This is a genomic window from Streptomyces sp. GD-15H, assembly GCF_045291515.1.
Classification (GTDB): domain Bacteria; phylum Actinomycetota; class Actinomycetes; order Streptomycetales; family Streptomycetaceae; genus Streptomyces.
Map to the genome: position 1 here is coordinate 6987693 of NZ_CP149447.1, position 57671 is coordinate 7045363.

47 protein-coding genes, 6 pseudogenes and 1 riboswitch (2 of these 54 cut by a window edge) are annotated in these 57671 nt (G+C 71.9%); of the genes and pseudogenes, 43 read left to right on the forward strand and 10 right to left on the reverse strand.

Annotated features, from left to right (window positions below; all coding sequences use genetic code 11):
- The 12 genes and pseudogenes from WJ438_RS33080 to WJ438_RS33135 all read left to right on the forward strand — a co-directional run.
- Window positions 1–909, forward strand: the 3' portion of a protein-coding gene (locus tag WJ438_RS33080) for a dihydroorotase (protein ID WP_406728464.1). The gene continues 378 nt to the left of window position 1, outside the view; only the last 909 of its 1287 coding nucleotides appear in the window; its start codon lies off the left edge, out of view; it ends in the stop codon at window positions 907–909.
- A complete protein-coding gene (locus tag WJ438_RS33085; protein ID WP_406728465.1) occupies window positions 906–1478 on the forward strand; it encodes a hypothetical protein in 573 nt (190 codons plus the stop codon). The genes WJ438_RS33080 and WJ438_RS33085 overlap by 4 nt, the downstream gene beginning before the upstream one ends.
- Window positions 1475–2656: a glutamine-hydrolyzing carbamoyl-phosphate synthase small subunit gene (gene carA, locus WJ438_RS33090; RefSeq protein WP_406728466.1), complete on the forward strand. Its 1182-nt coding sequence runs from the start codon at window positions 1475–1477 to the stop codon at window positions 2654–2656. The genes WJ438_RS33085 and carA overlap by 4 nt, the downstream gene beginning before the upstream one ends.
- Window positions 2649–5956: pseudogene (carB, locus tag WJ438_RS33095) on the forward strand (carbamoyl-phosphate synthase large subunit). Before carA ends, carB begins: the two are co-directional and overlap by 8 nt.
- 69 nt (window positions 5957–6025) lie before the next feature.
- Window positions 6026–7132 carry a quinone-dependent dihydroorotate dehydrogenase gene (locus WJ438_RS33100; protein WP_406728467.1) on the forward strand — a complete coding sequence of 369 codons (1107 nt, stop codon included), beginning with the start codon at window positions 6026–6028 and terminating at the stop codon, window positions 7130–7132.
- On the forward strand, window positions 7129–7974 hold the full coding sequence (pyrF, locus tag WJ438_RS33105) for an orotidine-5'-phosphate decarboxylase (protein ID WP_406728468.1): 846 nt from the start codon (window positions 7129–7131) through the stop codon (window positions 7972–7974). Before WJ438_RS33100 ends, pyrF begins: the two co-directional genes overlap by 4 nt.
- Window positions 7975–8261: 287 nt before the next feature.
- Entirely contained in the window at window positions 8262–8585 is a 324-nt protein-coding gene (locus WJ438_RS33110; RefSeq protein WP_003977346.1) for an integration host factor, read from the forward strand.
- A gap of 119 nt (window positions 8586–8704) precedes the next feature.
- Window positions 8705–9238 (forward strand): guanylate kinase, encoded by a 534-nt coding sequence (gene gmk, locus WJ438_RS33115; protein WP_406728469.1) that lies wholly within the window; start codon window positions 8705–8707, stop codon window positions 9236–9238.
- 83 nt (window positions 9239–9321) lie between these two features.
- Window positions 9322–9594, forward strand: a complete 273-nt coding sequence (rpoZ, locus tag WJ438_RS33120) for a DNA-directed RNA polymerase subunit omega (RefSeq protein ID WP_406728470.1) — start codon at window positions 9322–9324, stop codon at window positions 9592–9594.
- A 204-nt stretch (window positions 9595–9798) separates the two neighbouring features.
- On the forward strand, window positions 9799–11001 hold the full coding sequence (gene coaBC, locus WJ438_RS33125) for a bifunctional phosphopantothenoylcysteine decarboxylase/phosphopantothenate--cysteine ligase CoaBC (RefSeq protein WP_406728471.1): 1203 nt from the start codon (window positions 9799–9801) through the stop codon (window positions 10999–11001).
- Between the two features lie 236 nt (window positions 11002–11237).
- Window positions 11238–12461 (forward strand): methionine adenosyltransferase, encoded by a 1224-nt coding sequence (metK, locus tag WJ438_RS33130; protein WP_406728472.1) that lies wholly within the window; start codon window positions 11238–11240, stop codon window positions 12459–12461.
- A gap of 127 nt (window positions 12462–12588) precedes the next feature.
- Window positions 12589–14734 (forward strand): annotated as a pseudogene (locus tag WJ438_RS33135) (primosomal protein N').
- Between the two features lie 21 nt (window positions 14735–14755).
- On the opposite strand, the gene WJ438_RS33140 reads toward WJ438_RS33135, so the two are convergent.
- Window positions 14756–15325: a hypothetical protein gene (locus WJ438_RS33140; protein WP_406728473.1), complete on the reverse strand. Its 570-nt coding sequence runs from the start codon at window positions 15323–15325 to the stop codon at window positions 14756–14758.
- A 232-nt stretch (window positions 15326–15557) separates the two neighbouring features.
- Between WJ438_RS33140 and fmt the strand changes: the two genes are divergently transcribed.
- The 12 genes and pseudogenes from fmt (at window position 15558) to WJ438_RS33200 (ending at window position 30387) form a co-directional block, all read left to right on the forward strand.
- A complete protein-coding gene (gene fmt / locus WJ438_RS33145; protein ID WP_406728474.1) occupies window positions 15558–16490 on the forward strand; it encodes a methionyl-tRNA formyltransferase in 933 nt (310 codons plus the stop codon).
- Window positions 16491–16576: 86 nt separating this feature from the next.
- Window positions 16577–17995 carry an RsmB/NOP family class I SAM-dependent RNA methyltransferase gene (locus WJ438_RS33150; protein WP_406728475.1) on the forward strand — a complete coding sequence of 473 codons (1419 nt, stop codon included), beginning with the start codon at window positions 16577–16579 and terminating at the stop codon, window positions 17993–17995.
- Window positions 17996–18156: 161 nt separating this feature from the next.
- Window positions 18157–18843 (forward strand): ribulose-phosphate 3-epimerase, encoded by a 687-nt coding sequence (rpe, locus tag WJ438_RS33155; protein WP_406728476.1) that lies wholly within the window; start codon window positions 18157–18159, stop codon window positions 18841–18843.
- A 78-nt stretch (window positions 18844–18921) separates the two neighbouring features.
- Entirely contained in the window at window positions 18922–19968 is a 1047-nt protein-coding gene (locus tag WJ438_RS33160) for a sugar-binding transcriptional regulator (protein WP_406728477.1), read from the forward strand.
- 347 nt (window positions 19969–20315) lie between these two features.
- The gene (locus WJ438_RS33165) at window positions 20316–21758 is read left to right on the forward strand and encodes a GuaB1 family IMP dehydrogenase-related protein (protein WP_406728478.1); all 1443 of its coding nucleotides are present in this window, start codon (window positions 20316–20318) and stop codon (window positions 21756–21758) included.
- 91 nt (window positions 21759–21849) lie between these two features.
- Window positions 21850–22302 (forward strand): Lrp/AsnC family transcriptional regulator, encoded by a 453-nt coding sequence (locus tag WJ438_RS33170; RefSeq protein ID WP_406728479.1) that lies wholly within the window; start codon window positions 21850–21852, stop codon window positions 22300–22302.
- A gap of 813 nt (window positions 22303–23115) precedes the next feature.
- A pseudogene (locus WJ438_RS33175) lies at window positions 23116–25301 on the forward strand (bifunctional polysaccharide deacetylase/glycosyltransferase family 2 protein).
- Between the two features lie 167 nt (window positions 25302–25468).
- A complete protein-coding gene (locus tag WJ438_RS33180) occupies window positions 25469–26671 on the forward strand; it encodes an MFS transporter (RefSeq protein WP_406728480.1) in 1203 nt (400 codons plus the stop codon).
- A 187-nt stretch (window positions 26672–26858) separates the two neighbouring features.
- Entirely contained in the window at window positions 26859–27338 is a 480-nt protein-coding gene (locus WJ438_RS33185) for a nitrate- and nitrite sensing domain-containing protein (RefSeq protein WP_406728481.1), read from the forward strand.
- A gap of 63 nt (window positions 27339–27401) precedes the next feature.
- Window positions 27402–27539 carry a hypothetical protein gene (locus WJ438_RS33190; protein WP_406729882.1) on the forward strand — a complete coding sequence of 46 codons (138 nt, stop codon included), beginning with the start codon at window positions 27402–27404 and terminating at the stop codon, window positions 27537–27539.
- Window positions 27540–27831: 292 nt separating this feature from the next.
- Window positions 27832–28620 carry a carbon-nitrogen hydrolase family protein gene (locus tag WJ438_RS33195; RefSeq protein WP_406728482.1) on the forward strand — a complete coding sequence of 263 codons (789 nt, stop codon included), beginning with the start codon at window positions 27832–27834 and terminating at the stop codon, window positions 28618–28620.
- Window positions 28621–28674: 54 nt separating this feature from the next.
- Window positions 28675–30387, forward strand: a complete 1713-nt coding sequence (locus WJ438_RS33200; protein ID WP_406728483.1) for a flavin monoamine oxidase family protein — start codon at window positions 28675–28677, stop codon at window positions 30385–30387.
- Window positions 30388–30431: 44 nt separating this feature from the next.
- On the opposite strand, the gene WJ438_RS33205 is transcribed toward WJ438_RS33200, so the two are convergent.
- On the reverse strand, window positions 30432–31118 hold the full coding sequence (locus WJ438_RS33205) for a DUF5995 family protein (RefSeq protein WP_406728484.1): 687 nt from the start codon (window positions 31116–31118) through the stop codon (window positions 30432–30434).
- Between the two features lie 234 nt (window positions 31119–31352).
- On the opposite strand from WJ438_RS33205, the gene WJ438_RS33210 reads away from it, so the two are divergent.
- A complete protein-coding gene (locus tag WJ438_RS33210) occupies window positions 31353–32588 on the forward strand; it encodes a glycoside hydrolase family 6 protein (RefSeq protein ID WP_406728485.1) in 1236 nt (411 codons plus the stop codon).
- Here WJ438_RS33210 and WJ438_RS33215 read toward each other — a convergent pair.
- Window positions 32570–33988 carry a uracil-xanthine permease family protein gene (locus tag WJ438_RS33215; RefSeq protein WP_406729883.1) on the reverse strand — a complete coding sequence of 473 codons (1419 nt, stop codon included), beginning with the start codon at window positions 33986–33988 and terminating at the stop codon, window positions 32570–32572. The two genes, WJ438_RS33210 and WJ438_RS33215, sit on opposite strands and share 19 nt — an antisense overlap.
- Window positions 33989–34162: 174 nt before the next feature.
- Here WJ438_RS33215 and WJ438_RS33220 point away from each other — a divergent pair, with 174 nt between their 5' ends.
- Window positions 34163–34621, forward strand: a complete 459-nt coding sequence (locus WJ438_RS33220) for an acyl-CoA thioesterase (RefSeq protein WP_406728486.1) — start codon at window positions 34163–34165, stop codon at window positions 34619–34621.
- A gap of 66 nt (window positions 34622–34687) precedes the next feature.
- Window positions 34688–35113, forward strand: a pseudogene (locus WJ438_RS33225) (ROK family protein); the annotation flags it as partial.
- A gap of 101 nt (window positions 35114–35214) precedes the next feature.
- On the opposite strand, the gene WJ438_RS33230 reads toward WJ438_RS33225, so the two are convergent.
- The gene (locus WJ438_RS33230; protein ID WP_406728487.1) at window positions 35215–35973 is read right to left on the reverse strand and encodes an SDR family oxidoreductase; all 759 of its coding nucleotides are present in this window, start codon (window positions 35971–35973) and stop codon (window positions 35215–35217) included.
- Window positions 35974–36429: 456 nt separating this feature from the next.
- A riboswitch (FMN riboswitch) is annotated at window positions 36430–36560 on the forward strand.
- A gap of 143 nt (window positions 36561–36703) precedes the next feature.
- Between WJ438_RS33230 and WJ438_RS33235 the strand changes: the two genes are divergently transcribed.
- From WJ438_RS33235 to WJ438_RS33270, 8 genes and pseudogenes are all read left to right on the forward strand, one after another.
- On the forward strand, window positions 36704–37318 hold the full coding sequence (locus tag WJ438_RS33235; protein ID WP_406728488.1) for a riboflavin synthase: 615 nt from the start codon (window positions 36704–36706) through the stop codon (window positions 37316–37318).
- Window positions 37315–37959 carry a nicotinamide riboside transporter PnuC gene (locus WJ438_RS33240; protein ID WP_406728489.1) on the forward strand — a complete coding sequence of 215 codons (645 nt, stop codon included), beginning with the start codon at window positions 37315–37317 and terminating at the stop codon, window positions 37957–37959. Before WJ438_RS33235 ends, WJ438_RS33240 begins: the two co-directional genes overlap by 4 nt.
- On the forward strand, window positions 37956–39245 hold the full coding sequence (locus tag WJ438_RS33245; RefSeq protein WP_406728490.1) for a bifunctional 3,4-dihydroxy-2-butanone-4-phosphate synthase/GTP cyclohydrolase II: 1290 nt from the start codon (window positions 37956–37958) through the stop codon (window positions 39243–39245). Before WJ438_RS33240 ends, WJ438_RS33245 begins: the two co-directional genes overlap by 4 nt.
- Window positions 39246–39263: 18 nt before the next feature.
- The gene (gene ribH / locus WJ438_RS33250) at window positions 39264–39749 is read left to right on the forward strand and encodes a 6,7-dimethyl-8-ribityllumazine synthase (RefSeq protein WP_406728491.1); all 486 of its coding nucleotides are present in this window, start codon (window positions 39264–39266) and stop codon (window positions 39747–39749) included.
- Between the two features lie 34 nt (window positions 39750–39783).
- A complete protein-coding gene (locus WJ438_RS33255; protein ID WP_406728492.1) occupies window positions 39784–40056 on the forward strand; it encodes a phosphoribosyl-ATP diphosphatase in 273 nt (90 codons plus the stop codon).
- A gap of 46 nt (window positions 40057–40102) precedes the next feature.
- Window positions 40103–40966: an ATP phosphoribosyltransferase gene (gene hisG, locus WJ438_RS33260; RefSeq protein ID WP_406728493.1), complete on the forward strand. Its 864-nt coding sequence runs from the start codon at window positions 40103–40105 to the stop codon at window positions 40964–40966.
- 25 nt (window positions 40967–40991) lie between these two features.
- Complete coding sequence (locus WJ438_RS33265) at window positions 40992–41462, forward strand: PH domain-containing protein (RefSeq protein ID WP_406728494.1); 471 nt, start codon at window positions 40992–40994, stop codon at window positions 41460–41462.
- A gap of 323 nt (window positions 41463–41785) precedes the next feature.
- Window positions 41786–42026 (forward strand): annotated as a pseudogene (locus WJ438_RS33270) (hypothetical protein); the annotation flags it as partial.
- A 27-nt stretch (window positions 42027–42053) separates the two neighbouring features.
- On the opposite strand, the gene WJ438_RS33275 reads toward WJ438_RS33270, so the two are convergent.
- Window positions 42054–43925, reverse strand: a complete 1872-nt coding sequence (locus WJ438_RS33275; RefSeq protein ID WP_406729884.1) for an AAA family ATPase — start codon at window positions 43923–43925, stop codon at window positions 42054–42056.
- A gap of 431 nt (window positions 43926–44356) precedes the next feature.
- Complete coding sequence (locus tag WJ438_RS33280; RefSeq protein WP_406729885.1) at window positions 44357–44977, reverse strand: uridine kinase; 621 nt, start codon at window positions 44975–44977, stop codon at window positions 44357–44359.
- A 306-nt stretch (window positions 44978–45283) separates the two neighbouring features.
- On the opposite strand from WJ438_RS33280, the gene WJ438_RS33285 reads away from it, so the two are divergent.
- The 4 genes and pseudogenes from WJ438_RS33285 to WJ438_RS33300 all read left to right on the forward strand — a co-directional run bounded on the left by WJ438_RS33285 (window position 45284) and on the right by WJ438_RS33300 (window position 49522).
- Window positions 45284–46675 carry a peptidase C39 family protein gene (locus tag WJ438_RS33285; protein WP_406728495.1) on the forward strand — a complete coding sequence of 464 codons (1392 nt, stop codon included), beginning with the start codon at window positions 45284–45286 and terminating at the stop codon, window positions 46673–46675.
- 157 nt (window positions 46676–46832) lie between these two features.
- On the forward strand, window positions 46833–46991 hold the full coding sequence (locus tag WJ438_RS33290) for an SCO1431 family membrane protein (RefSeq protein WP_406728496.1): 159 nt from the start codon (window positions 46833–46835) through the stop codon (window positions 46989–46991).
- 47 nt (window positions 46992–47038) lie between these two features.
- On the forward strand, window positions 47039–47695 hold the full coding sequence (locus tag WJ438_RS33295; protein ID WP_406728497.1) for a TetR/AcrR family transcriptional regulator: 657 nt from the start codon (window positions 47039–47041) through the stop codon (window positions 47693–47695).
- Between the two features lie 652 nt (window positions 47696–48347).
- Window positions 48348–49522 (forward strand): annotated as a pseudogene (locus tag WJ438_RS33300) (acyl-CoA dehydrogenase family protein).
- A 501-nt stretch (window positions 49523–50023) separates the two neighbouring features.
- Here the strand turns inward: WJ438_RS33300 and WJ438_RS33305 are convergent.
- Window positions 50024–50458, reverse strand: coding sequence for a hypothetical protein (locus tag WJ438_RS33305; protein WP_406728498.1), 435 nt, complete (start codon window positions 50456–50458; stop codon window positions 50024–50026).
- Between the two features lie 265 nt (window positions 50459–50723).
- On the opposite strand from WJ438_RS33305, the gene WJ438_RS33310 reads away from it, so the two are divergent.
- The 4 genes from WJ438_RS33310 (at window position 50724) to fxsA (ending at window position 55092) form a co-directional block, all read left to right on the forward strand.
- Window positions 50724–51164 carry an Lrp/AsnC family transcriptional regulator gene (locus tag WJ438_RS33310; protein WP_109379411.1) on the forward strand — a complete coding sequence of 147 codons (441 nt, stop codon included), beginning with the start codon at window positions 50724–50726 and terminating at the stop codon, window positions 51162–51164.
- A gap of 140 nt (window positions 51165–51304) precedes the next feature.
- Window positions 51305–52921 (forward strand): amidohydrolase, encoded by a 1617-nt coding sequence (locus tag WJ438_RS33315; RefSeq protein WP_406728500.1) that lies wholly within the window; start codon window positions 51305–51307, stop codon window positions 52919–52921.
- Between the two features lie 638 nt (window positions 52922–53559).
- Entirely contained in the window at window positions 53560–54399 is an 840-nt protein-coding gene (locus WJ438_RS33320) for a polyprenol monophosphomannose synthase (RefSeq protein WP_406728501.1), read from the forward strand.
- Between the two features lie 111 nt (window positions 54400–54510).
- Window positions 54511–55092, forward strand: a complete 582-nt coding sequence (gene fxsA / locus WJ438_RS33325; protein ID WP_406728502.1) for an FxsA family membrane protein — start codon at window positions 54511–54513, stop codon at window positions 55090–55092.
- Between the two features lie 112 nt (window positions 55093–55204).
- Here fxsA and WJ438_RS33330 read toward each other — a convergent pair whose 3' ends face one another.
- From WJ438_RS33330 to WJ438_RS33340, 3 genes are all read right to left on the reverse strand, one after another.
- Window positions 55205–55579 carry an RNA polymerase-binding protein RbpA gene (locus WJ438_RS33330; RefSeq protein WP_003977404.1) on the reverse strand — a complete coding sequence of 125 codons (375 nt, stop codon included), beginning with the start codon at window positions 55577–55579 and terminating at the stop codon, window positions 55205–55207.
- Window positions 55580–55846: 267 nt separating this feature from the next.
- The gene (locus WJ438_RS33335; protein ID WP_406728503.1) at window positions 55847–57196 is read right to left on the reverse strand and encodes an MFS transporter; all 1350 of its coding nucleotides are present in this window, start codon (window positions 57194–57196) and stop codon (window positions 55847–55849) included.
- Between the two features lie 46 nt (window positions 57197–57242).
- Window positions 57243–57671, reverse strand: partial view of a glycerophosphodiester phosphodiesterase gene (locus WJ438_RS33340; protein WP_406728504.1) — the 3' portion only. It continues 339 nt past the right edge of the window; the window shows 429 of its 768 coding nt (coding positions 340–768); its start codon lies off the right edge, out of view; the stop codon is at window positions 57243–57245.

Genomic DNA, 57671 nt, shown 5'->3' on the forward strand with positions numbered 1-57671 from the left:
GAGGGCAGCACCCTCGCCGAACTGGGCGCCATGCACGAGTCCGCGGCCGGCGTCACCGTCTTCTCCGACGACGGCAAGTGCGTCCACGACGCCGTGATCATGCGGCGCGCCCTGGAGTACGTGAAGGCATTCGACGGCGTCGTCGCCCAGCACGCGCAGGAGCCCCGGCTGACCGAGGGCGCCCAGATGAACGAGGGCGTCGTCTCCGCCGAACTGGGCCTGGGCGGCTGGCCCGCCGTCGCCGAGGAGGCGATCATCGCCCGGGACGTCCTGCTCGCCGAGCACGTCGGCTCCCGCGTCCACATCTGCCACCTGTCGACGGCGGGCAGCGTCGAGATCGTGCGCTGGGCCAAGGCCCGCGGCATCCGCGTGACCGCCGAGGTCACCCCGCACCACCTGCTCCTCACCGACGAGCTGGTGCGCACCTACGACCCGGTCTACAAGGTCAATCCGCCGCTGCGGACCGAGCGGGACGTCCTGGCGCTGCGCGAGGCGCTCGCCGACGGCACGATCGACATCGTCGCCACCGACCACGCCCCGCACCCGCACGAGGACAAGGACTGCGAGTGGGCGGCCGCGGCCATGGGCATGGTCGGCCTGGAGACCGCGTTGTCGGTGGTTCAGGACACGATGGTCGACACCGGCCTGCTGGACTGGGCCCAAGTCGCCGACCGGATGTCCTTCACGCCCGCGCGCATCGGACGGGCCGAGGGCCACGGCCGCCCCGTCTCGGCTGGTGAGCCCGCCAACCTCACCCTCGTCGACACGGCATACCGTGGTTCCGTGGACCCCGCGGGCTTCGCCTCGCGCAGCCGCAACACCCCGTACGAGGGTCGCGAGCTGCCGGGCCGTGTCACGCACACCTGGCTCCGGGGCACGGCCACGCTCGTCGACGGGAAGCTCACGTGACACCTGTAATCCTGCTGGCCGCCGAGAAGCAATCGGCGGAAGTGACCGACTGGGCGGCCAGGATCGGCTGGGTCGTCGGACTCACTCTCTTCGTCGCGCTCGTCTACTGGCTGATGCGCGAGGGCTGGAAGTGGCGCGCCACCCTCCAGAGCGACCTCCCCGAGCTTCTCACGGCCCCGGACGACCCCGGCCCGGCGAAGCTGACCGCGAGCGGTCGCTACCACGGCTCCACCACCGCCGGTCAGTGGCTCGACCGCATCGTGGCGCACGGACTGGGTACCCGCAGCCGGGCGGAGCTCACCCTCACCGACGCGGGCCTGGACGCCGTACGCCCCGGAGTCGGCGACTTCTTCGTCCCGGTCGGCGCGCTGCGCGGAGCCCGGCTCGACAAGGGCATCGCCGGCAAAGTGCTCACCGAGGGCGGCCTGCTCGTCGTCACCTGGGCACACGGCGAGCGGCTGATCGACTCCGGCTTCCGCTTCGACCACGCGGCCGACCACAACGAGTGGGTCACGACCATCAACTCCATGAGCAAGACGAACGTCACGACGGAAGGCGCCGAACGATGACAACCTCCACCCGGGGAACCACCTCTCGCAAGAAGGTGCTTCCCGCCGTACTCGTCCTGGAGGACGGCCGGATCTTCCGCGGCCGTGCCTACGGGGCGGTGGGGGAGACCTTCGGCGAAGCGGTGTTCTCCACCGGGATGACCGGCTACCAGGAGACCCTCACCGACCCGTCCTACCACCGCCAGGTCGTCGTGATGACCGCGCCGCACGTCGGCAACACCGGCGTCAACGACGACGACCCCGAGTCCCAGCGGATCTGGGTCGCCGGCTACGTCGTGCGCGACCCCGCTCGCGTGCCGTCCAACTGGCGCTCCCGCCGCGCCCTGGACGAGGAGCTCGCCGCCCAGGGCGTCGTCGGCATCAGCGGCATCGACACCCGCGCCCTCACCCGGCACCTGCGTGAACGGGGCGCCATGCGCGTCGGCATCTTCAGCGGCGACGCCGTACGGGACGACGCCGCGCTACTGGCCGACGTGCGGGAAGCCCCCGAGATGAAGGGCGCCGACCTCGCCGCCGAGGTCGCCACCACCGAGGCGTACGTCGTCCCCGCGGTCGGCCCCGACGGCGCGGCCGTTCCCATCGGCACCGCGAAGTTCACCGTCGCCGCGATCGACCTCGGCATCAAGGGCATGACCGCCCAGCGCATGACACAGCGCGGCATCGAGGTGCACGTCCTGCCCGCGAACGCCACCCTCGACGACGTCTACGCCGTCAACCCCGACGGGGTGTTCTTCTCCAACGGCCCCGGCGACCCCGCCACCGCCGACCACCCCGTCTCCGTGATGAGGGGCGTCCTGGAGCGCGGCACCCCGCTCTTCGGGATCTGCTTCGGCAACCAGATCCTCGGCCGCGCCCTCGGCTTCGGCACCTACAAGCTGAAGTACGGCCACCGCGGCATCAACCAGCCAGTGCAGGACCGTACGACCGGCAAGGTCGAGATCACCGCGCACAACCACGGCTTCGCCGTCGACGCCCCGCTCGACAAGGTCTCCGACACTCCGTTCGGCCGTGTGGAGGTGTCCCACGTCTGCCTCAACGACAACGTGGTGGAGGGGCTTCGCCTGCTCGACCGACCGGCCTTCAGCGTCCAATACCACCCGGAAGCGGCAGCGGGCCCGCACGACGCCGCCTACCTGTTCGACCGCTTCGTATCCCTGATGGAGGGCCAGCGTGCCTAAGCGCACCGATATCCAGTCCGTCCTGGTCATCGGCTCCGGCCCGATCGTCATCGGCCAGGCCGCCGAGTTCGACTACTCCGGCACCCAGGCGTGCCGGGTGCTGAAGGCCGAGGGTCTGCGCGTCATCCTGGTCAACTCCAACCCGGCGACGATCATGACCGACCCGGAGATCGCCGACGCCACCTACGTCGAACCGATCACCCCGGAGTTCGTAGAGAAGATCATCGCCAAGGAGCAGCCGGACGCCCTGCTGCCCACCCTGGGCGGCCAGACGGCCCTGAACACCGCGATCTCCCTGCACGAGAACGGCGTCCTGGAGAAGTACGGCGTCGAGTTGATCGGCGCCAACGTGGAGGCCATCAACAAGGGCGAGGACCGCGACCTCTTCAAGGACGTCGTGGAGGAGGTCCGCAAGAAGATCGGACACGGGGAGTCCGCCCGCTCGGTCATCTGCCACACCATGGACCAGGTCGTCGCCGGCGTCGACCAGCTCGGCGGCTATCCGGTCGTCGTCCGCCCGTCCTTCACCATGGGCGGCGCCGGCTCCGGCTTCGCCCACGACGAGGACGAACTGCGCCGCATCGCCGGACAGGGCCTCACCCTGTCGCCCACCACCGAGGTGCTCCTGGAGGAGTCCATCCTCGGCTGGAAGGAGTACGAGCTGGAGCTGATGCGCGACAAGCACGACAACGTCGTGGTCGTCTGCTCCATCGAGAACTTCGACCCCATGGGCGTGCACACCGGCGACTCGATCACCGTCGCGCCCGCGATGACGCTGACCGACCGCGAGTACCAGATCCTGCGGGACATCGGCATCGCCGTCATCCGTGAGGTCGGCGTCGACACCGGCGGCTGCAACATCCAGTTCGCGGTGAACCCCGAGGACGGGCGCATCATCGTCATCGAGATGAACCCGCGCGTGTCACGCTCCTCGGCGCTGGCCTCCAAGGCGACCGGTTTCCCGATCGCCAAGATCGCCGCGAAGCTCGCCGTGGGCTACACCCTCGACGAGATCCCCAACGACATCACGCGGGAGACCCCGGCCTCCTTCGGCCGGCCCTCGACTACGTCGTCGTCAAGGCCCCGCGGTTCGCCTTCGAGAAGTTCCCGAGCGCCGACTCCACCCTCACCACCACCATGAAGTCGGTCGGCGAGGCCATGGCGATCGGCCGCAACTTCACCGAGGCCCTCCAGAAGGCGCTGCGCTCGCTGGAGAAGAAGGGCAGCCGGTTCACCTTCGTGGGCGACCCGGGTGACAAGGCGCTCCGCCTCGACGAGGCGATCCGCCCGACCGACGGCCGCATCAACGCCGTCATGCAGGCCATCCGCGCGGGAGCCACCCCCCGGGAGGTCTTCGACGCCACCAAGATCGATCCCTGGTTCGTCGACCAGCTCTTCCTCCTCAAGGAGATCGCCGACGAGATCGCCGAGGCGCCCGAGCTGACCCGGGACCTGCTCGCCGAGGCAAAGCGGCACGGCTTCTCCGACGAGCAGATCAGCGAGATCCGCGGCCTGCGCGCGGACGTCGTCCGCGAGGTCCGGCACGCACTGGGCATCCGCCCGGTCTACAAGACGGTCGACACCTGCGCCGCCGAGTTCGCCGCGGACACGCCGTACTTCTACTCCTCCTACGACGAGGAGACCGAGGTCGCCCCGCGCGAGAAGCCCGCGGTGATCATCCTGGGCTCCGGCCCGAACCGCATCGGCCAGGGCATCGAGTTCGACTACTCCTGCGTCCACGCCTCCTTCGCGCTGAGCGACGCCGGGTACGAGACCGTGATGGTCAACTGCAACCCGGAGACCGTCTCCACCGACTACGACACCTCCGACCGGCTCTACTTCGAGCCGCTCACGCTGGAGGACGTCCTGGAGATCGTCCACGCGGAGCAGCAGGCCGGACCGATCGCGGGTGTGATCGTCCAGCTCGGCGGCCAGACCCCGCTGGGCCTGGCCCAGGCGCTGAAGGACAACGGCGTGCCGATCGTCGGCACGCCCCCCGAGGCCATCCACGCCGCCGAGGACCGAGGGGCCTTCGGCCGTGTCCTCCAGGAGGCCGGCCTGCCGGCCCCCAAACACGGCACCGCCACCACCTTCGCCGAGGCCAAGACCATCGCCGACGAGATCGGCTATCCGGTTCTCGTGCGCCCGTCCTACGTGCTCGGCGGACGCGGTATGGAGATCGTCTACGACGAGACCCGCCTCGAGTCGTACATCGCCGAGTCGACCGAGATCAGCCCCTCCCGGCCGGTGCTGGTCGACCGATTCCTCGACGACGCGGTCGAGATCGACGTCGACGCGCTGTACGACGGCGAGGAGCTCTACCTCGGTGGTGTCATGGAGCACATCGAGGAGGCCGGCATCCACTCCGGCGACTCGGCGTGCGCCCTGCCCCCGATCACGCTCGGCGGCTTCGACATCAAGCGGCTGCGCGCCTCCACCGAGAGCATCGCACGCGGGGTCGGGGTGCGCGGCCTGATCAACATCCAGTTCGCGCTGTCCGGCGACATCCTCTACGTCCTGGAAGCCAACCCGCGCGCCTCCCGCACCGTCCCCTTCACCTCGAAGGCGACCGCGGTGCCACTGGCCAAGGCGGCCGCCCGGATCTCCCTCGGCGCGACCGTCGCCGAACTCCGCGCGGAGGGCCTGCTCCCCGCCCAGGGGGACGGCGGCACGCTGCCCCTGGACGCGCCGATCTCCGTCAAGGAGGCCGTCCTGCCGTGGTCACGCTTCCGCGACATCCACGGCCGCGGCGTCGACACGGTCCTCGGCCCGGAGATGCGCTCCACCGGCGAGGTCATGGGCATCGACTCCGTCTTCGGCACGGCCTACGCCAAGTCACAGGCCGGCGCCTACGGGCCGCTGCCCACCAGGGGCCGCGCCTTCATCTCGGTCGCCAACCGGGACAAGCGCTTGATGATCTCCCCCGCGCGCGAGCTGGTCGCCCACGGCTTCGAACTGCTCGCCACCTCCGGCACCGCCGAGGTCCTCAAGCGCAACGGCATCAACGCCACCGTGGTGCGCAAGCAGTCCGAGGGCACCGGTCCGAACGGAGAGAAGACCATCGTCCAGCTGATCCACGACGGCGAGGTCGACCTCATCGTCAACACGCCGTACGGCACCGGCGGCCGTCTCGACGGCTACGACATCCGCACGGCCGCGGTGGCGCGGTCCGTGCCGTGCCTGACGACGGTCCAGGCGCTCGCCGCGGCGGTCCAGGGCATCGACGCCCTCAACCGCGGCGAGGTGGGCGTCCGCTCGCTCCAGGAACACGCGCACCATCTGACAGCGGCCCGCGACTAGCGGCCGGGAGGGGGACACCGTCGGACGGTGTCCCCCTCTTCATGAGGACCACCTGGGACAGGACCCCCGATGTACACGTACTTCTTCCGTCTGCTCTTCCAACGGATGGACCCGGAGCGGGCCCACCGACTGGCCTTCCGCTGGATCCGCCGCGTCGCGGGCATCCCCGTGCTGCGCACCTTCGTCGCCGCCGTGCTCGCCCCCCGCATCAAGGAACTGCGCACCGAGGCCTTCGGGCTCCGTCTGCACAGCCCCTTCGGACTCGCCGCCGGCTTCGACAAGAACGCGGTCGGCGTCGACGGGATGGCGATGCTCGGCTTCGACCATGTCGAGATCGGCACGGTGACCGGGGAACCGCAGCCCGGCAACCCCGGGAAGCGGCTGTTCCGGCTGGTGCCGGACCGGGCACTGATCAACCGCATGGGATTCAACAACGAGGGCTCGCTGGCCGTCGCCGCCCGCCTGGCGTCCCGCACACCCGTCTTCCGGACCGTGGTGGGCGTCAACATCGGCAAGACCAAGGCGGTGCCGGAGGACGAGGCCGTCGCGGACTACGTGAAGTCCGCCGAGCGGCTGGCACCGTACGCCGACTACCTGGTGGTCAACGTCTCCTCCCCGAACACGCCGGGGCTGCGCGACCTCCAGGCCGCGGACCGGCTCCGCCCGCTGCTGAGCGCCGTCCGAGAGGCCGCCGACCGCAGCGCCCCCGGCCGTCGGGTACCGCTGCTGGTCAAGATCGCCCCCGATCTCGCCGACGCGGACATCGACACGGTCGCCGACCTCGCCGTGGAACTCGGCCTGGACGGGATCATCGCCACCAACACCACGATCGCGCGCGCGGAACTCTCCCTGGCCTCCGAGCCCGCCCTGGTCGCGGAGGCCGGGGGCCTGTCCGGCGCCCCGCTGAAGGCACGCTCCCTGGAGGTGCTGCGCCGCCTGTACGCGCGCGTGGGGGACCGGATCACCTTGATCGGAGTCGGCGGCATCGAGAACGCCGAGGACGCCTGGCAGCGCATCCTGGCCGGCGCCACGCTGGTCCAGGGCTACAGCGCCCTCATCTACGAGGGCCCCTTCTGGAGCCGTGCCGTCCACAAGGGACTCGCCGCGCGGCTGCGCACCAGCCCGTACAGCACGCTCGCCAACGCGGTGGGCGCCGACGTGAGGAAGACGGCATGAGCGGACTCGACCCCTTCGGCGCGCGCCTGCGTCGTGCCATGGAAGCGCGCGGCCCGCTGTGCGTCGGCATCGACCCACACGCCTCCCTGCTCGCCGAGTGGGGCCTGAACGACGACGTGGCCGGTCTGGAGCGGTTCAGCCGCACGGTCGTCGAGGCGGTCGCGGACCGGGTCGCCGTGCTCAAGCCGCAGAGCGCGTTCTTCGAGCGCTTCGGCTCACGCGGCATCGCGGTACTGGAGAGGTCGGTCGCCGAGGCGCGGGAGGCCGGCGCGCTGGTCGTCATGGACGCCAAGCGCGGCGACATCGGCTCGACCATGGCGGCCTACGCCGAGTCCTTCCTGCACCGGGACTCCCCGCTGTTCTCGGACGCGCTGACCGTCTCCCCGTACCTCGGCTACGGCTCGCTGAGCCCGGCGGTGAAGACGGCCCGGGAGAACGGGGCGGGACTGTTCGTCCTGGCGCTGACCTCCAACCCGGAGGGCGGCGAGGTGCAGCACGCGGTGCGCCCCGACGGGCGCAGCGTCGCGGCGACCGTGCTCGGTCACCTGGCCGCCGAGAACGCGGGGGAGGTGCCCCTGGGGTCCTTCGGCGCGGTGGTCGGCGCGACGCTCGGCGACCTGTCGTCGTACGACCTGGACATCAACGGTCCGCTTCTCGCGCCCGGCATCGGTGCCCAGGGGGCCACGGCGGCGGACCTCCCGGCGGTCTTCGGGAAGGCGGTGCGCAATGTCGTGCCGAACGTGAGCCGGGGCGTGTTGCGCCACGGTGCCGATGTGGCCGCGCTGCGTGACGCCGCGGAGCGGTTCGCGGAGGAGATCAGGACGGCCGTGACATCGGCCTGAGCCTCCGACGAGGGAAGTAGCAGCCTGCCGAGGCTTGGATACGGCGACAAATCCGGGGTAATTTGTTCTCAATGTCCATCCTGGTTAAGGCTGACCTGGACTTTTCCGCTGTTCTCGCTGACTCTGGCGGAGTTGGCCGCTAGTCTCCGACGAGTGGGGGCACCTCCCACGCCCTCAAGGCAGTGGGGGAGAACGGGCAAGCGTGTTGTCCGTGGCTCCCAGGTGTGGGGCGACTAGGTTCCTCACCGGTCCGTATCCGACAGTTCGACATCCGAGGTGACGTAGGCGTGGCTCTTCCGCCCCTTACCCCTGAACAGCGCGCAGCCGCGCTCGAAAAGGCCGCCGCGGCTCGCCGGGAGCGGGCCGAGGTCAAGAATCGACTCAAGCACTCCGGTGCCTCCCTCCACGAGGTCATCAAGCAGGGTCAGGAGAATGACGTCATCGGCAAGATGAAGGTCTCCGCGCTGCTGGAGTCCCTGCCGGGCGTGGGTAAAGTCCGCGCCAAGCAGATCATGGAGCGACTGGGCATCTCCGAGAGCCGCCGCGTGCGTGGCCTCGGCTCCAACCAGATCGCCTCCCTGGAGCGTGAGTTCGGCAGTACCGGCTCCTGAGTACCGGGCAGCCCGGGACTGGTGTCCCGGGCACTCCGGGATTGCTGGAATAATCGCCGCATGGCTGCAACACCCCGGGGACGACCCCCGTACCCCCGGACGCACGTCCGCGGCTGACCGTGCTCTCCGGCCCCTCGGGGGTCGGCAAGAGCACGGTCGTCGCCCATATGCGCAAGGCGCACCCCGAGGTCTGGCTCTCGGTGTCGGCGACGACCCGCAAGCCGCGCCCGGGGGAACAGCACGGGGTCCACTACTTCTTCGTCACCGACGACGAGATGGACAAGCTGATCGCCAACGGCGAGCTGCTGGAGTGGGCCGAGTTCGCCGGCAACCGCTACGGCACCCCCCGCGCGGCGGTGCTGGAGCACCTGGAGTCGGGCCTGCCCGTCCTCCTGGAGATCGACCTCCAGGGCGCCCGGCAGGTCCGCACGTCCATGTCCGAGGCCCAGCTGGTGTTCCTGGCCCCGCCCTCCTGGGAGGAGCTGGTGCGCCGGCTCACGGGCAGGGGCACCGAGTCGCCCGAGGTGGTCGCGCGTCGGCTGGAGGCCGCGAAGATCGAACTGGCCGCCGAGCCGGAGTTCGACACGACCCTGGTCAACACCTCCGTCGAGGACGTGGCTCGCGAGCTGCTAGCCTTGATGAACGTCGTGTGATCGTCAGTGTTTCCTCATCGGTCGTCCCACGATCGCGCAGACCTCATCTGCACCCATCTTTCCCATCCATCGGAAGGTAGAGCGTGTCCTCTTCCATCTCCACGCCCGAGGGCATCATCAACCCGCCGATCGACGAGCTCCTCGAGGCCACGGACTCGAAGTACAGCCTCGTGATCTACGCGGCCAAGCGGGCTCGCCAGATCAACGCGTACTACTCGCAGCTCGGTGAAGGGCTCCTCGAGTACGTCGGTCCCCTCGTCGACACCCACGTCCACGAGAAGCCGCTCTCGATCGCCCTGCGCGAGATCAACGCGGGACTGCTGACCTCCGAGGCCGTCGAAGGCCCCGTTCAGTAAGTCGCACAGTCGTACAGTCATTCGGTACCGCGGTCGCAACGTCGTATCAGTGGCTCTCAACCGACTTCTCCACAGGCCCGGCAGCACAGCTGCCGGGCCTGTGGTCTTGTGGGGGGCGTGGGGGCCCGTGCCCCGCGGTGGTGCAGCATGAGGGGTGTGCGCCCGTCCGAGGCGCGCACGGGAGCCGAGTATCCGGGGAGAGACGTGGACAAGCCGAAGGTCGTTCTGGGCGTCACCGGCGGCATCGCCGCGTACAAGGCCTGTGAGCTGCTCAGGCGGCTGACGGAGTCGGGGCACGACGTGCGTGTCGTCCCCACCGCCTCCGCGCTGCACTTCGTCGGCGCCGCCACCTGGTCCGCGCTCTCCGGGAACCCGGTCACGACCGAGGTCTGGGACGACGTCCACGAGGTACCGCACGTCCGTATCGGGCAGCACGCCGACCTGGTGGTCGTCGCCCCGGCCACCGCGGACATCCTGGCGAAGGCGGCCCACGGCCTGGCCGACGACCTCCTCACCAACACCCTGCTCACCGCCCGCTGCCCGGTGGTCTTCGCCCCCGCCATGCACACCGAGATGTGGGAGCACCCGGCCACCCGGGAGAACGTGGCGACCCTGCGCCGGCGCGGTGCCGTCGTCATCGAACCGGCGGTCGGCCGGCTCACCGGCGTGGACACCGGCAAGGGCCGGCTGCCCGACCCCGGCGAGATCTTCGAGGTCTGCCGCCGGGTGACGGCCCGGGGTGCGGCCGAGCCCGACCTCACGGGCCGGCACGTCGTGGTCAGCGCCGGTGGCACCCGCGAGCCCCTCGACCCGGTCCGCTTCCTCGGCAACCGCTCCTCCGGCAAGCAGGGCTACGCCCTTGCCCGTACCGCCGCCGCGCGGGGCGCACGCGTCACGCTGATCGCCGCCAACGCTTCCCTGCCCGACCCCGCGGGGGTCGACGTCGTCCCCGTCGGGACCGCCGTGGAGCTGCGTGAGCAAGTGCTGCGCGCCGCCGCCGACGCCGACGCGGTGGTCATGGCCGCCGCCGTCGCCGACTTCCGGCCCGCGGCCTACGCGGCCGGCAAGATCAAGAAGAAGGACGGCCAGGAGCCCGAGCCCCTCACCCTGGTACGCAACCCGGACATCCTCGCCGAGATCTCCGCCGACCGGGCCCGCCCCGGACAGGTGATCGTGGGCTTCGCCGCGGAGACGGACGACGTACTCGCCAACGGCCGCGCCAAGCTGAAGCGCAAGGGCTGCGATCTGCTCGTGGTGAACGAGGTCGGCGAGCGCAAGACGTTCGGCTCAGAGGAGAACGAGGCGGTGGTGCTGGGGGCCGACGGCAGCGAGACGTCCGTCGCACACGGCCCCAAGGAAGCCCTGGCCGACACGGTCTGGGACCTGGTGGCCGGACGCCTGGGCTGAACGGAAACATCCGGTGTACGGGGCGGAAATGCCGCCCGTCGGGGTGTGGCGCCTCTGGTCAACCTGCCTCCGCATGGGCAGAATGCCCGTGCCTCAGGTCACGGCGCTCCCGAGAGGCGAGACAGGGGGCCCCGTGGCGAGGCGCGACAGATAAGCTGTTCCACGGACGGCGTGAGGTGCAGCCCCCGCCGTCCGCCAATGATCAGCCAGCAGCCGCTGCAACCCCAGGGAGCGTTGTGTCCCGTCGTCTCTTCACCTCGGAGTCCGTGACCGAGGGTCACCCCGACAAGATCGCTGACCAGATCAGCGACACCATTCTTGACGCACTGCTCCGCGAGGACCCGAACTCGCGCGTCGCCGTCGAGACCCTGATCACCACCGGCCTGGTGCACGTGGCCGGAGAGGTCACGACCAAGGCTTACGCGCCGATCCCGCAGCTGGTGCGGGAGAAGGTCCTGGAGATCGGCTACGACTCCTCGAAGAAGGGCTTCGACGGTGCCTCCTGCGGCGTGTCGGTGTCGATCGGGGCCCAGTCCCCGGACATCGCGCAGGGGGTCGACACCGCGTACGAGTCCCGGGTGGCGGGCGCCTCCGCAGGGGAAGAAGCGGACGAGCTGGACCGGCAGGGCGCCGGAGACCAGGGCCTGATGTTCGGCTACGCGACGGACGAGACGCCGACGCTGATGCCGCTGCCGATCTTCCTCGCGCACCGCCTGTCCAAGCGCCTGTCCGACGTGCGCAAGAACGGCACGATCCCCTACCTGCGCCCGGACGGCAAGACCCAGGTCACCATCGAGTACGACGGCGACAAGGCGGTCCGCCTCGACACCGTCGTCGTCTCCTCCCAGCACGCCTCCGACATCGACCTCGAGTCGCTGCTCGCCCCCGACATCCGCGAGTTCGTCGTGGAGCCGGAGCTGAAGGCGCTGCTGGACGACGGCATCAAGCTGGACACCGAGGGATACCGTCTGCTGGTCAACCCCACCGGCCGTTTCGAGATCGGCGGGCCGATGGGCGACGCGGGCCTCACCGGCCGCAAGATCATCATCGACACCTATGGCGGTATGGCCCGGCACGGCGGCGGCGCCTTCTCCGGCAAGGACCCCTCCAAGGTGGACCGTTCGGCGGCGTACGCGATGCGCTGGGTCGCCAAGAACGTGGTCGCGGCCGGCCTGGCCGCCCGCTGCGAGGTCCAGGTGGCGTACGCCATCGGCAAGGCCGAGCCGGTCGGTCTGTTCGTGGAGACCTTCGGCACAGCCAAGGTCGACACCGAGCTGATCGAGCGGGCGATCGAGGACGTGTTCGACCTCCGTCCGGCTGCCATCATCCGCGACCTGGACCTGCTCCGCCCGATCTACTCCCAGACCGCCGCCTACGGCCACTTCGGCCGTGAGCTGCCCGACTTCACCTGGGAGCGCACCGATCGCGTGGACGCGTTGCGCAAGGCGGCGGGTCTGTAGACCGCACGCCCGCACCCATGGCACGTCCGCCGAGGCCCGGCGTCCCTGAGGGGACGCCGGGCCTCGGCGGCGTTCCCGGCGGCGGGAACGCCGCCGGTTGTCAGTCGCGTTTGGTAAGAATGCATGCGTGAGCAGCGAGAACGGGCAGGCGGACGGCGGAGCGCGGGGTGCTCCGCCGGAGCAGCTCGCGCTCATCCGCGAGACCGTGCGCAAGGCGGACACGTCCCGGGCCAAGCCGCGGACCTGGCGGGGCGCCGCGCTCGCCAAGGAACTGCCGGTCGCGCGCGTCCTGGTCGACAAGGGCGTGCTGCACCTCGACCGGTACTTCGACTACGCGGTGCCCGAGGAACTCGACGCCGACGCGCAGCCGGGCGTCCGGGTACGCGTGCGGTTCGGCTGGCCGGCACCGCGTACGGGAGGGACGCCGCGAGGGCGGGGGGCTGATCGACGGCTTCCTCGTCGAGAGGCTCGCCGAGTCCGACTACTCGGGACCGTTGGCCGCCCTCGCCCAGGTGGTCTCGCCCGAGCGGGTCCTCGGTGAGGAGCTGCTGGGGCTGGCCCGCGCGGTCGCCGACCGGTACGCGGGCAGCCTCGCCGACGTGCTTCAGCTAGCCGTGCCGCCGCGCAACGCCCGTGCCGAGCGGCGGCCCTCGCCCGACCCCGCGCCGCCGCCCCCGGCACCCGAGCCGGGCTCCTGGGACCGGTACGAACAGGGGGAGGCCTTCCTCCGGTCGCTGGCCTCCGGCGGCGCTCCGCGCGCCGTGTGGAACGCGCTGCCCGGACCGCTCTGGAGTGAGGAGCTGGCCCGTGCCGTCGCGGCGACGCTGGCCTCCGGCCGCGGCGCGCTGGTCGTCCTGCCGGACGGACGGACCGTCGCCCGCGTCGACGCCGCGCTCACCGAGCTCCTGGACAAGGGGCGGCATGCCGTACTGACCGCCGACGCCGGACCCGAGAAGCGGTACGCGCAGTGGCTCGCCGTGCGGCGGGGGTCCGTGCGCGCCGTGATCGGTACTCGGGCGGCGATGTTCGCGCCCGTCCAGAACCTCGGGCTGGTCGCGCTCTGGGACGACGGCGACGACAGCCACAGCGAGCAGCACGCCCCGCAGCCCCACGCGCGTGAGGTGCTGCTGCTGCGGGCGGCGCAGGACAAGTGCGGCTTCCTGCTGGGGAGCTGGAGCTGCACGGTGGAGGCCGCCCAGTTGGTCGAGACCGGCTGGGCCGGACCACTGGTCGCCGGGAGGGACCGGGTACGGGCCGCCGCGCCGCTGGTGCGGACCGTCGGTGACGGGGACCTCGCGCGGGACGAGGCCGCCCGCGCCGCCCGGCTGCCGACGCTCGCCTGGCAGACCGTCAGGGAGGGGCTGCGGCACGGGCCGGTGCTCGTACAGGTGCCCCGGCGCGGCTACGTCCCCCGGATGGCATGCGCCGACTGCCGTACCCCGGCGCGGTGTCGGCACTGCTCGGGGCCACTGGAGGCGCCCGGCGCCGGCGACCTGCGGTGCGGGTGGTGCGGGCGTGAGGAGGCCGGCTGGCACTGCCCGGAGTGCGGCGGGTTCCGGCTGCGGGCCCAGGTGGTGGGGGCTCGGCGGACCGCCGAGGAGCTGGGGCGGGCCTTCCCCGCCGTGCCGGTGCGCACCTCCGGGCGCGAGCATGTGCTGGACACGGTGCCGGGCGCGCCCGCGCTGGTGGTGAGCACACCCGGGGCCGAGCCGGTCGCGGAGGGCGGCTACGCGGCGGCGCTGCTGCTGGACGGATGGGCGATGCTGGGCCGGCCCGATCTGCGGGCCGGGGAGGACGCGCTGCGCCGGTGGATCGGTGCGGCGGCGCTGGTGCGTCCGCAGGCGGCCGGCGGCACGGTGGTGGTGGTCGCCGAGCCGACGCTGCGGCCCGTGCAGGCGCTGGTGCGGTGGGACCCGGTCGGGCACGCGGTGCGGGAGCTGAGCGAGCGGGCCGAGCTGGGCTTTCCGCCGGTGTCGCGGATGGCGGCCGTGTCGGGGCCGGGGGAGGCCGTGGCGGAGTTTCTCCGCGCGGCCGAACTGCCGGGGGAGGCGGAGGTGCTGGGACCCGTCCCGCTGCCCGTCACCTCCGTCGGCCGCCCCCGGCGACCAGGCGGTCCGCCGCCCGGGGACCCCTGGGAGCGGGCGCTGATCCGGGTACCCCCGGGCAGGGGAGCGGCGCTCACCGGCGCCCTGAAGTCGGCCCAGGCGGCGCGCATGGCCCGCGGGGGCGACACACCGGTATGGGTACGGATCGACCCACCCGACATCGGCTGAACGGCGCTGCGCGACCGTCGGTCAGCCGTTGCGGGGGCCCGGGAAGGTGGTGGGGCCGGGGAACGCCGTGGGACGGGGGTCGTTGCGGAGGGACGAGCTGCTCGCTGTGGGCTGGGTCGGCATGGAACGGGCGGCCGGGACCGTCGGCACGGTGGAGACCCCGGCGCCCACGTTGACCGTGCGGGTCCCCGACGGCTCCGCGGTGCGCTCCGCCTCCGCGGTCGGGGCGCTCTGGGCGACCGCCGCACGGCGGGCGCCGTAGCGGCGGTGTACCGCCTGCTTGGTGACGCCCAGCGCGGAGCCCACCGAGTCCCACGAGAAGCCCAGCGAGCGGTCGAAGTCGACGGCCGCGGTGACCAGGGTCTCGACGCTGTCCCGCAGTTCCTGGGCGAGACGGACCGTCGGAGCCGGGGCACGTCCGTAGACGACGAAACCCCTGGAGGAACCGGAGCGGCGCGGGCGGTAGACGTTGCCCAACTGGGCGGTGAGCGTGCGCAGTGCGTCCACCTGCCGGCGGACCCGCTCGATGTCCCGCACCAGCAAGTGCAGGCTGGCGCGAGCCTGGGCGTCGTGGGTTGCGTGGTCGGCCATGAACAAGCCTCTCGAACCGGCGTTGAAAGGAATGGGCCACGTCCGGCCCGATGCGGTCAACTCTTTCTTGACCAACGCGGATTCGCCCCCGGGGTCACGGGGTGGGGGCGCGGCGGCATATGCGTACGCCCCCGTGCGGGAGCGTATGCCTCGGCTTCGTCCGACGCGTCGCCCCCCCATAGACTGGTGCGCTGCCCGCATCCGTCCCCGCCCGAGAGGCCCGAACCACTCCATGAAGCTCGTCTTCGCCGGTACCCCCGAGGTCGCCGTTCCCGCCCTGGACGCTCTTCTCGCTTCGGAGCGGCACGAGGTGGCCGCCGTCGTCACCCGGCCCGACGCGCCAGCCGGGCGGGGCCGCAGGCTGGTGGCCTCCCCGGTCGCCGAGCGGGCGCGGGAAGCCGGGATCGAGGTGCTCAGGCCCGGGAAGCCCCGGGACCCGGAGTTCCTGGAGCGGCTGCGCGAGATCGCCCCCGACTGCTGCCCCGTCGTCGCCTACGGCGCCCTGCTGCCCCGGGCCGCCCTCGAGATCCCGGAGCGGGGCTGGGTCAACCTGCACTTCTCGTTGCTGCCCGCCTGGCGAGGTGCGGCGCCCGTGCAGCACGCCGTCATGGCGGGGGACGAGATCACCGGCGCGTCCACCTTCCTCATCGAGGAGGGGCTCGACTCCGGGCCGGTCTACGGCACCGTCACCGAGGAGATCCGCCCCACCGACACCAGCGGCGACCTGCTCACCCGGCTCGCCTTCGCCGGTGCCGGGCTGCTCGCCGCGACCATGGACGGCATCGAGGACGGCACCCTGAAGGCCGTACCGCAGCCCGCCGACGGGATCACCCTCGCCCCGAAGGTCTCCGTGGAGGACGCCCACGTCGACTGGAACGCCCCGGCCCTGCGCGTCGGCCGGATCGTGCGCGGCTGCACTCCCGCGCCCGGTGCCTGGACCACCTTCCGGGGCGAGCGGCTCAAGCTCGTCCAGGTCGTCCCCGCCCCCGACCGCACGGACCTCGCCCCGGGCCGGGTGGCCGCGGGCAAGAACAACGTGTACGTCGGCACCGGTTCGCACGCCGTGGAGCTGCTGTGGGTGCAGGCCCAGGGCAAGAAGCCGATGCGGGCGGCGGACTGGGCACGCGGCGCGCGGATCGGCGCGGAGGAGACGGTCGGCGCCTGACGCCGCGAGACCCGTCCCCACCCCGGCCCCACCTCGACAACGTAGGCTGGACCGCGCACTTCATCCCACACCCGGAGCACCTTTTCGTGAGCGACCAGCCCCGTCGGCCCCGCAAACCCGGCAAGCCCTACCGTCGGCCCAAGAAGGACCCCGTCCGCGTCCTCGCCTTCGAGGCCCTGCGGGCCGTGGACGAGCGGGACGCCTACGCCAACCTCGTCCTGCCGCCGCTGCTACGCAGGGCGCGCGAGGGCGGTGACTTCGACGCCCGGGACGCGGCGCTCGCCACCGAGCTGGTGTACGGGACACTGCGCCGGCAGGGCACGTACGACGCGGTCGTCGCGGCCTGCGTCGACCGGCCGCTGCGGGAGGTGGACCCACCCGTGCTGGACGTGCTCGGCCTGGGCACGCACCAGCTGCTCGGGACCCGGATCCCCACGCATGCCGCCGTCTCCGCCTCCGTCGACCTCGCGCGCGTGGTGCTCGGCGACGGGCGGGCCAAGTTCGTCAACGCCGTGCTGCGCAAGGTCGCGCAGCACGATCTCGACGGCTGGCTGGAGCGGGTCGCGCCGCCCTACGACGAGGACCCCGAGGACCACCTCGCCGTCGTGCACTCGCACCCGCGCTGGGTCGTCTCCGCGCTGTGGGACTCCCTCGGCGGCGGCCGCGCCGGCATCGAGGACCTGCTGCGGGCGGACAACGAGCGGCCCGAGGTGACCCTGGTCGCCCGTCCCGGGCGCGCCACCACCGAGGAACTGCTCGGCGAGGAGGCCGCCCTCCCGGGACGCTGGTCGCCGTACGCGGTCCGGCTGAGCGAAGGCGGCGAGCCGGGCGCGATACCGGCCGTGGCGGACGGCCGGGCCGGGGTGCAGGACGAGGGCAGTCAGCTCGTCGCGCTCGCCGTCGCCAACGCTCCGCTGGACGGGCCGGACCACAGGTGGCTGGACGGCTGCGCCGGCCCCGGTGGCAAGGCCGCGCTGCTCGCCGCGCTCGCCGCCGAGCGGGGAGCCGCCCTGCTGGCCTCCGAAAAGCAGCCGCACCGGGCCGGACTGGTCGCGAAGGCGCTGGCCGGGAACCCCGGGCCGTACCAGGTCGTCGCCGCCGACGGGACCCGGCCGCCGTGGCGGCCGGGCAGCTTCGACCGGGTGCTGGTCGATGTGCCGTGCACCGGGCTCGGCGCCCTGCGCCGCCGGCCCGAGGCGCGCTGGCGCCGTCGGCCGGACGACCTGGACGGCTTCGCCCCGCTGCAGCGCGGGCTGCTGCGCGGCGCCCTGGAATCCGTACGGGTCGGCGGTGTCGTCGGCTACGCCACCTGCTCGCCGCACCTGGCCGAGACCAGGGCCGTGGTCGCCGACCTGCTCAAACAGTTCCCGGACACCGAGCTTCTCGACGCCCGGCCGCTGCTGCCCGGAGTTCCGGAGCTGGGCGAGGGCCCCGACGTACAGCTGTGGCCGCATCTGCACGGAACCGACGCCATGTATCTGGCGCTCATCCGCCGGACCGGCTGACCCTCGCCCCGAAGCGGCCGTTCGAACACCGGACCGAGCGGCCGGACGCGGACCGCGCGGGCGACCGCGCGCCCGGTCGCGGAGGGCCCGCGGTCCGCACGCGACCGCATTGGTACCCGACCGATGCCGTCAACCCCTGGAGGGCATGGCAGGCTTGGTGCATGGCCGCGCAGATCAACCCCAGTATTCTGTCCGCCGACTTCGCCCGCCTCGCGGACGAGGCGCGGGCGGTCGCGGGAGCCGACTGGCTCCACGTCGACGTCATGGACAACCACTTCGTCCCGAACCTCACGCTCGGTGTGCCGGTCGTGGAGTCGCTCGCCCGTGCGACGGACACCCCGCTGGACTGCCACCTGATGATCGAGGCCCCCGATCGATGGGCGCCCCAGTACGTTGAGGCGGGGGCCGGTTCCGTCACCTTCCACGTCGAGGCGGCCGCCGCGCCGGTGCGGCTGGCCCGCGAGATCCGGGCCAAGGGGGCGCGGGCCTCCATGGCCCTGAGGCCCGCGACCCCCATCGAGCCGTACGAGGACCTGCTTCCCGAGCTCGACATGCTGCTGATCATGACGGTCGAGCCGGGCTTCGGGGGCCAGGCATTCCTCGACATCATGCTGCCGAAGATCCGCCGCACCCGCGAGCTGATCAGCAAGCACGGCCTGGAGCTCTGGCTGCAGGTCGACGGCGGGGTCTCGGCGTCCACCATCGAGCAGTGCGCCGACGCCGGCGCCGACGTCTTCGTCGCGGGATCCGCCGTGTACGGGGCGGCGGACCCGGCCGAGGCGGTACGCGCACTGCGCCACCAGGCCGAGGCCGCCACGGGCAAGGCGTCCTGGGCATGCGGCCACTGAGCCACGAGAACGTGAACGGCTTTCAGCAGGGCTGATCGACCGCGCCGGATCTGCGAGGATGAACGGCGAATCCAGAGTGTGAACAGCAGTGAGGAGAACGCCGTGTCGGGTATGTCGGCGGCGGGCCGTTCAGCCATGCGGATGGGACCCGCTGAGCTGGTGCAGGCGGCGGCCATGGCCCGCCGCTTCTACCTCGAGGGCAAATCCAAGATCCAGATCGCCGAGGAGTTCGGCGTCAGCCGCTTCAAGGTGGCCCGGGTCCTGGAGACCGCCCTCGAACGGGATCTCGTGCGCATCGAGATCCGTGTGCCCGCCGAGCTGGACGCGGAGCGCTCCGACGCGCTGCGTGCCCGCTACGGCCTGCGGCACGCCGTCGTGGTGGAGTCCCCGGCCGAGGCCGCGGAGACACCCGACCCCGAGAACCTCGGGGAGGTGGCCGCCGACCTGCTCGGCGAACTGGTCGACGAAGGTGATGTGCTGGGCCTGGCCTGGGGCCGGTCCACCATCCACATGGCGGCGGCCCTGGACCGGCTGCCGCCCTGCACGGTCGTGCAGCTGACGGGTGTGTACGACGCCGGGACCGCCGAGCGCGGCTCGGTGGAGGCCGTACGGCGGGCCGCGCAGGTGTCGGGCGGCGACGCCCACCCCATCTACGCGCCGATGCTGCTGCCGGACGCGGCCACCGCTCAGGCGCTGCGCCACCAGACGGGCATCGCGCGGGCCTTCGAGTACTTCGACAAGGTCACGGTCGCCTGTGTCTCCATCGGATCGTGGGAGCCGGGCATCTCGACGGTGCACGACATGCTCACGGACGAGGAGCGTGCGCACTACGCCTCGCTCGGTGTCGCCGCCGAGATGTCCGCCCATCTCTTCGACTCCGACGGGCGCCGGGTCGGCCGCGACCTGGGCGAGCGGTGCATCACGGTCAAGACCGACCAGCTCCGCCGGGTGCCCGAGGTCGTCGCGATCGCCGGCGGGCAGCGCAAGGGCCCCGCCATCGACGCGGTGCTGCGCTCCGGGCTCGTCACCAGCCTGGTGACGGACACCTCGGCCGCGGACTACCTGATGGCGGCGGGGCCGGCCCCCAGGTCCGCCCTCAACCGCTCGGACCCCGACGGCCCCTGACGGACCCGGACGACGCGTGGGCCGGGGGCGGGCGTGGCAGCATCGGGCGCATGCTGCCGCGGCTCGTCCCCCGTCTGTTGAGCGTCGTACACGGCCGGCCGTCCTACGCGACGGCGCGCCCCGACGAAGGAGAGACCGCGCAGGAGGTGTTCACCGGGGCGGCACTGCGTACCCCGTCGCTCACCGTGGCCCTGACCGTTCGGAGATTCCTCCCAGCCCCTGACGGCACGGCCTGGCCGATCCGACCGGAGAAGGCGTTCCGGCCGTCATGGGACAATGAAGTACGTGCTCTTCCCCTTGGCTGACCTGTCCGGGGGCCGCCTCTGATCGACTGGGATGTGCAGCACGTGCGTTTCCTCAATGACATCCAGCCCCCGTACGACCTGACGTATGACGACGTCTTCATGGTGCCGAACCGGTCCGCCATCGGTTCCCGTCAGAGCGTGGACCTCAGCTCCCCGGACGGTACGGGCACCACCATCCCGCTCGTCGTCGCCAACATGACGGCCATCGCCGGCCGCCGCATGGCCGAGACGGTGGCCCGCCGGGGCGGCCTCGTGATCATCCCGCAGGACATCCCGATCGAGGTCGTCACCGAGGTCGTCTCCTGGGTCAAGAGCCGCCACCTGGTCCTCGACACCCCCATCGTGCTCGCCCCGCACCAGACCGTCGCCGACGCGCTCGCCCTGCTGCCCAAGCGCGCGCACAACGCGGGCGTCGTCGTGGACGATGAGCACCGGCCGGTCGGCGTGGTCACCGACACCGACCTGTCCGGCGTGGACCGTTTCACGCAGCTCACCGAGGTCATGTCCCGCGACCTGCTGCTCATCGACGCCGACATGGACCCGCGCGAGGCCTTCAACACCCTCGACGGCGCCAACCGGCGCTACGCCCCCGCCGTCGACAAGGCCGGCCGCCTCGCCGGCATCCTCACCCGCAAGGGCGCCCTGCGGGCCACCCTGTACACGCCGGCCACCAACGCGCGGGGCCGACTGCGGATCGCCGCGGCCGTCGGCATCAACGGCAACGTCGCGGGCAAGGCCCAGCAGCTGCTGGAGGCAGGCGTCGACACGCTCGTCATCGACACGGCGCACGGCCACCAGGAGTCGATGATCAGCGCCCTGAAGCTGGTGCGCGACCTCGCCCCGCGGGTCCCGATCGCCGCGGGCAACGTCGTCGCCGCCGCGGGGGTGCGCGATCTGATCGAGGCCGGCGCGGACATCGTCAAGGTCGGTGTCGGCCCCGGCGCCATGTGCACCACCCGCATGATGACCGGCGTCGGCCGGCCGCAGTTCTCCGCGGTGCTGGAGTGCGCGGCGGAGGCGAAGAAGTACGGCAAGCACGTGTGGGCCGACGGCGGTGTCCGTCACCCACGCGACGTCGCGATGGCGCTCGCGGCCGGCGCGTCCAATGTGATGATCGGCTCCTGGTTCGCCGGGACCTACGAGTCCCCCGGCGACCTCCAGCACGACGCGGACGGCCGCCCCTACAAGGAGTCCTTCGGCATGGCCTCCGCGCGCGCCGTGCGCAACCGCACCTCGGAGGAGTCGGCCTACGACCGGGCCCGCAAGTCGCTGTTCGAGGAGGGCATCTCCACCTCCCACATGTTCCTCGACCCGGCCCGGCCCGGCGTCGAGGACCTGATCGACTCGGTCATCGCGGGCGTCCGCTCCTCCTGCACGTACGCCGGCGCCGGCTCCCTGGAGGAGTTCGCCGAGAAGGCCGTCGTCGGCATCCAGAGCGCCGCCGGCTACGCCGAGGGCAAGCCGCTGCACGCCAGCTGGACCTGACCGCCCCCGGCCGTCACGGCTGATTCCGTACCGGCCCCGGCCCCCGCCGATCCCGTTCCGGACCTCCCAGAAGCGAAGTGAACCGCCCGCAGTGCTGAACGATCTCGACGAACGCATCGTGCACGCCCTCGCCGAGGACGCCCGCCGCTCCTATGCGGACATCGGCCAGCTCGTCGGCCTGTCCGCGCCTGCCGTGAAGCGGCGCGTGGACCGGCTGCGCACCATCGGTGCCATCACCGGCTTCACGGTCCGGGTGGACCCCGCCGCCCTCGGCTGGGAGACCGAGGGGTTCGTCGAGATCTACTGCCGCGGCAACACCTCCCCGGAGACCATCCAGCGGGGCCTGGAGCGCTACCAGGAGGTGGTGTCCGCTTCCACCGTCACCGGGGAGGCGGACGCGGTCGCCCAGGTCTTCGCCGCCGACATGCGGCACTTCGAACGGGTCCTGGAACGGATCGCGGGGGAGCCGTTCGTCGAGCGGACCAAGTCCGTGCTGGTGCTGTCGCCGCTGCTGCGCCGCTTCTCCTCGGGGTCGCCCACCTAGGGAAGGACCTCAGGAACGGACCGGCCTGGGAGCGCCGGTTCCGGCGTACGCTGACGTCATGCCGCATCATTCTCATTTCGGACATCCGGGGATGGAAGCGGCGGCTGATGCGCGCGCCCCTGTGTTCGTCGACTCCTCCGGCCGGCGTGCACGCATGCTCCGGCGTACCGGCTACGGCCTGGCCGGCCTGGCCGCCTCGTACATGGCGGTGCTGGGACTGAGTCTGATGGGGGCGACGCCCTTCGCGCCGGGGGCGATGCTGCCCCTCCCCGACGGCCCCGCGGCGCCTGCCGTACCGGAAGCGCACCCCCCTGACGGAGCGCCCCCGACGCGCGGTGTCCCACCCGCGGCGGGCCGCTGGAGAGCCGACGCCCCGATGCCGGCGACCGGTCCCGGCACGCCGCTGGTTCCGCTGCTCACCCCACCCGGTGCTCCGCTCCTCATACCCGGGGGACCGCCGATCGCCGGCGTGCCGCCGCCTTCGGCCGCAGAGGAACCGGAGGGCCCCGCGACACCGGAGGTCCCCGCGACACCGGAGCCACCCGCCCCGGCGCAACCCTCCGCCCCGGCCCCCGACGATCCTGCTGCTCCCGCACCCCCACCCGGCACGGGCGGCACGCCCGTTCCTCCGCCCTCGCCATCCGCACCTCCCGCGGACACCGATGGCCCACCTGCTCCACCGGCACCCGAACCCCCGTCCGAAACGCCGCAGCCCACCACGCCGCCCGCCCCGCCGACGTCCGGCCCCGTCGCACCGCCCGGGGAGGCGATCACGTCTCCGCCCCCCGACCCCGCGGTGGCCGAGGTTCCCTGATGCGTCGGCACCCTCCCCGGCCGGTCCGCCATCCGCCGACGACACCCGGCCCGCGGCGGATGGGAGCGTCCCTGCCGTCCCGGCACCGCTTCCGTTTCGTCGTTCCCCTCATACTGCTGGCCTTCGTCGCCTCGGTCCTCCTGGCCGAGGGGTACACCACCAGAGGCTTCGCCGGTGACCAGGAAGGGCGCAGCGAGCAACCGGCCACCGGCGTCCCCCGGGAGGTCTTTGAAGGCGGCCCGATCCTCGACACCACCCATGGTCCGCCGCGCACCTATCGCGCACCGGAGCGGACGGTGGTCCTGACCTTCGACGACGGCCCCGATCCCGTCTGGACGCCCCGCATACAGGCCGTCCTCGACCACTACGGAACGCCCGGCACCTTCTTCGTCACCGGGCAGCAGGCCGCGCGCCACCCTCGGATCCTGCGCAAGGTGATCCGCTCCGGTCACGAGATCGGCGTGCACACCTTCTCCCACCCGGACCTGACCACCCGGTCCGCGAGCGCCATCGACCGTGAGCTGGCCCTGACCCAACTCGCCCTCGCGGGAGCCGGCGGCATCAACAGTTCGCTCATGCGGATGCCCTACTCCGCGACGCCCTCCGCCCTGAACGCCCCCACATGGTCCGTGGCCCGACGCCTGGGTGACAAGGGCTACGTCCTGGCGTTCATCGACCAGGACACCAAGGACTGGCGGCGGCCGGGCGCTCGAGCGATCGCCGACGCGGCCACACCCGGCGTGCCGGGCAGGGGCACGGTCGTCCTCCTGCACGACGCGGGAGGGGACAGGTCCCAGACCGTCGAAGCACTCAAGATCCTTATCCCCCGGCTCCAGGCCCAGGGCTACCGCTTCACCACCTTCGCGAACATCCTGGGCATCGACAGCCTCACCCGTCCGGTCGGCACCGAGGCCCGGTGGCAGGGCCGGATCTTCGTGACCGCCGTGACCGTGTCGGGGACGGCGGTGTCGGTCGTCACCGTGCTGCTGCTGGTGGTCGGGGGGCTCGTCCTCGCCCGGTGTGTGCTGCTGCTCGTCCTGGCCCGGCGCCACGCCCGCCGGTGCCCGCGCCCGGGTACCGGCCGGGGCAGCCCGTCACCCGGCCCGTCAGCGTCGTCGTCCCCGCCTACAACGAGAGACTGTGCATCACCCACACGCTCCGCTCCCTGGCCGCCGCCGACCATCCCCTCGAGATCATCGTCGTGGACGACGGCTCCGACGACGGCACCGCCGACATCGCGGAGTCACTCGCCATCGAGTCGGTCACCGTCATCCGCCGGCCCAACGGAGGCAAGCCGTCCGCCCTCAACACCGGCATCCTGCGGGCCTCCCACGACCTCATCGTGATGCTGGACGCCGACACGGTCTTCGCCCCCTCGACCGTGCGCCGCCTGGTCCAGCCGTTCGCCGACCCCGCCGTCGGCGCCACCGCGGGGAACGCCAAGGTCGGCAACCGCCGGCATCTGCTCGGCCGGTGGCAGCACATCGAATACGTCATGGGCTTCAACCTCGACCGCCGCATGTACGACCTGCTGCGGTGCCTGCCCACCATTCCCGGTGCCGTAGGGGCATTCCGCGCCACCGCCCTGCGGGACGCGGGAATGATGAGCGGGGACACCCTGGCCGAGGACACGGACATCACCATGGCCCTCCACCGGGCCGGGTGGGAGATCCGCTACGTCGAGGACGCACTCGCGTGGACCGAGGCACCGTCCTCGCTGCGGGAACTGTGGCGCCAGCGCTACCGGTGGAGCTACGGCACGATGCAGGCCGCGTGGAAGCACCGCCACGCGATGTTCGAACGCGGCCATGGGGGCCACTTCGGCCGTCTCGGCCTGCCCCTGCTGGCCGTCTTCCAGATTCTCACCCCTCTCCTCGCCCCACTGATCGACATACTGACGCTGTACGGCCTGGTGTTCGGCGACCCGCTCGGCACGGTGCTGGCCTGGAGCGCCGTACTGACGGTGCAGGCCGTCTGCGCGATCTACGCGTTCCACCTCGACGGGGAAAAGCTCCGGCCCCTGTGGGCGCTTCCGCTGCAACAGGTCGTCTACCGACAGGTGATGTACCTGGTTCTCGTCCAGGCGTGCCTCACCGCGATCAACGGATACCGGCTGCCCTGGCAGCAGCTCAAGCGCAGCGGAGACGTGCTGCTGCCCCCTCAGCCCTCCACCCCGGAGCCGTGACCGGCGGGAGCGGATGCGGAAACGACGGGCCGTCCGGCTCAGGGGGCGTCTAGCATCGGTGTCATGACCTGGCGACATTGATCCACCCGTCGTGCCTCCCGAGGGCCGCCCCGGATGCCGTACGTCCTCCACGTCCGGTGTCCGAACCGCCCTCACGGGAAGGCCCCATGACTCTCACGCCCGCGCGTGCGCCCGACCTCCGCGTCCGACGGCTGACGACCACGCTGTACGGCTACGCGTTCCTCGAAGACTTCGTGCTGCTCTACCCGGTGTACGCGCTGCTGTTCAGCGACACCGGTCTCACGGTCTGGCAGATCTCCTCCCTGTTCGCCCTCTGGTCGGTCACCGGCGTCCTGCTGGAGGTCCCCTCCGGTGTCTGGGCGGACGCCGTGTCCCGGCGCCTGCTGCTGTGGCTCGGCCCGCTGCTCACCGCCGCCGGCTTCGCCCTGTGGGTACTGCTGCCCTCCTACGGCGTCTTCGCGGTCGGCTTCGTGCTGTGGGGCGCCGGCGGAGCGCTCGCGTCCGGCGCGCTGGAGGCCCTGGTGTACGACGAGCTGGAGCGGCTCGACGCGGCCGACCGCTACGCCCGGATCATGGGCCGCGCCCGCGCGGCGGGTCTGGTCGCCGTGATGGCGGCCATGGGGCTCGCCGGTCCGGTGCTGGCCTGGGGCGGTCACACCGCCGTCGGCGCCGCGAGCGTGCTGGTGTGTCTGCTGACCGCGGCCATGGCCCTCCGCTTTCCGGAGCACCGCTGCCCGGCGACCGGGCACGAGGGCTGGACCGCCACCCTGCGCGCCGGGCTCGGCGAGGCCCGAGCCGACCGGTCGGTGCGCGGCGGGCTGCTGCTCGTACCGGCCGTGGGCGCGGTCTGGGGCGCCCTCGACGAGTACACGCCGCTGCTGGTGCGGGACACCGGCGTCGCGGACGAGACGGTTCCCTGTCTGCTCCTGCTGGTCTGGGCCGGCGCCACGGCCGGAAGCCTGCTGGCCGGGGAGGGCGAACGCCTCGGCACGACAGGCCTCGCGAGCCTGCTCGCGGGCGCCGGACTCGCCCTGGCCGTCGGCTCCGCCGCGGGCACACCGGCCGGGCTCGTGCTCGTCGCCCTCGCCTTCGGCGGCTTCCAGGCGGCGACCGTACTGGCCGACGCGCGACTCCAGCGGCGGATCGCGGACACCGGGCGGGCCACCCTGACCTCGGTCGCGGGACTGGCCACCGAGCTGGCCACGGTCGCGGTGTTCGGCGGCTACGCGGTGATCGCCTCACGCGGCGGGCACAGCATGGCCTTCGCCGTGTTCGCGCTGCCGTATCTGGGGACAGCGTTGCTCCTGATGCTCATGAGGCCATTGCGCTCGCCGCGCGGCATCCCGTAGGTGGCGCGCCACTCGACACCGACCGGTATTACCGGTCGGTATCCGCTTCGCCGCCCAGTCGCCCGAGCGTCCTGGGAAGAGAGCTGTGCCCGGCTCCTCGGCCGTCCCGCCACGGTCCGCGCCCGCGTCGTCGCGCTCGCGTTCGCTCCGGCGCTCGCCCTGCTGACGCTGTGGGCCTTCACAAGAGGTGTCGGTCACCGGCGAACTGCGCCCACTGGCCCGGCTGCAGGGCGTGTACGAGGACTTCGACACGCCCGTCGACACGGCGATCGGGCAGATCCGGATCGAACGGCGGCTCGCCGCCACGTACTCGGGTGCGGGGCACCGTACGTCCGCGACCCTGGACCGGCGGGAACAGCAGCGCCGCACCGACCGCGCCGCGAACGCCATGCGCCACGCGATCCGGGACGGCGAGGGTGACCGGCTCTCCGGCCGGCAGCGCCAAGTCCTCGACACCATGGTCGGCGCCGCCGGCGAACTCGAGGAACTGCGCCATCGGTTCCTGTCCCGCGGCATCTCCTGGGACCGGGCCGTCGACGCGTACGGCGCGCTCGTGGAACCCGGACGACGTCCGGTCCGCCCCCACCGCACAGCAGGCCGGGCCGCCCGCGCGGAAGGCGCGGATCGTCGTCGAACTCGTCCGAGTGCGGGAGTTCGTCTCCCGTGAGGACGCCCTCGTCGCCGGGGCCCGCTGCCGGTCGTCGAACCCGCGGCGCATGCCGGCCTGCCCCTGACCGTCGTCCGCGTGCTGCTCGCCGACCTGGCAGGGGCCGGTCTGGTGTGGATCGGCGCACCGTGCCGACCGGGCGGGTCGGCGACCGACCCGGTGCTGCTGTGCGAGACCGTCGTGCGGCTTTGGGAGCTGTGACCCCCGGGGCCCGCCCGACCGCCATGCCCACGCGGCGGCCCTCGGGTGCTTCGCACGGCGGTCCCTGGCGGCCTCCGCACAGGTGGGACGGACGGCCAGCACGGCCCCGGGCGTCGCGTCCGCCCCCGACACGGGCGCCGAACCGGGGGCGCGCAACGAATCGCCACCGATCCCGCGGCGGACGCAACAGTTCGTTCATGGGCACGCAACGGCTCCTTCTTGTCCGGTCGCGCCGGCCGAACGTAGCGTCTATGCGACCCCCGAAACCCCCGCGTACCGGTGAGGAACACGCATGCGTACCGCCCTGCTCCAGAGCTCCGGACGGCCCGGATCCGTCGTCGAGAACCTCAAGGTCCTCGACGAGGCCGCGGGCCGCGCCGCCGCGGCCGGCGCAGGGCTGCTCGTGACCTCGGAGCTGTTCCTGACGGGCTACGCCCTCGGCGACGACATCACGGTGCTCGCCGAGCCCGCCGACGGCGACGCGGCCGACGCGATCGCGGAGACGGCCACCCGACACGGGCTCGCCCTCGCCTACAGCTACCCGGAACGCGCCGCCGACACGGTCCACAACTCCGTCCAGCTCGTCTCCGCCGACGGCACCCGCCTCGCGAACTACCGCAAGACCCACCTCTTCGGCCGCTTCGAGCGCGAGCACTTCACCCCGGGTGACCAGCCGGTCGTCCAGGCCGAGCTCAACGGCCTCACCGTCGGCCTGTTGCTCTGCTACGACATCGAGTTCCCGGAGAACGCGCGCGCCCACGCCCTGGCAGGCACCGACCTCCTCCTGGTGCCCACGGCCCTGATGCACCCGTTCCAGTTCGTCGCCGAATCCGTCGTGCCGGTGCGGGCGTTCGAGAACCAGATGTACATCGCGTACGTCAACCGGGTCGGCCAGGAGGGAGAGTGGGAGTTCGCGGGGCTGTCCACCCTGGCCGGACCCGACGGAGTCGCCCGGACCCGGGCCGGCCGCGGCGAGGAACTTGTTCTTGCCGACGTGGACCCCGCGCTCCTCGCCGCCTCCCGCGGGAACAACCCGTATCTGCGAGACCGCCGCCCCGGCCTGTACGGGTCCCTCGGCTGACCCCCCGCTTCCCTCGACACCTCGAAGACCGTTCACGCAAGGAGTCCGTACCCCATGACGTCCACGGTGCCCAACGCCGTCGAGCACGCCGACGAGCAGCAGCCGCAGATCACCATGTTCGGCCCGGACTTCCCGTACGCGTACGACGACTTCCTCGCCCATCCTGCGGGCCTCGGGCAGATCCCCGCGACCGAGCACGGCACCGAGGTCGCGGTCATCGGCGGCGGCCTGTCCGGGATCATCGCCGCCTACGAGCTGATGAAGATGGGCCTTCGGCCCGTCCTGTACGAGGCCGACCGGATCGGCGGCCGGCTGCGCACCGTCGGTTTCGAGGGCTGCGACCCCTCGCTCACCGCCGAGATGGGCGCGATGCGCTTCCCGCCGTCCTCCACGGCCCTCCAGCACTACATCGACCTGGTGGGACTCGAGACCCGCCCCTTCCCCAACCCCCTTGCCGAGGCGACGTCTTCGACCGTCGTCGACCTCAAGGGCGAGTCCCACTACGCCGAGACCCTCGACGACCTGCCACAGGTCTACCGGGACGTGGCGGACGCCTGGAACCGCTGCCTGGAGGAGGGCGCCGACTTCTCCGGCATGAACCGCGCCCTGCGCGAACGGGACGTCCCGCGCATCCGCGAGATCTGGTCGCGGCTGGTGGAGAAGCTCGACAACCAGACCTTCTACGGTTTCCTCTGCGACTCCGAGGCCTTCAAGTCCTTCCGGCACCGCGAGATCTTCGGCCAGGTCGGCTTCGGCACCGGCGGCTGGGACACCGACTTCCCCAACTCCATCCTGGAGATCCTGCGGGTCGTCTACACCGAGGCCGACGACCACCACCGCGGCATCGTCGGCGGCTCCCAGCAGCTGCCGCTGCGCCTGTGGGAGCGTGAGCCGGAGAAGATCGTCCACTGGCCGTACGGCACCTCGCTGAAGTCCCTGCACCGGGACGGCGAGCCCCGCCCGGCGGTGACGCGGCTGCACCGCACCGCCGGCCACCACATCACGGTGACGGACGCGAACGGTGACATCCGCACCTACCGGGCGGCCGTCTTCACCGCCCAGTCCTGGATGCTGCTCTCCAAGATCGCCTGCGACGAATCGCTCTTCCCCATCGATCACTGGACCGCCATCGAGCGCACCCACTACATGGAGAGCTCCAAGCTCTTCGTGCCCGTGGACCGGCCCTTCTGGCTGGACGAGGCCGTCGACGAGAACGGGAGCCCGACCGGGCGGGACGTCATGTCGATGACGCTCACCGACCGGATGACCCGCGGCACCTACCTGCTCGACGACGGCCCGGACAGGCCCGCCGTCATCTGCCTCTCGTACACCTGGTGCGACGACAGCCTGAAGTGGCTGCCGCTGTCGCCGAACGAGCGGATGGAGGTCATGCTGAAGTCGCTGGGCGAGATTTACCCGACGGTCGACATCAGGAAGCACATCATCGGCAACCCGGTGACCGTCTCCTGGGAGAACGAGCCCTACTTCATGGGCGCGTTCAAGGCCAACCTGCCCGGCCACTACCGCTACCAGCGGCGCCTGTTCACGCATTTCATGCAGGACCGGCTGCCCGAGGACAAGCGGGGCGTCTTCCTGGCCGGCGACGACATCTCCTGGACGGCCGGCTGGGCCGAGGGCGCCGTCCAGACCGCGCTGAACGCGGTCTGGGGCGTCATGCACCACTTCGGCGGAGCGACCGACGCGACCAACCCCGGTCCCGGTGACGTCTACGACGAGATCGCGCCGGTGGAACTCTCCGACGACTGAGCCCCCCGGAGCCCGCCCGGCTCGCGGCCGCCGGACCGCCCGGGTCAGTCGGGCAGGGGCGTGAGCAGCATGCGTCCGGCGAAGCCGACCGCCATGTCCAGGCGCGCGGCGAACTCCTCGGCGACGTCCGGCAGCCCGCGCAGCGCCCACAGCGCGCGGGCCGCCGTCCAGGCGGCGTCCCGCGCGCGGTCCAGGCTCCACGCAGCGACCAGATGGGTCATCGGGTCGGCGAGCTGGAGCAGATCGGGGCCCGGCATCAGGTCCTCGCGGATGCGTTCCTCCAGCGTGACCAGGAGGTCGCCCACATGGTCGAACTCGTCCTCCACATGGGCGGGTTCGCAGCCGAGCGTACGGCAGGTGTCCACGACGGCGAGCGCCAGATCGTGGCCGATGTGCGCGTTGATGCCCGCCAGCGCGAACTGCAGCGGACGTACGCCCGGATGGTGGCGGAACTGGAACAGCGGACGCCAGCAGGCCGGTGGGCGGCGCCCCTCGGACACCGCCTCCACGGCGGCCAGATAGCGCTCGGCGAACAGCACGTCCAGGGTGACCGCCGCCCGCGTGTCCGCGAGCAGACCCGTGTCGATGCGCCGGTCCACCTCCGTCGTCACCGCGAGGTAGACGCGGTTGAAGACCGCGATCCCGTCCCGGCGGGGCAGGGCGGAGCCGAGGGCGCGCATCCGGGAGACGACCGTGTCTACGGGGGTGCGGACTTGTTCGCATTGCGCCATGAGCGCAGAGTCGCACCTTTGGTGTGGTGTCGGTGGCGGCGGGCCCGACGCTTCCCCGGATCGGGGGAACGCGCCCGTCGTGGGGGAGGGGTAACGGTACTGTGTCAGACTCGCGTGCCCAACGCCTGGCTGCCCGGCGGTCCGCGCGCAGAAGCGCGGCCCGGCGCGGCACCATGGTCGCGGCCGCCTCCCTCGTGGTCGCGGTCGGCACCGCCACCGGTGGTGCTCTCCGCGGTGGGCGACGGACGTGGTTCGGGCGAGGCACGGCCCGAGGTGACCGCGTCGCCGCGGCTGGAAGCACTGCCTGTCGTGCCGTCGGCGTCCCCGTCGCCCGAGGTGCCGTCCCCGTCCGCGTCGGCCTCCCCCGAGCCCCGTGCGATCACCTCGGCCGGCGCCGCGCGAAGCCGGGTGCCCGTCGTCGTGCCGGACGCGATCCCCGACCGCGACTGCGGCGGGCACTCCCGGGACGGAGCTTCCGACATGGACGCCTACGACGGCTGGATCGACCGGTTCGCCGCCGGGCTGAGGTCCGGCGAGGGCATCGTGATCCTCGAGCCGGACTCCCTCGCCCAGGTCGAATGTCTCTGCGCGGGGCAGGGCGCCGACCGCTTCGCCTCGCTGGCCCGCGCCGGACGGGTACTGACGGAGGCCAACCGTTCCTCTGGGCTGAGCAGGGTTGAGTCCGCTCAGCCGCACGCCCCGAACGGTCCTGGGCGCTCCCCCGCTGCCTCGAGGGCGGGGGAGGTGCCCCCGGGTCCCCGGCGTACTCGCCCCCGGGGCGGCGACACGCATCCGGTGCGTGGTCCGCACCCGGAGGCCGACTCCCCGCACGGCCCGGCGGCACGAGCACGGCCGGAGGCGACGGGGAGGCCCCGAACCATCACTCCGGTGGAGCAGGGGACCGCGCCAGGCGCCGTACCCGGCGTCCCGGAGCGCACGAGCACGTCACCCCGCACGGCCCACCACACCGCACGCCCGCCCGCCGACCACCACACGATCGAGTCGCACCCACCCGCGCGCACACTCTCCCCGGCAAGCAGCCGACGCCCCCGGGCGCGCGTCTACTACGACGCCGGGCACTCCGGCTGGAACGCGCCCGCGAAACAGGCCGACTGGCTGCGGCGAGCCGGGGCCGCGTCGGCGGCCTCCTCCGACGGCGTCTTCAGCAACTTCTCCCCCTTCCACGAGACGGCCGACGAGGTCGCCCACGACCGGCAGGTGCTCGACGCGCTCGGCGGCCCGCCGGGCCTGGGCGCGGTGATCGACACCAGCCGCAACGGCAACGGCGCCCCGGCCGACGGCGAATGGTGCGACCCCGCGGGCCGCAAGCCCGGCCGGACCCCGACGCTCAGCACCGGTGAGGCCGGGATCGACGCCTACCTCTGGGTGAGGCTGCCGGGGGAGTCGGACGGCTGCAAGGGCGCGCCGGGCACCTTCACCCCGTCGTCCGCCTACGACTTGGCGCGCTGAGTGCTCCCGTCGTCCGCCTCGCCCCCGCCGTTGTCGTCGTAGGCGGAGGTGCCCGCGTCGAGCAGCGGACGCTGGGTCTTGAGGTGGGCCGGCGCGAAGGCGCGCAGCGCGTGGTATCCGGTGATGACGACGAGGGTGCCGAGCGCGATGCCGCTGAGCGAGAAGGTGTCGGTGAACTCCATCGTGACGTTGCCGACGCCGATGATGATGCCCGCGGCGGCCGGTACCAGGTTCAGCGGATTGCGCAGGTCCACCTTGGCGTTGATCCAGATCTGGGCGCCGAGCAGGCCGATCATGCCGTACAGGATGACGGTGATGCCGCCGAGCACACCCCCGGGGATGGCTGCCACGACCGCGCCGAACTTCGGGCAGAGGCCGAACAGCAGGGCGAAGCACGCGGCGGCCCAGTACGCGGCGGTCGAGTAGACACGGGTCGCCGCCATCACACCGATGTTCTCGGAGTAGGTGGTGTTGGGCGGGCCGCCGACGGCGGTGGACAGCATGGAGCCGACGCCGTCGGCGGAGATGGCCGTGCCCAGCTTGTCGTCGAGGTCGTCGCCGGTCATCTCGCCGACGGCCTTGACGTGCCCGGCGTTCTCGGCGATCAGCGCGATGACAACCGGCAGGGCGACCAGGATCGCCGACCACTCGAAGGACGGGCCGTGCAGGTTCGGCAGACCGATCCAGTCGGCCTGGCCCACGCCGGACAGGTCCAGGCGCCAGTGGTCGGTGACCTTGCCGCTCGCGTCCGTGGAGTGGATCTGGCCGAAGACCAGGTCGAGGACCCAGGAGAGCGCGTATCCGAAGACCAGCCCGAGGAAGATCGCGATGCGGGACCAGAAGCCCCGCAGGCACACCACCGCCAGGCCGGTGAACAGCATCACGAACAGGGCGGTCCACTGGTCCTGCGGCCAGTACGTGGCGGCGGTCACCGGCGCCAGGTTGAAGCCGATCAGCATCACCACCGCGCCGGTGACGATCGGCGGCATCGCGGCGTGGATGATCCGCGCCCCGAAACGCCGCACCGCGAGCCCCACCAGGAACAGCGCGGCCCCGACCACGAACACCGCGCCGGTCACGGTGGCGCTCGACCCGCCCTGGGCCCGGATGACCGCGGCGACGCCGACGAAGGAGAGCGAACAGCCCAGATAGCTGGGCACCCGGCCGCGCGTGGCCAGCAGGAAGACGATGGTCGCGACGCCCGACATCATGATCGCGAGGTTGGGGTCCAGGCCCATCAGTACCGGGGCGACGAAGGATGCCCCGAACATCGCCACGACGTGCTGGGCGCCGAGCCCCGCGGTGCGGGGCCAGGAGAGCCGTTCGTCGGGGCGGACCACCGCGCCGGGAGCCGGGGTGCGCCCGTCTCCGTGAAGTGTCCAGCGGACGCCGAGATCCATGGGCTGTCGCTTTCGTCGTTCGTGCAGCGTGTTCGGACCATTGTCGGGGCTGAACAGGTGTGCTTCGTACACGTGGCCGGGCGTCCTCCGAGTGTCTGAGCGTCTGCTTAGGATGAGGGCGCGCCGTTGTTCGTGTATGCGGCACTCATTCCGTACGTACCAGGAGTTCCGCCCGTGACCGCCGAAGCCCCGACCGCCCCCGCCCTGTCGTACGGCCGGCTGATCCCCGTGACCGTCCACTTCGACGACCTCGACGCGTTGGGGCTGCTGCACAACGCGCGCTATCCGCTGGTGGTCGAGCGGGCCTGGACCGATCTGTGGCAGGAACACGGCATCCGCTTCGAGGGCGACTGGGCGGCGGCCGGCGACGCCTGCAACGCGGTCAAGGAGCTGCGGATCAGCTACGAGGCCCCGGTGACCCGGCCCGGCGCGTACGCCGTCCACCTGTGGCTGGAGCGGCTGGGGACGACCGGACTGACCTACGGTTTCCGCTTCTGCTCGCGGGACGGGGCGGTGACCTACGCGCGGGGCAGCCGGGTGCTGGTGCGGCTGGACGCGGAAACCCTGCGCCCGGCGCCCTGGAGCGAGACGCTCAGGGCCGCGGGCCGGGAACTGCTGCGTCCGGGCGGATGACCTTCACGCGGTCCCCGGAGCGCAGCACGCCCGCGAACCCGGCCAGACCGCACGACAACACCGTGAGCGGCGATCGCGGAGCTGGCGGGGGAGTACGGGATCGCGGCCGAGCCGGACACGGAACCGGTGGCGGCGGGGGCGGTACGGGCCGCCGCCGCACGGGCGCGCGAGGAACCGGCCTCGGTGGACGCGCGCTTCCTCGACGCCCTCGCCGGCCGCATCGCCGTGGGGGTCGCGTCGGTGGCGGCGCTGCTGGATCCCGGATGCGTGGTGCTCGGCGGGGAGATCGGCCAGGCCGGCGGTACGGAACTCGCCGCCCGCGTACAGGACCGGACGGCCCGGATGTCACCGCTGTCCACCGAGGTGCGCGCGAGCGTCCTGGGCGGCGGCGCGGTGCTGCGCGGCGCCCTCCTGACGGCCCGGGACCGCGCCCAGGATGAGCTCTTCGGCCCACCCGCAGGCTGGGCACCGCACGCTGACACCGCGCCCTGACACCGCGCCCTGACACCGCCCTTGACGCCGATCGCCGACGCCGCGCAGGTGCCCGGCCCCGCCACCGGGGCGCTCGCCTCGGCGCCCTCCGGCTCGCGCGCCTACTCGCCGACGCGTCCACGCCCCGCCCGCGCCGCCAGGAACTCCTCGAAGGTGCCCTTGCCCACCGCGCGCTCCGGGGCGAGATGGCCGCCGGCGCGGAAGGCGCGGTAGGCGGCCCCTCGGAGCGGAACCCTGACCACCGCGCGCCGTCGTCCCGTCGCCTGAAGGTAGGAGCGCGCCAGGGAGTCGAACGTCCTCACCTCAGGGCCTCCCATGTCCTCGAGGCGTCCCGCGGGCCCGCCCCGGGCCAGCTCGGCCAGGCGGTCCGCGACCTCGGTCACGTCGATCGGCTGGTCCTTCACATGGGACGGCAACAGCAGCACCGGAAGCTTGCCCAGCCCTTGGAACACCGTGAGCAGCAGGTCGTGGAACTGGGTCGTGCGCAGTACGGTCCAGCCGATCCCCGACTCCTCGATCAGCCGTTCCACCGCGAACTTGGTCCGGTAGTAGCCGAACGGCACCCGGTCGACCCCGACGATCGAGATGTACACGAGGTGCCTCACCCCGGCCCGCCGCGCCGCCGCCAGGAGGTTCTTCGCCGCCTGCTCGTCACCGCCGCGCGGTGTGGTCGCACAGTGGACGATCGTGTCCACCCCCGCGACGGCCTCGTCCAGCGTGCTGCCGCCCCTGCGCAGGTCGACGGCGTACGGACGGGAGTGCCGGCTGAGTACCCGGACCTCGTGCCCGTCCGTCCGCAACCGCTCGGTGAGGTGCCGGCCGAGGGCGCCGGTGCCGCCGGTCACCAGGATCGTGGTCATGCTGCTCAGCCCCTTGGGAGATACGGGAGCTCCCCGCTGGAGCACCCTCGTCCACAGGGACGGATCAGCGGCCGCGAATGTGACACGGGACCACGGGTGATGCCGGCGGGCGGGGTGATGAGGCCCGGCGGCGGGCAAGGGCCGTCGTCACCGCCGCCGGGCCGGTCTCTGCGGAGGCCGCATCAGAAGCTAAGAGGACTAGACCACTGTGGTCAATGGGGAGGGCAGTCCCGGGGGAGCGTTCGACGGCGTTCGACGGCGTTCAAGGGTGCGAAATGGGCGCGAGTCGGGCTGCTGTGCGCCGATCGTGCGCCGGTGGCGCGTGGCGGCCGAGCGCTGACCGTGGGGGCCCGCGCGGCGTCGGCGGCGTACGGCGCCCTCGCGTGTGAGGCACCCCACACCCCTCGCCTGTATGGGTGGCGGCCGGGCATGGCACACTGGGCCCTGTACCAGCAGCAGCGCACTCCGGGGTCGGTGAAAGTCCGAACCGGCGGTTACAGTCCGCGACCCGGCCGCTTCCAGTGGCCGGTTGACCAGGTGAAATTCCTGGACCGACGGTTAAAGTCCGGATGGGAGGCAGTGCGCGGCGGGCGGGCATTCGTGCGCGCCGCCGTATCGGTTCGCCCTGGGGCGGACTCCGTCCGGCGTCGCTTCCGGTGTTCCTGCCCGTACTTCTGTCGTCGTCGACAGCCCCGGAGTCCGTGCCCGAAGAGGCAGGAGGACCCGGGAAGTGTTCACCGGAATCGTCGAAGAACTGGGCGAGATCACCGCTGTCGAGACTCTCGACGACGCCTGTCGCTTCCGTCTGCGTGGCCCCGTCGTCACCGAGGGCGCGAAGCACGGCGACTCGATCGCCGTCAACGGCGTCTGCCTCACGGTCGTGGACCACGAGGGCGACGAGTTCACCGCCGACGTGATGGCCGAGACCCTGAATCGCTCCAGCCTCGGCGCCCTCGCCGTCGGCTCCCGTGTCAACCTCGAACGCCCCATGGCCCTGGGCGCCCGCCTCGGCGGCCACATCGTGCAGGGGCACGTCGACGGGACCGGCCGGATCCTCGAGCGCAAGCCGTCCGAGAACTGGGAGATCGTGAAGATCTCGCTCCCCGCCGAACTCTCCCGCTACGTCGTGGAGAAGGGCTCCGTCACCGTGGACGGCATCAGCCTCACCGTCGTCGACGCCGGACCCGACTTCTTCACGGTCAGCCTGATCCCCACCACGCTCGCCCTGACCACCCTCGGCCTCAAGAAGAGCGGCGACCCGGTCAACCTCGAGGTGGACGTCATCGCCAAGTACGTCGAGCGGATGATCGGCGACCGGGTGATCGGTGAGGGGGCCACGCGGTGAACTGGCTGAACTCCGAGGCGTTCACCCTCTTCGATCAGCACATCAAGTGGTCGGACATGATCGGCAACGTGATCGGTCTGATCGCCCTCGCCCTCGGCTGGCGACGCTCCCTCTGGACCTGGCCCGCCCAGTTCGTCTCGGGCCTGATCCTCTTCGCGGCCTTCGCCACCGCCCACCTCTCCGGCAGCGCGGGCAAGCAGATCGTCGTCATGCTGGTCGCCGCCTGGGGCTTCTGGCAGTGGAACCGCGGCCGGCAGCAGGCGCAGGACGGCTCCATCGCCGTCCGGTTCGCCACCTGGCGCGAGCGTGGGCTCCTGGCGGGCGCCGCGGTTGTCGGCACCCTCGCGGTGGGCGGACTGTTCACGCTGTACCCGTCCCTGTCCTGGGACCCCTGGCCGGACGCGTACATCTTCGTCGGCACCATCGTCGCCATGTACGCCCAGGCCCGCGGCATGGTCGAGTTCTGGTTCGCCTGGCTGCTGGTCGACCTCGTCGGCGTACCGCTGAACTTCGCCAACGGCTTCGCCTTCTCCGGCTTCGTCTATGTCATCTACGGCGTGCTGGTCCTGTGGGGACTGCGCGACTGGTGGCTGCGCTCCCGCGAGGACGCGCGGCCCGCCCTGGAAGGAGCGCCGGCATGAGCACGGCACCGATCCTGTACGGCACCGAGGACGTCGAGGACCTGATGCTCGACCCGGTCGAACAGGCCGTCGCCGACATCGCGGCCGGCCGCCCGGTCGTGGTCGTCGACGACGAGGACCGCGAGAACGAGGGCGACCTCGTCATCGCCGCCGAGAAGGTCACCCCCGAGATCGTCGCCTTCATGATGAGCGAATGCCGCGGACTGATCTGCGCCCCCATGGAGAGCGACGAACTGGACCGGCTCCGGCTCCCGCAGATGGTCGAGGACAACACCGAGTCGATGAAGACCGCGTTCACCGTCTCCGTGGACGCCTCCGCCGCCCATGGCGTGAGCACCGGCATCTCGGCCGCCGACCGCGCCACCACCCTCCGACTGCTCGCGAGCGGCACCGCCCAGCCGGACGACCTCGTCCGCCCCGGCCACATCTTCCCGCTGCGCGCTCGCTCCGGGGGCGTGCTCGTGCGCGACGGCCACACCGAGGCCGCCGTCGACCTCGCTCGCCTCGCCGGACTGCGCCCGGCCGGCGCCATCGTCGAGATCGCCGGCGAGGACGGGCAGATGCTGCGCCTGCCCGAGCTGATCCCGTTCGCCCGCAAGCACGGTCTGACGATCATCTCCATAGAGGACCTGATCGCCTACCGCCGGAACTCCGAGCCCACCGTCCGCCGCGAGGCCGAGGTCCGGCTGCCCACCTCGCACGGCACCTTCAACGCCTACGGCTACCGTTCCACCGTCGACGGCGTCGAGCATGTCGCCCTCGTCCACGGCGAGATCGGCGACGGCGAGGACGTCCTCGTGCGCGTCCACTCGGAATGCCTCACCGGCGACATCTTCGGCTCTCAGCGCTGCGACTGCGGCCCCCAGCTGGACGCCTCCCTGGAGCGCATCCAGAAGGAGGGCCGGGGTGTCGTCGTCTACCTGCGCGGACACGAGGGGCGCGGCATCGGCCTGATGTCCAAGCTGCGCGCCTACGAACTCCAGGAACGCGGGCGTGACACCCTCGACGCCAACCTCGAGCTCGGCCTGCCCGCCGACGCCCGTGACTACGGCGCCGGCGCGCAGATCCTCGCCGACCTCGGGGTGCGCGGTGTCCGCCTGCTGACCAACAACCCCGACAAGTCCGACGCGCTCGTCCGCCACGGCATCGAGGTCACCGGCCGCGAGCCGATGCCCGTCACCGTCGGCGAGCACAACCTCCGCTACCTGCGCACCAAGCGCGACCGGATGGGCCACGACCTGCCCTGGCTGGACGCACCGACCGTGCCGGCCTGCGGCAACCAGTAAGAGAAACCGAGGAGAGACGTGAGCGGCAAGGGTGCACCGGAACTGTCCGTACGCGACGTGGGAGACCTCCGCGTCGCCGTCGTCGCGGCACAGTGGCACGAGAAGGTGATGGACGGACTGGTCGACGGCGCCCTGCGCGCCCTGCACGACCTCGGCATCGACGAACCTACTCTGCTGCGGGTCCCCGGCAGCTGGGAACTCCCGGTCGTCGCCAAGGTCCTCGCCGGACGCGGCTACGACGCGGTCGTCGCCCTCGGTGTCGTCATCCGGGGTGGCACGCCCCACTTCGAGTACGTGTGCCAGGGCGTCACCCAGGGCCTCACCCAGGTCAGCGTCGACGCCGGGGTGCCCATCGGCTTCGGCCTGCTCACCTGCGACACTGAGGAACAGGCCCTGGACCGCGCCGGACTGCCCGGCTCGGGCGAGGACAAGGGGCACGAGGCGGTCACCGCGGCGGTGGCGACCGCGGCCACGCTGCGTTCAGTATCCGAACCCTGGCGGTGAGCAGGCCCCGATACCGCGTAGGGTAAGGACCACCATGTCCAAGAAGACGTTCGAGGAGCTCTTCACCGAGCTCCAGCACAAGGCCGCGCACGGCGACCCCGCCACCTCCCGCACCGCCGAACTGGTGGAAAAGGGCGTCCATACCATCGGCAAGAAGGTCGTCGAAGAGGCCGCCGAGGTCTGGATGGCCGCCGAGTACGAGGGCAAGGAAGCGGCCGCCGAGGAGATCTCGCAGTTGCTCTACCACGTCCAGGTGATGATGGTCGCCCGCGGCATCTCCCTCGACGACGTCTACGCCCACCTGTGATCGCAGGCACCCGCCCCCCACTCACACCGCAAAGGAAGCCGACCCCATGCTGCGCATCGCACTCCCCAACAAGGGTTCACTGGCAGGCCCTGCGGCGGAGATGCTGCATGAGGCCGGCTACCAGCAGCGCCGGGAGTCGAAGGAACTGAGGATCGTCGATCCGGTCAACGAGGTCGAGTTCTTCTACCTCCGCCCCCGTGACATCGCGATCTACGTCTCCTCCGGCCGCCTCGACATCGGTATCACCGGCCGGGACCTCCTGGTGGACTCGGGCGCCGAGGCCGAGGAGATCCTTCCCCTCGGCTTCGCCCGCTCCACCTTCCGCTTCGCCGCCAAGCCCAGTGTCGTGCGGAGCGTCACGGACCTCAGCGGCAGGACGGTCGCCACCTCCTACGAGGGGATCGTCGCCCGGCACCTCGCCGAACAGGGCATCGACGCCTCCGTCGTCCACCTCGACGGCGCCGTCGAGACCGCCGTCGAACTGGGCGTCGCCGAGGTCATCGCGGACGTCGTCGAGACCGGCACCTCCCTGCGCAACGCCGGCCTGGAGGTGATCGGCGAACCGATCATGACCTCGGAGGCGGTCGTCATCCGCCGCACCGGCGCCGCGGCCGAGCCCGGCGAGACCGTCGAGCCCAAGGTGGGGCAGTTCCTGCGGCGTCTCCAGGGCGTCCTCGTCGCCCGTACCTACGTGATGATGGACTACGACTGCCGGGTCGAGCAGTTGGAGAAGGCCGTCGCGCTGACCCCGGGCCTGGAGTCCCCGACCGTGTCCCCGCTGCACAACGAGGGCTGGGTCGCCGTCCGCGCCATGGTCCCCTCCAAGGAGGCCCAGCGCATCATGGACGACCTCTACGACATCGGTGCCCGCGCCATCCTCACCACGGCCATCCATGCCTGCCGTCTCTGACCCGGACCGATCCCGGAGCCGCACCATGCCGGACGCCCCCTCGGAGCAGCTGCCCGAGCTCCCCGTCACCTTCCGCCCCGGCCGCACCCGCGCGGTGCTGCTCACCGCGGCCGTCGCGCTCTTCCTGGCCATCTCCCTGGTCGCCCTGCTGCTGGAACAGGTCAACCCGGGCGAGCGGATCAGTTTCGTGTTCACCGCCGCCCTGCTGGCCGGCGGACTGACGCTGCTGGCCCGGCCGAGGGTCGACGCCGACGAGACCGGCGTCACCGTCGTCAACATCGTCAGCAGGCGCCGCCTCGAATGGGCTCAGATCCTTCAGGTGAACCTCCGTCCGGGTGACCCCTGGGTCTTCCTCGACCTCAGCGACGGCACCAGCATGCCCGTGCTCGGCATCCAGCCGGGCATCGCCAGGGAGCGTGCCATCGCCGACGCGCGGGCCCTGCGAGCGCTCGCCGCGGCACGTTCCACGGCCGACCCCGACGCGTCACAGGGCTGATCCGGGGGGCACCTCGGGGAGACATCGGGGTCGTCCAACCTGACGCGGTCGCCCCTGTCTTGATTGATCTGGTGGGCGGAGGCGCGCCGACAGCGCCTCCGCCCCTGCCGCCCCGTCCGGTGCCCCAGGGGCTCCGGCCCACCGAGGAGTGATCCTCTCCGGCGATGGACGGATCGTCCTGCAGTACCTGCGCCGCCCCCCGTCGACATAGCGCGAACCCGTTCCACGAGGTTCGTGACCGCGCGCAAGCGGCGGCATCATGACCGCCCCCTGCTGCTCCTCGCAGCCGCATTCCTGCTAATCCTCGCCAACGGGTTCTTCGTGGCGCCGAGTTCGGCCTGGTGGCCCTGGAGGACGTACTGGAGCTGCTGGTCGGCGAGGTACGGGACCCGGGCACACCGTGAGACGCCGGGCGCACGGCTGGACACCGGGACGCCTCCCGACTTCGGGGCGCCTCAGGACGCCGGGGTGCCTCAGGACGCCGGGGTGCCTCAGGACGTCGGGGCGGACGTCGGACTGACCGAGTCCAGGAACGGTGCTCCGGCAGGAGCGCTCATCCGCTGACCTCCGGGACCGCGGGATCCGCCGGTGTCAGGCCGCAGGCGGATCCTGGGGGCCCCGCCCGGACAGCATCTCCCCGTACGCCTGCATCAGATCCGGCAGCCGCAGCGTCGCCAGGTCCTCCCGGCTCAGCGTGCCCGGGTACGCCGGGTACGCCGACAGCCGCAGATCCCGGTACGCGCAGCTCTTCTCGTACAGCGTCCGCAGAAACCGTCCGTTGCCCAGCTCGTCGATCCACCCCTGGTCCACCACGTGACCGGCGATGGACCGCAGCTCGTCCAGCGCCTCCTCGTCCCACACGTCGCCGTTCTCCGCGGCCAGCACCTCGCCGATCGCGGTGAGTTCGAGTGGCCGGTAGGACGGGAAGTCGACGCGCGTCGTGAAGCGGGAGGACAGCCCCGGGTTGGCGCCGAGCAGACGGTCCATGCCCTCCGGGTAGCCGGCCAGTATGACCACCAGGTGGTCGCGGTTGTCCTCGGCCCGCTTCAGCAGTACCTGGAGCGCCTCGTCGCCGTACGCGTCGCCCTTGCCGTAGCCGGAGTTGGAGAGCGCGTAGGCCTCGTCGACGAAGAGGACCCCGCCGAGCGCGGAGTCGATCAGCTCATTGGCCTTCACCGCCGTCTGCCCCAGATACTCGCCGACCAGATCGGCCCGCTGCGCCTCCACGAGATGGTCCCCGCCGAGCAGCCCGAGGGCGTAGAAGACCCGGCCCAGGATGCGAGCCACCGTGGTCTTGCCGGTGCCGGACGGGCCGGAGAAGACGAAGTGCCGTTTCGGCGGTTGCACCGGCAACCCCTGCCCGGCCCGCAGCCGCGCCATGTTCAACTGCGCCGACAGCGCTTTGACCTGGCGCTTCACCGGCTCCAGCCCCACCATGCGCTCCAGCTCGGCGAGCGCTTCCTCCAGTAAGGCGGGGTCGGTGGGGCCCGTGGGCAGCGGCGACACCGGGTCGCCGGTCCGCTCGCGCACCGAAGGTCCCGCGGCCAGCCGCGGGGCAGCGGGCTGAGGGTCCGGCTCGGACAGCAGCAGATCGCGGCCCTCGGTGCCGAACAGCGGGTCGAGTGGGTCCGGGCCGTCCAGCAGGTCCGGGCCCGCCCCGCCGAGCGTGAACGAGCCGAGATCGGCGGAGTCGTCGTAGCCGTCCCCCTCGGCTATGGCGGCGAGCCGGGCCGAGGTGTCCATGAAGGCCGGGTCGACACGGTGCACGGCCCGGTACAGGGGGACCGCGGCGGCGCTGCGGCCGGTGCCCTCGTGGGCGCGCGCCAGCCAGTACCGCAGCTCCTTGCGCTGCGGCTGCTCGCTGCGGCAGCGCATCAGGGCCGCCGACAGCAGCGGTTCGGCCTGCCCGTACATCTCCAGGCGCACCCGGGCCATACCGCCGAACAGGCCCGTCTCGATGCCGAGCAGCGGATCGTCGTGCAGCGGATCGGTGTGCCGGACCAACTGCTCCCAGTCCTTGACCAGATAGGCGCGGCAGGCGTGCAGGAAGCGGACCTGCGGGTCGGTGTCCACGGGAGGCAGGCCGGCGAGCGCGCGGTCCAGTTCGGGGACGTGACGGCCGTCCAGCCAGTGGGAGGCGTGCGCGAGCAGCAGGTCGCGGGGGCTCTCCAACACCGGCTGCACCCACCAGCCCAGCCAATACCAGGAGTTGAGGGTACGGCGGTGCCGGGTGCGCTGCTCGCCGAAACGGTCCCGGTGTCGGAACATGCGCAGCAGCGAGGCCGTCGTGTCGACGCGCAGCGCGTGCAGCCCGAGCCAGCCGTCCGCCATCCCCGGGTCGATCCGCACCGCGGCCCGGAACTCCTCCTCCGCCTGCGGATAGGCGCCCATGGTGTAGGCGTCCACGCCCCGCAGCCAGGCGAGGTCGGCCGGGGCCTGCGGGCCCTGCGTGCCGAAGTCCATCACGTCCCCCCACAAACCGTGCTCCGCCGGTATGCCCCACCGGTCCTCGCCCGCCGGCTGCCCTGAGGCGAACCGCTGTGCCGCGGACCGGAGTTGCACGGTGCGCGAAGCGGCGTCCGTAGGTCGCACCGAAGGCATCGTACCTGCGGCGGCGCCGCCTCCGCAGGGGTGCCGCACCCGCCGAAGAATCGAGGCGGGCGGGAGAGCTCCGAGGGTGTGCTGTGACCGAGAGTGATCAACATATGCCGAGCAGCGGCCAAGAAGGAGGAAGAGGGCAGAACGAAGCCCCCGATCACGGGGAACAATCGGGGGCTTCGCGTCTGCGGGCGGCTCCGAATGGCCGCACATTGAGAACGTAAGACCTGTACGGGCCCCTGGTCAAGCGGAGTTGGAGCACTCCGGCGACTTGTCCGACAAGGCCCTTCACGAGTTCAGCACATTGCGGACGGGCCGTCACCGTGCGTAAGTGGAGGGTGGGGTTCAGCCGTCCCGGCAGGCCCAGCGAGTACCTCGTACCCCTCCTCGCGCTCCCGCACCAGAAGATCGGCGAAGGGGCGTGAAGGATCACCTGCGAAGTGCCGGCGCTCCGCTTCCACCCACCCTTCCCAGAACTCCCGCTGCTCCTCCCCGTCCCGTGCCCGCCCCCGCGACCAGGCGGCCTCCGCGGGCAGCTCCATCCACAGCAGCAGCGCCAGGTGGGGCCGCAGCGCCCGGCGCCCCGCTCCGACGCCCTCGACGACGATCACCGGGGCGGGCGGCAGCGGGTGCGGCGGTCCGAAGTCGCGGGCCCGCCAGTCGTAGGGGGTGTAGTACGCCCGCTCGCCGCGGCCGAGCGGACCGATCACCTGGCTCAGCAGCCGCCCGGTCCAGCCGAACAACTCCTCGTGGCTGGCGATGTCGTCGAGCCGGAGCACGGGGGCGCCGCCCAGTGCTCCGGCCAGCCGACCGGCGAACGTGGACTTCCCGGACCCGGCGTGTCCGTCGACACCGACGAGCCGGGCGGGTCCGCAGGAGGGGGAGAGGCCGCGGATGCGGGAGACGAGATCGTGAATGGCTGATTCCTGGGGTGGGGCGGGGCGGCGTACGGAGAGACGGTGACGCGAGCACTCTAGAACCTGACCGGTACCTGGTGGCCGGTGCCCGTGCCCCGGGACGACCCGCCGATCCGTCGATCCGCCGACATGTGTGCCATTGGTCGAGTCCCATATTGGTCGGCGCGGCACGGTCCGGGGTGCTGGCGGGGTCGGCCCCGGTGCGTTCATAGTGGGCGGACATCCGCTCCACCCGGTGGCCGTACGCCGTACGGCCCACCGTGCTCCGGACCTGCACCGACTCCGACACCTGGGGGTCCTCCACCCATGAGTAGAGCCGAACAGCCGTCCCGCAGAGCCCTCCTGGCCGCAGCGGTCGTCGCCGCCGCCGCGTCGAGCGCGGGCCCGGCGTCCGCCGGCACCGCGACCGGCCGGTCCGCCGCCGGCCCGGCAGGCGGCTCCGCGGACCCCGAACGGGCCGCGGGAGCCCGCCCCGTGGACAACAGGGCCTGGACCTCCTACAGCGACTGGCGCGGCGGCACCGCCGAGGGAACCCGGGCCGTCGCGGACGTGCGTCCCGGCCTGGTGATCGCGAAGGCCGCGGGCACCACCGACTACACCGATCCGCACACCGGCGACACCGCCGCCTGGGAGTACGCGACCTGGACCTCACCCGTCCACCGGCTCACCGTGCCGGCGACCGAGGCGATCACCTCCTGGAACGCGCGCACCCCCGACGGCACCTGGATCCAGGTCGAGTTGAAGGGCACCTACACGGACGGCACCGACACGCCCTGGTATGTGATGGGCCGCTGGGCGGCCGGCGACCAGGACATCCGGCGCACCTCGGTGGACGACCAGAGCGACGGCCGGAGCACGGTGTGGACCGACACCCTCGCCGTCGACGACCCCGCTTCGGGACTGCGCCTGGTCTCGTACCGGCTGCGGCTGACCCTCCACCGTCGTCCCGGTACGACGCTCACCCCGACCGTGTGGCGGCTCGGCGCGATGGGTTCCGACATCCCCGACCGCTTCACCGTCCCGGCTTCCCCGCCCGGCCCGGCCCGGGAGCTGATCGTCCCGCGCTACTCGCAGGAGATCCACAAGGGCCAATATCCGGAGTACGACAACGGCGGCGAGGCCTGGTGCAGCCCGACCTCCTCGCAAATGATCATCGAGTACTGGGGCGGCAGGCTCACCGAGGAGCAGCTGGCCTGGGTCGACCCGTCCTACGCCGACCCGCAGGTGTGCCACGCGGCCCGCCACACCTACGACCATCAGTACGCCGGCTGCGGCAACTGGCCGTTCAACGCGGCTTACGCGGCCACCTTCGAGGGCCTTCAGGGCGTCGTCACCCGGCTCGGCTCGCTGAGCGACCTGGAGACCCTGATCGGGGCGGGCATCCCGGTCATCACGTCCCAGTCCTTCCGCGAGGAGGAGCTGACCGGAGCGGGATACGGCACGGCCGGGCACCTGATGACCGTGATCGGGTTCACCGACGACGGCGACGTGATCGCCAACGACCCCGCCTCCCCGGACAACGCGGCCGTCCGACGCGTCTACCGGCGGCGCGAGTGGGAGAACATCTGGCTCAGGACCAAGCGGTACAACGCCTCCGGCAAGGTCGTCTCCGGCACCGGCGGCGTCTGTTACCTGTACTTTCCGGCGCGCCCGGCCCCGCGCATGCGCAAGGCGCTCGCGGCCGTCGGCGTGCGCTGAACCGGTCCGTGCGGCGGGCTCCGCCTGCCGCACGGAGGGGGCCGCCGCTGCCGTGTGACCAAGGTCTCGGCCGCAAAAGCCACTGAGGGTGGCAAGGTGGACAACGTCGCGCGGAAGTCCAGCGCGTACCACCGGGATCCGAGATCAGCGAGAAGCCATGACCGCGAACGCAGCCACCGCCACCGCCCCTGTCGCCGCCCCGGGTGTCCGCACCGGCGGCCCCCGGGAGGACGGCCCGGACATCCTCGAGCACATCATGGGATGGGTTCTCGTGGTGGTCGTCGCGATGCTCGTGACCCAGCTCGGAATGCTCTGACCTGCCATACTGCGGACGTCCGCCCCCGCAGGAAAACTGGGTCAAGATTGAACATCAGTCAGCAGCCTGCCGCGCGCCCCGGCGCGCGCAGTACCGAGCGTTCGCTGGCACGCCGTGCCGAACTCATCGCCATCGGGCGGAAACTGTTCGCCGACACGTCGTACGACGCGCTCTCGATGGACGACATCGCACGTCAGGCGCATGTCGCCAAGGGGCTGATCTACTACTACTTCCACTCCAAGCGGGGCTACTACCTGTCCATCATCCAGGACTCGGTGGCAGGCCTGGTCGCCTTCGCGGCGGGCGGCGTCGAACTGCCGCCCGCGGAGCGGGTGCACCGCACCGTCGACGGCTATCTGCGCTACGCCGAGCACAACCAGGCCGCGTACCGCACGATCGTCAGCGGCGGTGTCGGCTTCGACGCCGAGGTCCATGCCATCCGGGACGGGGTGCGCGAGGCGATCATCGAGACCATCGCCGAAGGCGCCTACGGGACCAGTGACATCACGCCGGTGGCGCGGATGGGTCTGCTCTCCTGGGTGTGCAGCGTCGAGGGTGCCACCCTCGACTGGATCGGCCGTCCCGGACTGCCCCGTGAGACCGTGCGCGAACTGCTGGTGAAGACGCTCGGCGGGGCCCTGCGTGCCATCGAGGAACTGGACCCCGCGCACCCGGCCCCGGAGCCCGCCCGCCGCGACAGCTGACGCGCCGGCGTCCGAGGGCTCGACGCCTGGGACGCCGACGTCCGCGATGCCGGAGGCGCGGCCGGGGTGGAGATCTTCTCGTGGAGCCTCCACTCCGGCCGCGCCTCCGGCACCGCTCGAGGTTCTTGATGTGGGACGCGCGGTCGTAGGTGCCCCATTCGGTGAAGTACCCGATGACCTCGGAACCGGCGGCGGCCTCCTGAGCCGGGGCCGCCGCCGTCGCGGTCGAGGTGCCCGCGCCGACGGGCGGTCCGGCGCGAGTGCGGCGGCGCGTGCGGTGGACGCCAGCGCTCGCAGGGCGCGGGGGCGGTGGGGGGATCGCATCCGGTGTGTCTCTTCGTGGGGGAGGGGAAACGCGAATCGATTGGCATGAACGCAGCGACTCCGTTGGAGCGGAACAATAAGAGGACTAGACCAGTGCGGTCAATGGTGCGAACCAATTTCGGCGTCCGGAAAATTCTTGAAGTAAGCGGTCGTTAACAAGTGACGTGCTCGGGTTGATCGGGCATACTCACAGCTCACAGCGGCTGGTCAGCAGCTTCCGAGACCCGGAGGCGACAGCATCGGCCAGGCACCGGAACAACCCGGCGGAACCGCCCCAACCCAAGGCGCACATCCGCCGATGTGCCCGAACAGGGAGGAGAGCGTCGCCATGTCCGACCACGCCCCGCAGCCGGTGGACCGGCAGCTGCCCACGGACGAGGCGCGGGACCTGATCTCGCTCGTCCGCGACATCGCGCAGCGCGAGATCGCCCCGAAGGCGGCCGAGGAGGAGGAGGCCGGCCGCTTCCCACGCGAAGTCTTCGCCCTGCTTTCCGAGTCCGGACTGCTCGGACTGCCCTACGACTCGGCGTACGGCGGCGGAGACCAGCCGTACGAGGTCTACCTCCAGGTTCTCGAAGAGCTCGCCATGGCCCGCCTGACCGTCGGCCTCGGCGTCAGTGTGCACACCCTCGCCTCCTACGCGCTCGCCACCCACGGCACCAAGGAGCAGCAGGCCGAGCACCTGCCGGCGATGCTCGGCGGTGGCCTGCTCGGCGCCTACTGCCTCTCCGAGCCGTCCTCCGGGTCGGACGCGGCCTCACTGCGCACCAAGGCGGTGCGCGAGGAGGGGGAGGCTGGGTGATCACCGGCACCAAGGCATGGATCACGCACGGCGGCATCGCCGACTTCTACACCGCCATGACCCGCACCGGTGAGGACGGCCCGCGCGGGATCACCGCGTTCCTGGTGCCCGGCGACGCCGAGGGGCTGAGCGCCGCCGTTCCCGAGAAGAAGATGGGCATGAAGGGCTCGCCCACCGCGCAGGTCCACTTCGACGGCGTACGGGTCGGGGACGACCGGCGGATCGGCGAGGAGGGCCAGGGCTTCGCGATCGCCCTGTCCGCGCTGGACGGCGGACGCCTCGGCATCGCGGCCTGCGCGGTCGGCCTGGCCCAGGCGGCGCTCGACGAGGCGCTGGGGTACGCGGTCGGGCGGCGGCAGTTCGGCCGGCCCGTCGCCGACTTCCAGGGACTGCGGTTCATGCTCGCCGACATGGCCACGCAGATCGAGGCGGGGCGCGCGCTGTACCTCGCGGCGGCCCGACTGCGGGACGCGGGGCGGCCGTTCGCCAAGCAGGCGGCCATGGCCAAACTGCACTGCACCGACACGGCGATGCGGGTCACCACCGACGCCGTCCAGATCCTCGGCGGCTACGGCTACACCGCGGACTTCCCGGCCGAGCGCTACATGCGCGAGGCCAAGGTGCTGCAGATCGTCGAGGGGACGAACCAGATCCAGCGCATGGTCATCGCCCGCCATCTCGTGGGGCCGCCGACGGGCTGATCCAGCGGCCTCGCCAGGGTGCCGCGAGCCGGGTCCACTCCGGGTCGTGCCAGGCCCGGCAGGGCGCGGCCCTTGTCGGCCCAGGTCCGCATCAGATCGCGGTAGATCGGCGGATCCGGGAGCTGCGGCGGCGCCGGTGCGGACGCGGTCGCAGGGTGCGGCGCGGGCGCGGCCCGGCCGGCGGGCCGCGGCGGGGAGGCGGTGTGCCCGGCGGGCTGCGGTACGGGCTGTGGAGCGAGGGCACGGAGCTGACGCCCGGTCGTCGAGCGCGTGGGGGTCGTCATACCTGGCCAACGCGGGAGCGACCGAGCAGGTCACCGACCGCCCGAATAGAGCGTGCGTTCGCGGACGTCCGATCCGGCCACCCGACGCCGACCCGGAGGTGACGGGCCTGGACAAGTGTCGGAGTGGGAGGGTGGGGTCACCCTCCCGGCCGCCCGCGCCGGGTGACGCACCGCGCAGGGAATCCCGTCGCGGTGCGCTTGCCGGGCCCGGGGCGGCTCAGGCGGCGTGGCGCCGCATGACGGGCACCCTGATCGGGCGCGAAGCCGGACCGCCGACGTGCGAGAAGGGCTGGGTGCGCCAGTCGAGTCCCTGAGGGAGCGTCAACAGCATGGCGGTGTCCTGCTCCTGGAGCGTGACGGCCTCGTCCGCCGGCCGGGCCTCGTCGGCGCTGAGGCCGGTGCCGGTGCAGACCGTGAGGCCGAACGGGTTCCACGGCGAGGCGCACAGCGCGTGCTCCGGAAGGACCTCCTCGTCCGCGAGCAGTGCGATTGACTGCGCGCAGTCCGGGCAGACGACCCGGTACATCTCGAAGGTGTCGTACGCGTCGAGTTCATCGTCGAGAGCGTCGGGGTCGACGTACTCAGGGACGAGCTCGACGACGGGCTGCTGCCGCTTGGACGTGGTGCGACCAGGGCGCTTAAGACTCTGCATGGGTTCTCCCCCTCGGGCTGGGCCGTGAAGGCGCTGCGGCCTCGACCACAGCAAGCACTTCCCGTCCCCCACCGGGGGTAATCACGAGAACATCACGGAGACTGTTCGAAAGGTGTGGTGTTCGTCACACGCCGTCCGCAGGTGCCCCCCGCGGGGGCTTTGTCCCCCGCCCGGCTGGCATGGGCGTCCGGCGCATCACGAACCGGGCATGACCTGGCCAGTTCAGGTATCCGAGGAGATCGACGGCACTGTAGGTTCTTGCGCCATGGAGGAGCTGGACCGACAGATCGTGCAGCTGCTCGTCAAGGACGGGCGGATGAGCTACACAGACCTGGGCAAGGCCACGGGCCTGTCCACGTCGGCCGTGCACCAGCGGGTGCGCAGACTGGAACAGCGTGGCGTCATCCGCGGCTATGCCGCGGTCGTCGACCCGGATGCCGTCGGCCTGCCCATGACCGCCTTCATCTCGGTCAAGCCGTTCGACCCCAGCGCCCCCGACGACATCGCGGACCGCCTCGCGGGCGTGCCCGAGATCGAGGCCTGCCACAGCGTCGCGGGCGACGAGAACTACATCCTCAAGGTGCGGGTGGCCACACCGCGCCAACTGGAGGAACTGCTCGCACGCGTGCGCTCGCTGGCGGGCGTCTCCACCCGGACGACGGTGGTCCTGTCCACTCCGTACGAGGCCCGTCCGCCGCGCGTCTGACACGCACCCGCGCGGGAGCACGCCGCGCGGGTGCGACGCGACCGGACGGTGCGGGGCGTGCCAGGCGGAACGGTGCGGGCGTGACGTGAAGAGCGGCCCTGGGTGCGGGCCCGGTCCCGCGAGGGGTGACACTGAGGGTCATGAGTGAACGCACCGCCCCGCCGCGCACCGTCCTGCTCCGCCGCGGAGAGGTCCACGGTCCAGCCGACCCCTTCGCCACCGCGATGGTCGTCGAGGGCGGCCAGATCGCCTGGGTCGGCTCCGAAGGTGCCGCCGACTCCTTCGCGGACGGCGTGGACGAGGTGATCGACCTCGACGGCGCGCTGGTCACCCCGGCGTTCACCGACGCGCACGTGCACACCACGGCCACCGGACTGGCCCTCACCGGCCTCGACCTGTCCGACGCCCCCTCCCTGGAAGCCGCGCTGGCCCGGGTGCGGGAGTTCGCGGCCGCCCGCCCCACCGACCGGGTCCTGCTCGGCCACGGCTGGGACGCGTCCCGCTGGCCGGGTGGCCGCCCCCCGACCCGCGCCGAACTCGACGCGGCCACCGGCGGGCGCCCCCTCTACCTCAGCCGGATCGACGTCCACTCCGCGATCGTCACCACCGCGCTGCTCGACCTCGTCACCGGCGCGACCGTCCGTGAGGCACCCGGCGAGGCCCGGCCGCTCACCGGCGACGCCCACCACGCCGTACGCGCCACCGCCCTGGGGGCCGTCACGCCCGCCCAGCGCACCGAGGCGCAGCGTGCCGCGCTGGCCCACGCCGTCTCGCTGGGCATCGGCACCGTCCACGAGTGCGGTGGCCCGGAGATCTCCTCGGAGGACGACTTCAGCGGCCTGCTGCGGCTCGCCGCCGAGGGCAGCGGCCCGCGCGTCGTCGGCTACTGGGCCGAGCGGGACGTCGCCAAGGCCCGCGAACTGGGCGCGATCGGTGCCGCGGGCGATCTGTTCGCCGACGGAGCCCTCGGCTCGCACACCGCCTGCCTACGCGAGCCGTACGCCGACGCCGGCCACACGGGCACCGCCCACCTGGGCGCCGCCGCCGTCGCCGCCCATGTCGTCGACTGCACCGAGGCGGGCCTCCAGGCGGGCTTCCACGCCATCGGCGACGCAGCCATCGGCGCGGTGGTCGACGGGATGCGCGCCGCCGCCGAGAAGGTCGGCCTCGCGCGCGTGCGGGCCGCCCGGCACCGGGTCGAGCACGCCGAGATGCTCACCCCCGAGGCCGTCGCCGCGTTCGCCGAACTCGGCCTGACCGCCTCCGTCCAGCCCGCCTTCGACGCCCTGTGGGGCGGCGAGGACGGCATGTACGCCCGACGCCTGGGGGTGGCGCGGGCCCGCTCCCTGAACCCCTTCGCGGCCCTGCTGCGCGCCGGTGTCCCGCTCGCCTTCGGCTCGGACAGCCCGGTCACGCCCCTCAACCCGTGGGGCACCGTCCGGGCCGCAGCCTTCCACCGCACGCCCGAGCACCGGGTCTCCGTGCGCGCCGCGTTCACCGCGCACACGCGTGGCGGCTGGCGGGCGATCGGACGTGACGACGCGGGCGTCCTGGTACCGGGAGCCCCCGCCGACTACGCCGTGTGGCGCACCGGCGACCTCGTCGTACAGACGCCCGACGACCGGGTGGCGCGCTGGTCCACCGACCCCCGTTCCGGCACCCCCGGCCTGCCGGACCTGACCCCGGGCAGTGACCTGCCCGTCTGCCGCCGCACGGTGGTCGGCGGACGCACGGTCTTCGTACAGCCGGGAGGGTGATCTGCACGGCCCGCCCAGTGACGATCATGTGCCGAGCCCCCGTCTCGCGACCTGCGCATCCTCTCCGCTGACCACGCATCTGAACCATATTGCGCAGGTCAAACGACTGTTGACAGGAAGCAGCGGGGGAAAGCTAGGTTCGGCGGGGTCCACCATCGGACGCCCGACCGGGGAACTTCCGCCCACTCGCGGCGGCGCCGCTGGGTCAGGGACGGTGTGCCGCACCGGGCACCGTCACCGGGAGCCAGGCTCAGCATCGGCGCGGCACGAGGGAACGTTCCGGTGGGTCGGGAAGGTGTGGCCCCGGGTGGGGCCGGGCGCTCAGTAGACAACGGCTTCAGGACGACTCGCAGCCGGCGGGTCCCAGGTCGGCCCGAAGGGCGCCGGGCCCCCATCCCGCCGTACACCGCCCCGCCGCGGGCCGTCCGGCCGTACGCTGTCCATCCGTACGCTGTCCATCCGTACGCTGCCGGCGCACGCAAGTGCCCGCCGCACCGCCCGGGGGCCTTCCCCGCATGCGGGGAAGGCGCGCTCCACCCGATCCTCGGAAATTGACACCATCGTATGAACGTTCTGCCACGTCAGTGCAGGCTGTGACCACTATGGTGGGACCCTGAACATGACATGAAGGGGCAGTTGTGAACGACGGCGACGGGACCCGCGCGGCGGAAGCCCAGGGAAGGACTTTCGGCCCGCTCGGCACGGCCTTGGTGATCATCCCGACCTACAACGAGGCGGAGAACATCAAGGCGATCGTCGGCCGGGTGCGCAAGGCCGTTCCCGAGGCTCATGTTCTGGTGGCCGACGACAACAGCCCCGACGGCACCGGCAGACTCGCCGACGAACTGGCCGCCACGGACGACCACGTCCAGGTATTGCACCGCAAGGGCAAGGAAGGTCTGGGTGCCGCGTACCTCGCGGGCTTCCGCTGGGGCGCGGAGCGGGACTACGGCGTACTCGTCGAGATGGATGCCGACGGCTCCCACCAGCCCGAGGAACTGCCCCGTCTGCTGACCGCCCTCAAGGGTGCCGACCTGGTGCTGGGTTCGCGCTGGGTGCCCGGTGGTCGGGTGGTCAACTGGCCCAAGTCCCGTGAGTACATCTCGCGCGGGGGCAGCCTCTACTCGCGCGTGGCGCTCGATCTGCCGCTGCGCGACATCACCGGCGGCTTCCGCGCGTTCCGCCGCGAGACCCTGGAGGGCCTGGGCCTGGACGACGTCGCTTCCCAGGGCTACTGCTTCCAGGTCGACCTCGCCCGCCGCGCGGTCAAGGCCGGCTATCACGTCGTCGAGGTGCCCATCACCTTCGTCGAGCGGGAACTCGGCGACTCGAAGATGAGCCGCGACATCGTCGTCGAGGCGTTGTGGCGGGTCACGGCCTGGGGCCTCGGGGACAGGGTCGGCAAGGTCCTGGGGCGCGAGGACGCCAAACGGACCGGGCAGCCGCAGCAGGTCGAGCAGACGAAGCAGGAGGGATAGGCGGAAGGGCCCGCTGGGCTGACGGGGCGGACCGCGCGTGCGTTCACCGTCCGGGAGGTCCCGCCGGTCCCGCTTATCCCGTGCTGAGCAGGGGCCAGGCACACTGGGAGCATGACGACTGGCGCTCAGACCCCGAACCTCGCCCGGCCCCGGCGCTCCCGGCTGCGTACCGTCCTGCCGCTCGGCGTCGCCGTGTGGCTGGTGCTGGAGATCTGGCTGCTCACGGTCCTCGCCGGGGCTTCGAACGGGCTGGTGGTCTTCCTGGTGCTGCTGGCCGGCCTGGTTCTCGGCTCGGTGGTGATCAAGCGGGCCGGCCGACGCGCCTTCAAGAACCTCGCCGAGACGCTGCAGCAGCAACAGAGCGGCGTGCTGCCCGAGCCCCGGCCGAACAGCGAGGGCAACGGCCTGATGATGCTGGGCGGGCTGCTGCTGATCATCCCGGGTCTGATCTCCGACGCGGTCGGTCTGCTCCTGCTGGTGCCCCCGGCCCAGAAGGCCGTGAGCCGCTACGCCGAGCACACCCTCGAGCGCAAGCTGCGCGAGGCCGCCCGGGGCTCCCTGGGTGATGTCTTCCAGCAGGCGCGCATCCACCGGCCCGACGGCAAGGTGGTCCAGGGCGAGGTGATCAGGGACGAGCGCGGTACCACGCCGGGCGATTTCCCGCAGGAGCCCCGTCCGCCGCTCCCGCGCTGAGGGCCTGGCCGAACGAACGCACACAGGACCGCGGGCGCCGTACCGGCCGGTACGGCGCCCGCGGTCCTGTGTGCTGCTGTGCGCTGTGCTCCCGCCCGATCCTCCGTCGGGATCAAGCCGACTTTCGGCTGTCCCGGGGATGAACCGCGATGTTCATCGCACCGGAGCGCAGAACGGCGAGACGCTCCTCGAGGACCTCTTCGAGTTCCTCTCGGGTACGTCGCTCCATCAGCATGTCCCAATGCGTACGCGCGGGCTTGGCCTTCTTCTCCTCGGGGCCGTCGCCGTCAACCAGGAGTGCCTGAGCACCGCAGACCTTGCACTCCCACTCCGGCGGGATCTCCGCCTCGACCGAGAAGGGCATCTCGAAGCGGTGCCCCTTCTCGCATGCGTACTCCACGGCCTGGCGGGGTGCCAGGTCGATGCCGCGGTCCGTCTCGTAGCTGGTCACCACGAGGCGCGTGCCGCGAAGAGCTCGCTCACTCATGAATCGTGCCTCCCGGGCTTGTCGCCCACAGGACAGGTGTCGCTGTCGTCGTCATCCGGTCAACGTCCGGTCGGCGGTAAAGATTCCCGTTCCGGGTCATGTGTCGCCGTCGTAGCCGCAGCCTTTGTCAACCAGTGCAGTACCCACCGGCGCCCGGTTTGTCACCTCTGATAACAGATACGACACGGCGTTTCGGCATCTTTGACGCGCAGTAACGGTACACCTGGCAGGCCAAACGCGTACACTACAGCCCTTTCGCGCCGAGTGCTAAATCCTCTCCGGAACGGGATTCCCCGCGGCGGCGACCGCCCGGCGCACCGGAACCCGCGCGAGCAGCGCGAAACCGAGGACGAAGAAGGCCACCAGCGAGATGATCGCGTCCCGGTAGCTGCCCGTCAGCTGGTAGGTGAGCCCGAACAGCAGCGGACCGAGCCAGCTCATCCCTCGATCGCTCAGCTCGTACGCCGAGAAGTACTCGGCCTCCTTGCCGGGCGGCACGAGGTGGGAGAACAGCGACCGGGACAGCGCCTGGCTGCCGCCGAGGACCAGGCCGATGCCGACGGCCAGAACGAAGAACCACACCGGCTCCCCGGCGGGCAGGAAGTACCCGGCGGCCAGCGTCAGCGTCCAGGCGACCAGTGAGCCGAGGATCGTGCGCTTCGCCCCGTGGCTCCGGGCGAGCCGGCCCAGTGCCAGCGCGCCGACCACGGCCAGTACCTGGACCAGCAGCACGGCGACGATGAGCGTGGACTGCCCGAGCCCCAGCTCCTTCGAGCCGTAGACCGAGGCCTGTGAGATCACCGTCTGGATGCCGTCGTTGTAGACCAGGTACGCCAGCAGGAAGGCGAGCGTCAGCGGATGGCGCCGCATGTCGCGGACGGTCGCCGCGAGCTGCCGGAAACCGGGCAGGGCGGACGCCTCCCGTGCGGGGGCACGGCGGTCGCGCAGTCGCCGCAGCGGTATCAGGGTGAAGGCGCCCCACCACAGACCCGCCGACGCCAGGCAGATACGGACCGCCATGCCCTCGGAGAGTCCGAAACCGTCATGGGCGGAGTAGAGGATCAGGTTGGCGACGAGGACCAGGGCGCCCGCCGCGTAGCCGAAGGCCCAGCCCCGCGAGGAGACCGCGTCGCGTTCCTGGGGAGTGGCGATCTGCGGCAGGTAGGAGTTGTAGAGCATCATCGCCACGGACTGCGCCGCGTTCGCCACGACCAGCAGCGCGCCGCCCAGCAGATAGCGCTCGCCGTCGAGGAGGAACATGCACGCCGTGGCGGCGGCACCCGTGTAGGCGGCGGCCGCGAGGAGCGGCTTCTTGCGGCCGGTGCGGTCGGCGGCGGCGCCCACCAGCGGCATCACGAGCACCGCCAGGATCACCGACAGGGACACCGAGTACGCGAAGAACGACCCGGCGCGCACCGGAACACCGAACGGATGCACGAACCCGTCCGCGTCCGCCGCGGCCTCGGCGACCGACGTCAGATAGGGGCCGAGGAACACCGTGAGAACACTCGTGGAGTACACGGAGCATGCCCAGTCGTAGAAGTACCAGCCACGCTGCTCGTACCGGCGGGCGGCCGCCTCGTCCGCTGCCGGTGATCGCACGGTGTCGTTGCCCACCCGCGCCTCGCCTCCCCGTGAACGCGCTCAGTGGCCGGGCAGGGTCTCAGACCCAGATGCCGCGGTCCTCCATGACCGTGCGCAGTGTGTCGATGTGATCGGTCATGATGCCATCCACCCCCAAGTCCAGGAGCCGATGCATCCGTTCGGGTTCGTTGACCGTCCAGACGTGCACCTGGAGCCCGCCCGCGTGGGCGGTGCGCACGAAGCGGTGGTCCACCACCGGGACGCCGGACCGGACCTCCGGGACCTGGGCGGCGACGGCCGACCGGCGCACCGCGGCCGGCAGCCCCCACGAGCGCAGTCGCAGGTTCAGCACCCCCCGCGTGCCATACGAGGTCGCGAGGCGGGGCCCGGCCAGCCGCTGGGCGCGTACCACGCGCGCCTCGGAGAAGGAGCCGAGGCAGACCCGGTCCCAGGCGTCCGTTCGCTCGATCAGGTCCAGGAAGGGCAGGAGAGCCGGTTCGGCCTTGAC

Bases quoted from the DNA above. Each gene is read 5' to 3' on its own strand.
- carA (WP_406728466.1), top strand. From the start codon at position 1,475: ATGACAACCTCCACCCGGGGAACCACCTCTCGCAAGAAGGTGCTTCCC.
- WJ438_RS33100 (WP_406728467.1), top strand. From the start codon at position 6,026: ATGTACACGTACTTCTTCCGTCTGCTCTTCCAACGGATGGACCCGGAG.
- pyrF (WP_406728468.1), top strand. From the start codon at position 7,129: ATGAGCGGACTCGACCCCTTCGGCGCGCGCCTGCGTCGTGCCATGGAA.
- WJ438_RS33140 (WP_406728473.1), bottom strand. From the start codon at position 15,325: ATGGCCGACCACGCAACCCACGACGCCCAGGCTCGCGCCAGCCTGCAC.
- fmt (WP_406728474.1), top strand. From the start codon at position 15,558: ATGAAGCTCGTCTTCGCCGGTACCCCCGAGGTCGCCGTTCCCGCCCTG.
- rpe (WP_406728476.1), top strand. From the start codon at position 18,157: ATGGCCGCGCAGATCAACCCCAGTATTCTGTCCGCCGACTTCGCCCGC.
- WJ438_RS33180 (WP_406728480.1), top strand. From the start codon at position 25,469: ATGACTCTCACGCCCGCGCGTGCGCCCGACCTCCGCGTCCGACGGCTG.
- WJ438_RS33195 (WP_406728482.1), top strand. From the start codon at position 27,832: ATGCGTACCGCCCTGCTCCAGAGCTCCGGACGGCCCGGATCCGTCGTC.
- WJ438_RS33200 (WP_406728483.1), top strand. From the start codon at position 28,675: ATGACGTCCACGGTGCCCAACGCCGTCGAGCACGCCGACGAGCAGCAG.
- WJ438_RS33205 (WP_406728484.1), bottom strand. From the start codon at position 31,118: ATGGCGCAATGCGAACAAGTCCGCACCCCCGTAGACACGGTCGTCTCC.
- WJ438_RS33215 (WP_406729883.1), bottom strand. From the start codon at position 33,988: ATGGATCTCGGCGTCCGCTGGACACTTCACGGAGACGGGCGCACCCCG.
- WJ438_RS33230 (WP_406728487.1), bottom strand. From the start codon at position 35,973: ATGACCACGATCCTGGTGACCGGCGGCACCGGCGCCCTCGGCCGGCAC.
- WJ438_RS33245 (WP_406728490.1), top strand. From the start codon at position 37,956: ATGAGCACGGCACCGATCCTGTACGGCACCGAGGACGTCGAGGACCTG.
- WJ438_RS33255 (WP_406728492.1), top strand. From the start codon at position 39,784: ATGTCCAAGAAGACGTTCGAGGAGCTCTTCACCGAGCTCCAGCACAAG.
- hisG (WP_406728493.1), top strand. From the start codon at position 40,103: ATGCTGCGCATCGCACTCCCCAACAAGGGTTCACTGGCAGGCCCTGCG.
- WJ438_RS33265 (WP_406728494.1), top strand. From the start codon at position 40,992: ATGCCGGACGCCCCCTCGGAGCAGCTGCCCGAGCTCCCCGTCACCTTC.
- WJ438_RS33275 (WP_406729884.1), bottom strand. From the start codon at position 43,925: ATGGACTTCGGCACGCAGGGCCCGCAGGCCCCGGCCGACCTCGCCTGG.
- WJ438_RS33285 (WP_406728495.1), top strand. From the start codon at position 45,284: ATGAGTAGAGCCGAACAGCCGTCCCGCAGAGCCCTCCTGGCCGCAGCG.
- WJ438_RS33290 (WP_406728496.1), top strand. From the start codon at position 46,833: ATGACCGCGAACGCAGCCACCGCCACCGCCCCTGTCGCCGCCCCGGGT.
- WJ438_RS33305 (WP_406728498.1), bottom strand. From the start codon at position 50,458: ATGCAGAGTCTTAAGCGCCCTGGTCGCACCACGTCCAAGCGGCAGCAG.
- WJ438_RS33310 (WP_109379411.1), top strand. From the start codon at position 50,724: ATGGAGGAGCTGGACCGACAGATCGTGCAGCTGCTCGTCAAGGACGGG.
- WJ438_RS33315 (WP_406728500.1), top strand. From the start codon at position 51,305: ATGAGTGAACGCACCGCCCCGCCGCGCACCGTCCTGCTCCGCCGCGGA.
- fxsA (WP_406728502.1), top strand. From the start codon at position 54,511: ATGACGACTGGCGCTCAGACCCCGAACCTCGCCCGGCCCCGGCGCTCC.
- WJ438_RS33330 (WP_003977404.1), bottom strand. From the start codon at position 55,579: ATGAGTGAGCGAGCTCTTCGCGGCACGCGCCTCGTGGTGACCAGCTAC.